We start from the raw sequence: 48073 nt of genomic DNA on the forward strand, positions 1-48073 counted from the left end.
CGCAGAGGCGCGAGGGACACGCCCCCACATGGCGCGCAGGGGGGGAGGCGGGTTGCGGAACGGCTCGGGGCCGGCGGATCGATCCGCCGGCCCCGAGCCGTACCACCTGGTGCTGCCGGTTCACCAGGTCACGGGCAGCGAGCGCACACCGTAGACCGCTTTGTCCGTGCGGTACTCCAGCTCCTCGTACGGTACCGCCAGGCGCAGGTCCGGCAGCCGGCGCAGCAGCGTGCCCAGTGCGATCTGCAACTCGGCGCGGGCCAGCGGCTGGCCGATGCACTGATGGACACCGAAGCCGAACGCGAGGTGACGGCGGGCGTCACGGGTGATGTCCAGCTCGTCGCCGTCCTGGAACACCAGCTCGTCCCGGTTGGCGGCGGACAGCATGCACAGCACCCCCTCACCGGCCCGGATCAGCGTGCCGTCGATCTCCACGTCCTCCAGCGCCGCCCGCGGCAGGCCGAAGTGCACGACGGACAGATAGCGCAGCAGCTCCTCGACCGCGCTCTTGATCAGCTCCGGCTCGGCCCTCAGCCGGGCCAGCTGGCCGGGGTCGCGCAGCAGCGCCAGGGTGCCGAAGGAGATCATGTTGGCCGTGGTCTCATGGCCCGCCACCAGCAGCACCATCCCCATGGCCGCGCACTCGGCCTGGTTCAGCTCACCGCGTGCGACCAGTCGGCTGAGCATGCTGTCGTCCGGCTCGTGCCGCTTGCGCTCGGCCAGTTCGGTCAGATAGCCGTTCAACGTGCCCATCGCCGCCTTGATCTGCTCCGGCGGGGTGCTCAGGTCCACCAGCGTGCTGGTCTGGCTCTCGAAGAACTCATGATCGGCGTAAGGGACGCCGAGCAGCAGGCAGATCACCCTGGAAGGCACCGGCAGGGCGAAATCCCGTACCAGGTCCGCGGGGGAGCCCTTGGCGATCACGCGGTCCAGGGCCTCGTCGACGATCTTCTGGAGTTGCGGGCGCTGGGCTTCCGCACGTTTGACGATGAAGTCGCCGGTGAGCATCCGCCGCAGCCGGGCGTGCTCCGGGTCGTCCAGCCGCAGAAAGCTGGGCTGGGCCTTGGTGAGCAACTGGCGGCGTCCGGGGGAGAGGAAGGGGAATCCCGGCACACGCGCGTCGGCGCTGAACCGCTTGTCCTGCAGGACGGTACGCGTCTGCTGATGTCCTGTGACCAGCCAGCACGGCCGACCGTCCCACAGGCTCACCTTCGTCAGCGGGGCGGCACGGTGGACCTCGGTGTAGGCGGGCGAGGGGGAGAAGGGACAGGCGCCCCGAGGGGCCGGAAGCGTCAGTTCCCGGTCGGTGTCGGCGGAGTGGGCGAGAGTCATATGGCGGGCTCCTTGCACGGACGAGAGCGGGACGTGGGGGGCGGGTGGTCAGGAACCGGCGGTGGCGGTGCCGTCGGCGCCCTCGGGCCGGTGGTCTTCGCGCACGGTGATGGCACCGGCCGGGCACAGGCCGGCGGCCAGTTCCAGGTCGGCGCGTGCGGCCTGCTCGGCGCCGCCCGGGCGCAGCAGGACCAGACCGTCGTCCTCGCTCTGGTCGAAGACGCCGGGGGCTGCCATGACGCACTGGCCGGAGCCGCAGCACCGGTCCTTCTCGACGCGGACCTGCATATCGGGGACCTCCGGTGGAGTGGGAGTTCGGTGGCGCACACGGCCGACCGCATCCAACCCGCTCCCCCTCGTGCACCGCTGGAGCAGTGGTGGTTGGCGCCTTGGGGCCGGTGCTCCCGCCCGGGGCCGCCGGCGGACGGTAAGAGGACTCCTGTCCGGCCGTGCCGCGGCCGCTGTACGGTTCGAAGGGCGTCCCACCGGTGGCAGCGGCGGCGGCACCGCCGCGGCGCGGTCCGCCGGGCACCGCCGCACACTGTCTCTCGCCGGCGCGGCGGACGGTCTGTCCACGCGGAGCCGGATGCTCCGGAGTGGCGGGCGAGTGTGAGCGCGTCGCGGACGCGGGGCTGAGAACCGGCGGGCGAGGTGCGGGCTGTTCCGTGGGGCGGAACACTCGGGGGGTCCGCTTGCCGGGGGAGGGCGGGGTGTCTAGCGTGATCGGCCGGCGGGGTGCGGGAGTCGCCGCCGGTGTGTTCGCTGGTCGTGTCGTGTCGCGTCGTGCTGCGCCGGGAGGTCGTGGGCCGTCATGGAGGACAGTGCGACGGAGGCGGGTCAGGGCGGGCCGGCGCTGGAGTTGCGCGGGGTGGCCAAGCGGTACGGGCCGGTCACCGCGCTGAGCGGGGTGGACCTGGAGGTCGCGCCCGGGGAGATCCTCGGGTTGCTCGGGCGCAACGGCGCCGGCAAGACGACCCTGATGTCCGTCGTGGCGGGGCTGCTCCGGCCGGACGCGGGGCGGGTGCGGGTGCTCGGCAGGGATCCGGTACGGGAGCCCCGCGAGGCCCGGCGCCGGCTCGGGCTCGCGCCGCAGGAGCTGGGCGTCTACCCGCCGCTGACGGTGCGGCAGAACCTGACGTTCTTCGCGGAGCTGGCCGGGCTGCGGGGCCGTGCCGCGAGCCGGCGTGTCGAGGAGGTGGCCGAGCCGCTGGGGCTGACCGGGCTGCTCGACCGCCGGGCCGGGCGGCTCTCCGGCGGGGAGCAGCGGCGGGTGCACACCGGAATGGCGCTGGTGCACCGGCCGGCCCTGCTGCTGCTGGACGAGCCGACGGCCGGGGTGGACGTGGGCACCCGGGAGCAACTCCTGGAACTGGTCCGCGCCATGGCCGCCGGCGGTACCGCCATCTGCTACTCGACGCACTATCTGCCCGAGGTGGAGACCCTGGGCGGCTCCGTCGCCATGCTGCACGACGGCCGGGTGGTCGCGCGCGGGGACGTGAAGGAACTGGTACGGCGCTCCGGCGACAGCGGCATCGAGCTCACCTTCTCCGGCAGCCCGCCCCAACTGGCCCTGCCCTGGCCGGTGGTGCGGGACGGCCGGGTGCTGCGGCTGACCGTGGAGCAGCCCCATCTGGTGGTGGAGCGGGTGATGGGCGCCCTGGGCGCGGCGGCCGGGGAGCTGACCAACCTCCGGATCGCGCAGCCCAGTCTGGAGAGTGTGTTCCTGCGGGTGACGGGGCGCCGGTACGACTCGGAGGGCACCGACGGCACCGACGGCACCGACGGCGGGGAGGGGGCCCGATGAGTGAGGGGTCGTGGGGACGGATCGTCGCCCTGGTGCGGCAGGACCTCAGACTTCAACTGCGCGACCCGGCGCCGCTGGTCGTCCGTACGGCGATGCCGCTGCTGCTGATGGGCTTCATGCAGCCGCTGTTCCGCACGGCGCTGCGGGCGGACCGGGTGGCGGGCGCCACGGGCGCGGAGCAGGCGGTGCCCGGCATGGCCGTCATGTTCACCTTCTTCCTGGTGAACCTGGTGGGCTTCGCGGTCTTCCGCGAGCACGGCTGGAGGACCTGGGACCGGCTCCGCGCGGGGCCCGCCCGGCCCGCCGAGCTCCTCGCCGCCCGGGTCGTCGTCCCGCTGGGCGTGGCGGTGCTGCAACTGGCGGTGGTGTTCCTGGCCGGCGGCCTCCTGTACGACCTGCGGATCAGCGGCTCCTGGCCGGCGCTGGTGGCGGTGGGCGCGGCGCTGGCGCTCTGTGTGGTGATGTTCGGCATGGCGCTGGTGTCGCTGTGCCGGACGGTCAACCAGCTCGCGGTGTTCGCCAACCTCGCCGCGTTGCTGTTCGCCGGCCTCGGGGGCGCGCTGACGCCGCTGTCCGCACTGCCGGACTGGGCACGTCCGCTGGCGCCGGGGATGCCCAGCTACTGGGCGATGCGCGGCTTCAACGCCGTGATCATCGAGGGCGGCGGGGCGGCCGCGGTCCTGCTGCCGGTACTGGTGCTGCTGGGCTTCTCCGCCGGGTTCGCGGCCGTGACGCTGGTGTTCTTCCGCTCCGAGGACCGGAAGGTCGCCTGGTCATGAGGCGGGACCGGCGGGAGACAACCGTCTCGTAGAGAGGAACGCTCGCTGAGCGGAGGCGGGTTGGGGGATAGCGTGGTCGGGTCGGCTCGTCGGGTCCCTCTTCCGTCCGCCGTGTCTCGTCGCACTGTGTCGCGTCGCGTCGTACGGCCCCGCTCGTGCCTTCGCCCACTCGCCCCTCGCCTCCTTGTTCTCCCCGTCTGCCGTCTGCCCGTTCGTCCGCCGGAACGAAGGAGTCGCCCGTGAGGATCCCGGTCGCCGGGCCCGCCCGTCCCGCCCGTCCCGCCCGCCGCCCCCTCGTCCCGTGACCGCCGCCGCGCGCGTCCTGGTCACCGGGGCCACCGGAGCCGTCGGTGGCGCCGTGCTGCGCCGGCTGGCCGCGGCGGGCCACGACGTCCACGGGGCCAGCAGCAACGGCGGCCCGGCACCCAACCAGTGGGCCTGGCGGGTCGGTTCCGAGGAACCGCCCGAGGCACTGCGCGGGCCGTGGCACGCGGTGGTCCACTGCGCCGCCGACACCCGCTGGAACCTCTCGGCCGTCGAGTCGGAACGGGCCAATGTGGCTCCGCTGCGGGCGCTGTTGAAGTGGCTGGACGGCATGGATGGGTCGGAGGGGACGGACGGCATGGACGGGGGCACCCGGCTGGTGCATCTGTCGTCCTCGTACGCGACCGGGCTCACCGGCAGCGTCCTGCCCACGTCCCCGGAGGCGTACCGCAATACGTACGAGTGGTCCAAGGCCGCCGGCGAGCGGCTGCTCACCGCCGAGCGGGCGTCGGTGGACATCGTCCGCTTCCCGATCGTGATGGGCACCCGCCGGGACGGCTTCCTGGACCGGTACAGCGGCTTCTTCTGGCTGCCGTCCTCGCTGTGCACCGGGGCCGTACCCGCGCTGGTCGGGGACGAGAACGCGTACCTGGACATCGTCAGTACCGACGACATCGCCGAGCACGTACGGGAGTTGGTCGAGGGCGACCGGCCCGCCGGGGCGCGGCTCACGGTGCTGGGCGGCGGCGACGGGGCGCCCAGGGTCGCGGAGGCGTTCGACACCATCCTGGACGCCCTGAACGGCTGGCGCGCGGAGAACGGCGCCCCGGCACTCCAGCCGCTGCCCTATGTGTCCGGGCGCCAGTGGAACCGGTTCTATCTGCCGTTCGCGCGCGAGCACCTGGACCGCGCCCAGCTGACCCGGGTCACGGCCTTCCAGGCGTACCAGGGCTATCTCTCGGTCACCGAGCCCTTCGAGGCGACCCACCGGGTGGACCCCATCCTCCCCACCCTGCACCGTTCCATCCGGCGCTGGGCCGAGAGCCACCCGGCGACCGCCCGCCGGGTGCCCCGGCCCTGGCGTCCCTGAAGTCCGCCCGCCGCGCGTGGGTCAGGCGGCGGCGTACGGGCGGCCCGCCGCCATCACCAGGCGTACGTCGCGGAGCGCCTGGAGGTCGTCCAGCGGGTCACCGCCCACCACGAGGAGGTCGGCGCGCAGACCGGGAGCGAGGGCGCCGGTCCGGCCGGCGATACCCAGGGCCCGCGCGGTGCCCGTCGTGGCCAGGTCGATCACCTCGGCGGGGGTGCAGCCGATGTGCTCAAAGAACTCCAGGCTGGACACGAAGCCGTCGAACACGGCCCGGCCCACCCCGGCGTCGGTGCCCGCGATCAGCCGCACCCCGCGCTCACGCATCCAGCGCAGCCGGCCGAACATCTCCTCGGCGCGCTCCCGGCCGATGCGCTCGGCGACTCCGCGCCAGGCGGGACTGGCCGCCGGGCAGACGGCGATGCCCCGCTCCACGATGTCCGCGACGACCTCCTCCCGTACGTCGAAACCGCCCCGCGCCATCCAGGTGCAGTGCTCGATGGTGTCCACCCCGGCGGCGACCGCGGCGACGATCCCCTCGGTGCCGTGGGCGTGCGCGGCGACCGGCAGCCCGGCGCTCCGGGCCTCCGCCACCAGGACGCGCAGCTCCGCATCGGTGAACTGGGCGACCCAGACGGGCGGACCGTCCTTGGTGAGCCCGCCGCCGGTGGCCATCACCTTGATCACGTCGGCGCCGCGTGCCACATTGCGCCGGACCGTCTCCCGGACGGCGTCCGGCCCGTAGGCCTCCCCGCCGAGGAACCAGCAGTGACCGCCGGGAGCCGTCACCGGGGTGCCCGCCGTGAGGATGTGCGGCCCGGGCAGCCGGCCGGCGGTGATGTCGTCGCGCAGGGCGGCGGCCAGCCCGTCGCGGTCGCCCAGGTCCCGGACGGTCGTCACCCCGGTGCTCAGCAGCCGGCGCGCCCGCTCGGCCATGTCCCGGCGCAGGGTCTCGGCGGAGGCGTCGCGCAGCGACCCCACCGGGTCCGGGCCCCCGTCGAACACCAGGTGCACATGGCCGTCGATGAGCCCCGGCAGCAGGGTGCCGTCCGGGAAGGCGTAAGCGGTGGCGGAGCCGGAGGCGCGGGCCCGGACGTCCGCGTGGCGGCCGGCGTCGACGATGACACCGTCCCGGACGAGCACCGCCCCGTCGTCCAGCCGCCGCCCACCGGGGCCAGTGATCATCCAGCGGGCGGAGACAAGTGCTTCCATGGGATTCTCCTGTGCTGTCGGGGCCGCGTTCCGGAGGTCGCGTTCGGGGGCGGGATCCCGAGTGGATCACAGCCCGGGGCGCGGGGCGACGGGCACCACCCGTTCCGCGCCACCTTCACCCGCTGACGGAGAGCGGCGGATCCCGGTACGGCATACGGCTGTTGGCGTGACGGGACGGGGTGGCGGTGATCGCCGGCGGAGGGCCGGTTCGGTACGCTGCGTGCGCGATCGGAGCAGGCTTCACCGAGGAACCGGGGCAGTGAGATGCGGCAGTTCGTGGATGTGGTGCTGACCAAGGCCGGCCGGGTCAAGATCCGGTACCGGGCCGCGCTGCTGGGCGACGACGGGAGCCGGGTGTCGGTGGTGGCGCCGTGGTCGGCGCCGGGCGTCCGGGACTTCGGGTTCGTGCGGTTCGAGCCGGGCGACCAGTTCACCGAGCACTACTGGCGGGACCGCTGGTACGCCGTGAAGGAGGTCCGGACCGGGGACGGGACGCTGAAGGGGTGGTACTGCGACATCACCCGGCCCGCCGAGGTGAGCCCGGCCGGGGGAGGGAGCGACGCCTCCGGGCCGGCGGGGCCCGTGGAGATCGTGGTGGAGGACCTGGATCTGGACCTGTGGGTCTCGGCGGACGGCTCCGAGGTACTGCGCCTGGACGAGGACGAGTTCGCGGCGAGCGGTCTGGCCGGGCGCGATCCGGAGGCCGCCCGGCAGGCGATGGCCGCGCTCGACGGCCTGGAGCGGCTGGCCAAGGACGGCGGGCTGCCCGGACTGCTGGAGGGGTAGGAACCCCGGCCGGATGCCGGATGCCGGATGCCGGATGCCGGATGCCGGATGCCGGATGCCGGATGCCGGGTTGTCGGAGATGTCGGGCGCCGGGTGCCGACGGGGGGCTGTCCGGGGCCCGCTGTCGTGGAGGTGCTGTTCGGAATGCCGGGGGCCGTCCGGCCGTCGCGGGTGGCGGCGGGAGCGGGTCGCGGCCAGGAGCGGGCTGAGGAGCTGACGTACACGGTGACGGCGGAATTCCGGGGGCCCGCGGGGGCCCGTGCGGCGGAGGTGACCCGGGCGCTCGGCGCGGCGGACTGCGGGGAGGTGGCGGGCGACCCCGGGCGCCGGGCGCAGTACGCGGCGGACGCCTCCAACTACCGGCAGGTCCCGCTGGCCGTGGTCTTCCCGCGCGAACGGGCACATGTGCTCAACGCACTCGCGGTGTGCCGGGAGTTGGCGGTGCCGGTCACCGCCAGGGGCGCGGGCACCAGCACCTCGGGCCAGGCCGTCGGCGCGGGCGTGGTGCTCGACTTCTCCCGGTACTTCAACCGGCTGCTGGCGCTCGACCCGGAGGCCAGGACCGCCACCGTGGAGCCGGGAATCGTCCTGGACGACCTCCAGCGGGCGGCGGCCGGGCACGGGCTGCTCTTCGGCGCCGATCCGTCCACCCACAGCCGCTGCACCCTGGGCGGCATGATCGGCAACAACGCCTGCGGCACCCACTCGCTGGCCTGGGGCAAGACCTCGGACAATGTGGTCGAGCTGGAGGTGGTCACCTACCGGGGCACCGTCGTCCGGCTCGGCGGGACGACCCGGGAGGAGATCGACCGGATCGTCGCGGCGGGCGGCGAGCGGGGGCGGCTGGTGGGGGAGCTGCACCGGCTGGCACGGGACGAGCTGGCCACGCTCCGCACCGAGTTGGGCAGATTTCCCCGGCAGGTGTCGGGCTACGCGCTGGAACACCTGCTGCCGGAGCGCCGGTTCGACCTCGCCCGCGCCTTCACCGGCAGCGAGGGCACGCTCGGACTGGTGCTCTCCGCCACCGTCCGGCTGATCGCCCCGCCACCCGCGCGCACACTGGTGGTGCTGGGCTTCGAGGACGCCTACGCGGCGGCGGACGCCGTGGTGCCGCTGCTGGCACACCGGCCACTGGCGCTGGAGGGCCTCGACCAGGCGCTCACCGACGTGGTGACCCGGCCGGAGACCCGGGCCGCCATCGACACCCTGCCCGCCGGCCGGGCCTGGCTCTTCGCGGAGCTGGGCGGCGAGGCGGCCGAACTGCCCGAGCGAGCCGCCGCGTTGGTGGAGACCGCCGCCGAGGCGCCCGGGAACACCGGGGGGCTGGTCATCGGGGACCAGGCCCGTGCCCGGCGGCTCTGGCGGATCCGGGAGGACGGCGCGGGCCTCGCCACCCGCCGCCCGGACGGCTCCGAAGCCTGGCCCGGCTGGGAGGACTCGGCGGTGCCGCCCGAGCGACTCGGCTCCTATCTGCGGGAGTTCCGGGCACTGATGGCGCGGTACGGCTACCAGGGCGCCGTCTACGGGCACTTCGGCGAGGGCTGTCTGCACGTTCGGATCGACTTCGACCTCACCACTCCGGAGGGCACCGCCGCCTTCCGCGCCTTCTCCGCCGAGGCGGCCGACCTGATCGCGGCCCACGGCGGCTCGCTCTCCGGCGAACACGGCGACGGCCAGGCCCGCTCCGCGCTGCTGCCCCGGATGTACTCGCCCCGGGCCATGGCGCTCTTCGGGCGGTTCAAGGACATCTGGGACCCGGACAACGGGCTGAACCCGGGCATCATCGTCCGTCCGCTCCCGGTCGACGGCAATCTGCGGATCCGCCCCGACCGGGAGCCGCTGCCGCTGGTCACGGTCTTCGCGTACGACTCCGACGGCGGCGACTTCGCCCGCGCCACCCGCCGGTGCGTGGGGGTCGGCAAGTGCCGCACCGCCGACCACGGCACCGGGGTGATGTGCCCCAGCTACCGGGTCACCCGGGACGAGAAGGACTCCACCCGGGCCCGCGCCCGGCTGCTGCACGAGATGACCCGGGGCGACCTCCTCACCGACGGCTGGCGCTCCACCGAGGTACGGGACGTGCTCGACCTCTGCCTCTCCTGCAAGGGGTGCGCCTCGGACTGCCCGGTCGGGGTCGATGTGGCCACCTACAAGGCGGAGTTCCTCCACCACCACTACCGGGGGCGGCTCCGGCCCGCCCCGCACTACAGCATGGGCTGGCTGCCCGCGCTCGCCCGCTGGGCCTCCCGGGCGCCGGGCCCGGCCAACGCGCTGCTGGCCTCCCGGCTCGCCCCGCTGGTGAAGCGGCTGGGCGGGATCGCCGCCGAGCGGGAGCTGCCGCGCTTCGCCGACCGGACCTTCCTCTCCTGGTTCCGGCGGCGCGCCCCCGAGGGGGACGGGCGCCGGGGGCCCGTGGTGCTCTGGGTGGACTCGTTCAACAACCACTTCACCCCGGAGGTGCTCCGCGCCGGGGTGACCGTGCTGGAGGACGCCGGCTTCACGGTGCGGGTGCCCGGCGGCACCCAGTGCTGCGGGCTCACCTGGATCACCACCGGGCAGCTCGGGGTGGCCCGCCGGGTCGCCCGGCGGGCCGTCGCCGCCCTCGCGCCCGAGGCGCGCGCCGGGGTGCCGGTGGTCGGCCTGGAGCCCAGCTGCACGGCCACCCTCCGGTCCGACCTCCCCGAACTGCTGGGCGGGGACGAGCGGGCGGCGGCGGTCGGCCGGGCCACCGTGACGCTCGCCGAACTGCTGGAGCGGCGGGCACCGGACTGGGACGCACCCCGGATCGGGGCCCGTTCGCTCAGCCAGACCCACTGCCACCAGCACGCCACCTCCGGCTATGGCGCGGACGCCGCCCTGCTGCGCCGGATGGGCGTCGACAACACCGCGCTGAACTCCGGATGCTGCGGGCTGGCCGGGAACTTCGGCTTCGAGCGCGACCACTACGAGGTCTCGGTGGCGGCCGGCGAGCAGGTGCTGCTGCCGGCGGTGCGGGCGGCCGGGGCGGAGACGTACATCCTGGCGGACGGGTTCAGCTGCCGGACCCAGATCGCCCAGCGGACCGACCGCCGGGGCACCCATCTCGCGGAGCTGATCGCCGGGGCGCTGCGCCCGGCGGCGGGGGAGGCCCCCGGGACCGGCAAGGGGACCGGGACCGTGGCCGGGAGCGGGAACGGCGCCGGGACCGGGAACGAGTCCGGGACCGGGTTCGGGCGGGAGTAGCACTCCTGTCCCGGGTTTCACCCCGCTGTCTCGTCTTCACCCTTGACGCGTGATCCGGCCGGGAAGAAGACTGGTCGACTGTTCCGTGATCTTGCGTCACACGATCTTGTGTTCCGTGGCCGTGGCCGTGGTGTATGCCGTGCCGGGGGATCGTCCCGTCCCGGCTCCCGGTGGATCTCCGCCCGGTGGTCCCGTCGGCGTGCGGGGCCCGGGCGCCCGTCGGGCCCGTCGTGAGGAGGACCCCGTATGCCCTACTTACCGGTACTGCGACGCCCGTCGGTGGTCCGGCTGCTCACCGGCAGCTGGGTGGGCCGGCTGCCCTCGGCGATGGCCGCCCTGGCGGTGCCGCTGGCGCTGCGGGAGGCGGGAGCGTCGTACGGCTTCGTCGGGCTGGCGGCGGGCACCTTCGCCATCGCGGCGGCGGTGGGCGCCCCGCTGGTGGGACGGCTGGTGGACCGGCGCGGCCAGACCATGATCCTGCTGGTCACGGCCGTGCTGGCGGCGGTCGGCTTCATCACCGTGGCGACCGTCCCGGACAGCCGTCCGCTGGTGCTGTTCGGCGCCGCCGTGGCGGGCGCCGCCACCCCGCCGCTGGAGCCGTGTCTGCGCGCGCTGTGGCCGGATCTGGTCCCCGCCGACGATCTGGAGTCCGCCTACGCCCTGGACTCGAGCGCCCAGGAGCTGGTCTTCGTCGCCGGTCCGCTGGCGGTGGCGGCGACGGTGGCCGTGGCCTCGCCCGCCGTGGTGCTCTGGGTCCAGGCCGCGCTGGGCATCGCCGGAGTGCTGGTGGTGGCCACCGCCGGGCCCTCCCGGCGCTGGCGGGCCGCCACCCGGTCCACGGACTGGCTCGGGCCGCTCCGGGAACGGGGCCTGGTGCTGCTGCTCGTCTGTCTGGCCGGGGTCGGCTTCGCCATCGGCACCCTGAACATCGTCGTCGTGCACTACGCGGAGGGGCGGGCCTTCCCGGGCGGCGCTCCCGGACTGCTGGCGCTGCACGCCGGCGGCTCACTGATCGGCGTGCTGATCTACGGGGCGCGGCGGTGGACGGCCGCGCTGCCGCTGCGCGCCCGGCTGCTGTCCCTGGGGCTGCTGCTCGGCTACTCGCTGCTGATCCTGGTGCCGCCGCCCCCGCTGATGGCGCCGCTGATGGTGCTGACCGGGCTGTTCCTGGCGCCGCTGCTGGCCACCACCTTCATGCTGGTGGGCGAGCTGGCGCCGGCCGGCACCACCACCGAGGCGTTCGCCTGGCTGATCACCCTCTTCGCCTCGGGCACCTCGCTGGGCTCGGCGGTCACCGGCGCGGTGCTCCAGCGGGGCGGAGAGCACTGGGGAGCCGCCCCCGGCGCCCTGGGGATCTCGGTCACGGTGCTGCTGCTCCTGGCCGGGCGCCGGGCGCTGCGGGTGCCCGGGGCGCCGGTGTCCCGAGCGGTGACCTCCGAGGTGGGATGAGGCGGGGTGAGGTGATGCGGGGGCGCGCCGCAGGCGCCTGGGACGGCGATATTCGGCCGTTCTGCATGGTGTTCGTCAGAGCCGTCCCGGCTGTTGACGGTCACTCAGTGGCATGACTAGGGTGCGATCTCTGTGCGGCGCGGGCCCCGGTACGGGGCGCGGCCACCTCTTCTCCGGCCGGATGTCCAGACATCTGCATATCGGTATATCGAGTACGGCGATTTACTCCGTCGGCCTGGCGTGCTGCGTCGTCTGTCACGCGGTCGGAACGGAACGTTTCTGAACAGTGCTTCCCCGCCCGGGGCTCCGGGACGGGACCGCTGCCATTCCTCTTCAGGGCCGACGGGTTCGCACCGTGAACCAGAATGGACTCGAGACGTGCGTGACGTACAAGGCGTGCCTACGAACGTGTACACGGACGTGTACACGGAAGTGCTGTCCCGGACGCCCGACATCTCCGGGCACAGCAAGAAGGTCTGGCTCCTCGACTCCGGGACCTGCCTGGTCGAACTGATCCCCTCGCTCAGCAGTTTCACCTACAGTCGTAATGAACTGATCGACGGCACCGGTGAGTTGCGGCTCGACTTCTTCGAACACGTCTCCGGGCGGCTGGCCGCTGAGGGCGTGCACACGGTCTTCCGGGAGCGGACCGGACCGCTCACCTATCTGGCCGACTACCGCCCCTCGCCGCCCTTCGAGGTCATCGTCAAGAACCGGGCGACCGGCTCCACCATGCGCAAGTACCCGGGACTGTTCACCGAGGGGCAGCGGTTCGAGCGGCCCGTGGTGAAGTTCGACTACCGCGTCGACCCCGAGGACCAGCCGATCGGGGAGGACTACCTGCGGCTGCTCGGCATCGACGTGGAGGCGTTCCGGGACGCGGCACAGCGGTGCAACACCGTGCTGCGGAGGCTGCTGGAGCCGCTGGACCTCTGGGACTTCTGCCTGATCATCGCGCCCGACGAGGAGCACGGACTGGTGATCAACTCCGAGATCTCGCCGGACTGCATGCGGCTGCGTTCCGGGGCGGGCGAGTGCTACGACAAGGACCTCTTCCGGCAGGGCGCGTCCGGTGAAGAGATCATCAAGCGCTGGACCGAGCTGATGCGGCTCGTCACCCATGCCTGAGGCACCCGGAGCGGACGGGAGCGGTCCCGGGGCCGACGGGGGTGCCCCCGGGGCGGACATGGGCGGTCCCGGGGCGGCCGGGCGCGACGGTGTTTCCGGCCGGCGGGGCTCCGCGCGGCAGCGGCTGGCGCTGGTGACCGGGTCCAACCGGGGGACCGGCCGGGCCGTCCGTCAGCGGCTGGTCGCGGACGGGTTCACCGTACGCTGCCTCAACCGGAGTTCCTGCGCGGACCATACGGACCCGGTGGTGGCCGATCTGGCCGACGGCGGGGCGGCGTCCGAGGCGGCCCGCGCGGTGCTGGCGGACGCCCCGGCCCTGGATCTGCTGGTCCTCAACGCGGTGGCCCGGGGGCTGGGCCGGGTGGACGAACTGTCGCCCGAGGACTGGGACGAGGCGCTGGCGGTCAACCTCACCGCCACGGTACGGATCATCCAGGCGGCGCTGCCCCTGCTGCGGGCGGCCGGCGGGCACATCGTGCTGATGGGCTCGCACGCCGGGGACCGGCCGTTCGAGGGCGGCCTCGCGTACTGCGCGACCAAGGCGGCGCTGCGGTCGGTGGCCGAGGTGCTGCTGCTGGAGGAGCGGCCCAACGGGGTGCGGACCACGCTGGTCAACCCGGGCGCCATCCGCAACTTCGACGACGACTTCTCGGAGTACAAGATGAGTGTCGAGTCGGTGGCGTCGGTGGTGTCCTGGGTGGTCGCGGCCCCGGCCGACACCGTGCTGGGCGAGGTCGAACTGCGGCCCGCCCGCCTCGCCGCCCCGCCTTCGGTGGGACTCGACCGGTTGCAGCATGTGTGACGGGGTGCGCACACCGGGGCCGGGGCGGGCCCGCGTCTCCGGGGTGTGTCCGGGGCGGCCGTACGTCTCCGGGGTGTGTCCGGGGCGGCCGTACGTCTCCGGGGTGTGTCCGGGGCGGTCGTACCTCTCCGGGGCGGACCCGGCCGGGACCTCTTACGGGACCCCTTATTCGACGGGAGTGTTGTGATGGTGCCGCACAGCTTCGTCACCGACTGGAACCCGGAGTCCGGGGTGCTGACGGCGGTCCCGTCCGGCGCCCCGGCCACCGGCGGCCCCCCGCCCGGAGCGGCTGGGGGCCTTGGAGCGGCCGGAGTGCCGGGGGCGGCCGGGGGCCCCGGAGCAGCCGGGGTGGCCGGACCCGACGGATCGACCGGAGCGGCCGGGGATAATCCGGTCGGGTTCCGGGCGGTGGCGTCGGTGGCCTTCGCCGCCGACGGGGAGGTCTGCGCGGTCGACGTGCCGGACCTGCCCGAACGCCTCACCCCGGCCATCCCCCGGGCCCACGGCGCGGAGTCGGTCGGATACGCCTGGCTGGACAACGGCTGGCTGTGGATTCCGCTCACCGGCGACCGGGCCGACCGCCGGCGCTCCGGGCTGGCCGAGGTCGAGGTACGGCTGCGCAGCGCGGAGGTTACGGGTCTGTTCCTGCGCTTCCTCGACGAGGAGCCCGGGGCGTCCGGTGACCGGGGCACGGCGGAGGAGACCGTCAGGTGAGTTACGCGGCACTGCTCGGCCGGCCGGCCGTTCCGGTCGCCCTCGGCGGCGCGCTGCTCGGGCGGCTGCCGACCGCCATGACGGCGCTCGCCATGACCCTCACGCTCCGCGCCCATGGCGCCGGCTTCCGGTTCATCGGGGTGGCCACCGCGGTGCTCGCCGTGGCGGGCGCGGCCGGCGGACCGGCGCTGAGCCGGCTGGCCGACCGGCGGGGCCAGACCCGGGTCCTGGTGGCCGGCGCCCTGGTGTCCGCCGGCGGCATTCTGCTCGTCGCCCTGGCGCCCGCCTCCCGGCCCGCTGTGCTGGCGGGCGCCGCGCTCGCCGGGGCCGCCGCCCCGCCGCTGGAGCCGTGTCTGCGGGCACTGTGGCCGGTGCTGGTCGGCCAGGAGAACCTCCAGCGGGCGTACGCGCTGGACGCGGCGGCCCAGGAACTCGTCTTCATCGGCGGCCCGTTGCTGGTCTCGGCCACCGTGGCGCTGGCCCCGCCCGAGGCGGCCGTGGCACTCTCCGCCGCCCTCTGCCTGGCGGGCACCCTGGTGATGGCGGGTTCCCGCCCCTCCCGGGAGTGGCGGGGCAGTCCCGGCGGCGGTGACTGGCTCGGGCCGCTGCGCAGCCGGGCGCTGATCCTGCTCTTCCTCGGACTGGCCGGGGCGGGCTCGGCCATCGGCGGCCTGAACATCGTGGCGGTGGCCTATGCCGAGCGGCACCCGCTGCCCGGCGGGGCGGGCACCCTGCTGGCGCTCTCCGCCTGCGGCGCGCTGATCGGCGCGGTGCTCTACGGGCGGAGCCGGTGGAGCCTCGCCCCGACGGCCCGGGCGGTGCTCTTCGGCGCCGGGCTGACCGTGACGTACCTGCTGGTGGCCCTGATGGCCCCGGTGCCGGTGATGGTGCCGGTCTGCCTCTCCACCGGCTTCTTCCTCTCCCCGCTGCTGGTGGTCTCCTTCTCGCTGGTGGACGCGCTGGCCCCGGCGGGCACCGTCACCGAGGCGTTCGCCTGGCTGATTACCCTGCTCACCACCGGTACCGCCCTCGGCTCCGCGCTCGCCGGGTACGTCTCGGACCTCACAGGCCCGGGCCCGGCCGCCGCCGCCACGGCGCTCTGCGCCCTGCTGGGCACCGGCTTCCTGCTGCTCTGCCACCGGCTGCCGGAGAGCGCCCGGCAGCGGTCCGAGGCCCCGGTGGCCGGATGAACCGGGGCCGCGCGGACGGGACTTCGGGACCCGGGGCTCCCGGAGCCGGCACTTCCGGGGCCGGGGCCTGCGGAGGCGGGGCTCCCGCTGCCGGGGTGCGCGGTGTGCGGGCCTCCACCGCCGGGGCCGCTGGTTTTGGGGCCTTCGCCCCCCGGGCCCGGCTGCTCGCCTGTGATCTGGACGGCACCCTGCTGGACTCGGCGGGCCGGCTGCCGGAGCCCGTCTCGGCCGCGCTCTTCGCCGCCCGGGACGCCGGACTGGCGCTGGCCGTGATCACCGCCCGGCCACGCCGGGACGTGGAGCCGGAGGTGACCGGCCGGGTGCCCGGCTCGGCGTACTGGGCGTACAGCAACGGGGCGGTGATCCACCCGCCCGGTGCGCCCGTGCCCCGCAGGGTGACCGGCTTCGCCCCGGACCGGGTGCGGTCGCTGCTGGCCGCCGTGCGTGGCGCCTCCGCCGCCTGGTCCTGCGCGCTCGACCTGGTGGACCGCACGGTGACGGTCGATCCGTTCCCGCGCGCCGCCTCGGAGCACTGGAGCTCGGTCGTGCGGTGTGCCTCGGCGGACCGGCTCGCCCTGCCGGACCGGGTGCCCAAGCTGCTGGTCCACACCGGTACCGGCTGCGGTACGGCCGAAGTGGCCGCGGTCCAGCGGGCGGTGGGCCCCCGGGCGGCGGCGACCGCCTCGGGCGGCGGCTTCGTGGAACTCGTACCGCCCGGCACCGGGAAGTCGGCGGCGCTGCGCTGGCTCTGCGCCGACCTCGGGATGGACCCGGCCGACGCGGTGGCCGCCGGGGACGGGCTCAACGACCTGTCCATGCTGCGGCTGGCCGGGCTGGGGGCCGCCCCCGCCAACGCCCACCCGGAGGTACGGGCGGCCGCCGATCTCGTCCTGCCGTCCAACGACGAGGCCGCGGTGGGCGCCCTGGTCGGACTGCTGCTGGACGGCCGCGACGGGGCGCGCGGCCCGGACGACCCGCCCCGGGGGCCGCTGCCATCCGCCCCGGAGTGAGACCGCCGGACGCGGTGTGATCCGGTGCCGGTCGGCGGGTGTCACATCCGGCGGCCCTCGATCGTCTTCCCCTGTGGAGCGGGACGGACGGCCGGGCCGGACGGCCGGGCCGGACGGCCGGGCCGGGCAGCTGTGTTGGGCAGTCGTGCCGGGCAGCCGTGACAGGCGGTCGTGACGGACCGCCGTGACGGACGAGGGAGAGCGGTCGTGACGGACGAGGGAGAGAGGCGTCGATGAAACGCTGGTCCACCAAGGATCTGTACACCCTCGCCCCGCCCGCCGACGGCCGGCCCGGTGACGCGATCCTGACCTTCACGGACCGCTACTCCGTCTACGACCACGGGATCATGCCGGACGAGATCCCGGGCAAGGGCCGGGCCTCCTGCGCCATGGCCGTCCGGTCGTTCGCCCTGATGCGGGACGCCGGGATCGCCACCCACTTCGTGGACCAGGTCTCCGAGAACGCCATCCGGATCAAGCTGCTCCACATCGACTTCGCGGGTGGCGGCGGCACCGGCCCCGGCGCCATGGTCCCGCTCCAGGTGGTCTACCGGAACGCGCTGCCCAAGGAGTCCTCGGTGCACCGCCGGATCGCGGCCGGCCGGCTCGACCCCGCCCTGGTCCCGGAGCGGACCGGGCCCGGCTCCCCGTGGCTGGCCGAGCCGATGGTCGAGTTCACCACCAAGTTCGAGGAGACCGACCGCTTCGTCACCCGGGAGGAGGCGGCGGCCGTCGGCGGGGTGGGGCCCGAGGACCTGGCCCGGATCGAGAAGCGGACCCGGCGGCTCGCCTCGGTGCTCACCGCCCACTGCGAGACCGTCGGCCTCACCCTGGTCGACGGCAAGGCGGAGTACGGTTTCGACGGGGACGGCGAGTTGATCGTCATCGACCACGCCGGCACGCCGGACGAGAACCGCTTCTATCTGGACGGGATCCCGGTCTGCAAGGAGCTGCTGCGCTGGCTCCACCCGGAGCTGCGCGAGCGCGTGCAGGGATACATCCGGGACGGGCTGCCGCGGGAGCGGTGGCCGCGCCCCCAGCCGCTGCCGGCCGCCACGGTGGCGGCCACCTCGGCGGTCTATGCCGCGCTGGCCGGGGTGTGGGGCGGACCCTCCGCCGCCGCGACCGAGCGATTGCGCACCGCCGTACGGGAGTTCACCGAGGCCACCGAGGCCACCGGGGCGGCCCTCGGGGATCGGACCGGGCTGTGAGCGCCCCGGCGCGCGGTGCGGCCGGTGGCCGGGAAGCCGGTGGAGCGGATGCCCGGGACGGCCGGGGACAGCAGGGAGGAGGGGCGACCGTGGAACCGGGCGCCACGGCCGGAGCCGTACGGGTGACCGCCCCGGCCCGGCTGAGCTTCACCCTGATCAGCCTGGACTCCACCTCGCAGCGCCGCAACGGCATCGCCGCCATGGCGGTGAACCGCCCCGGCCTGGTCGCCGAGGTACGGGCCGCCGGCGGGGGCTCCGGCGGGGTCACCGAGGTCGGCGGCACGGCCGAGGAGACCACCCGGGAGGTCGCCGCCGCCGTCGAGACCCTGCGCACACTCTGGGACGGGCCGCCGGCCCGGATCGTCATCGAGCAACCACTGCCCCAGCACAGCGGGTTCGGCTCCAAGACCAGCACCCTGCTCGCCATCGGCCACGCCTACGGCCGGCTCTGCGGCCGGGCGGCGCCGCCCCGGGAGCTGGCCAGGATCCTCGGCCGGGGCCGCACCTCGGGGGCGAGCACCGGACTCGCGGAGACCGGCGGCTTCCTGGTGGACGGCGGCCACCGCAACCCGCCGGACTTCGCCCGGGAGCCGCACATGTACCTGCGGCCCAGCCGGTTCGCCCAGGACGTGGCGCCGCCCCGGCCGGTGGTCCGGCTCGACTTCCCGGAGTGGCCCGTCCTGGTGCTGCTCACCCGGGGCCGTCACCTGGGCGGCCGGGAGGAGCTGGAGTGGTTCCAGCGGGTGACCCCGATCCCGCCGGAGGAGTCCTGGCGCACCTCGCACCTGGTCTTCATGGGGCTGGCCCCGGCCGTTCTGGAGCGGGACTACGAGGCGTTCTGCGCCGCCGTCGACGCGATCACCTTCACCGGCTGGTTCAAACAGGCGCAGATCGCCTTCCAGGGCGAGGCCGTCACCGCCGTACTGGAGGCCGGCCGCGCGGCCCCCTCGGTGGACGCCATCGCGCTCAGTGTGACCGGCCCCGCCTGCTTCGCCTTCACCCGGCACCCCGAGGCGGCCCGGGTGTGGGCGACCGACCTCCAACGCCGCGGGCTGGTCAGCGACTTCTGGTTCACCAAGGCCGACAACGACGGCATCACCACCACCCCGCTGCCCTGATCCCCCCGGATCCCCGCCCCCTGCCCCCTGATCGAGGAAAGGCCGAGTGACCCACGTGACCCGGAGAGCGGTGCGATGAAGGCGAACATCCCGGACGTGCTGGCGGCCCGCTACGCCTCACCGGAACTGGTCGGCCTCTGGTCGCACGAACACAAGATCCTGTTGGAACGGCGGCTGTGGCTGGCCGTGCTCACCGCTCAGCGGGAACTGGGCATCGAGGTGCCCGACGGGGTCGAGGCCGACTACCGGCGGGTGACCGACGAGATCGACCTCCCCTCCATCGCCCGGCGCGAGCAGGTCACCCGGCACGATGTGAAGGCGCGGATCGAGGAGTTCAACGCCCTCGCCGGCCATGAGCACATCCACAAGGGCATGACCTCCCGCGATCTGACCGAGAACGTCGAGCAGCTCCAGATCCGGGACAGCCTCCTCCTGGTCCGCGACCGCTGTGTGGCGCTGCTGGCCCGGCTCGGCCGGCTCGCCGCCCGTCACAGCGGCCTGGTGCTGGCGGCCCGTACCCACAACGTCGCCGCGCAGACCACCACCCTGGGCAAGCGGTTCGCCACCGTGGCCGAGGAGGTGCTGATCGCCTTCCGCCGGCTGGAGGAGCTGCTGGAGCGCTACCCCCTGCGCGGGATCAAGGGCCCGGTGGGCACCGCTCAGGACATGCTCGATCTGCTCGGCGGAGACCGGGAGCGGCTGGCCGGTCTGGAGGACCGGATCGCGGCCCATCTCGGCTTCGCCCACCGCTTCACCAGTGTGGGCCAGGTCTACCCCCGGTCGCTCGACCACGAGGTGCTGAGCCTCCTCGTCCAACTGGCCGCCGGCCCCTCGTCGCTGGCCCGCTCCATCCGGCTGATGGCCGGCGACGAGCTGGTCACCGAGGGGTTCGCCGAGGGACAGGTCGGCTCTTCGGCGATGCCGCACAAGATGAACTCCCGTTCCTGCGAGCGGATCAACGGTCTGATGATCGTCCTGCGCGGCTTCGGCTCGATGGCGGCCGAACTCTCCGGCGACCAGTGGAACGAGGGGGACGTCTCCTGCTCGGTGGTGCGCCGGGTGGCGCTGCCGGACGCGTTCTTCGCCTTCGACGGAATGCTGGAGACCCTGCTCACGGTGCTCGACGAGTTCGAGGTCTTCCCCGCCATGGTCGACGCCGAGCTGGAGCGCTATCTGCCCTTCCTGGCGACCACCAAAATGCTGATGGGGGCGGTGCGTTCGGGCGTCGGCCGGGAGACCGCCCACGAGATCATCAAGGAACACGCGGTGGCTGCCGCCCTGGACATGCGGGCCGGCGGCGGCGACAACCGGCTGCTGGACCGGCTCGCCGCCGATGAGCGCTTCCCGCTGGACCGGGCCGGGCTCGACCGGCTGCTGGCCGATCGCCTCGGGTTCACCGGAGCGGCGGGCGAACAGGTGGCCGCGGTGGTGGACCGGATCGAGGCGGTGACCGCCCGCCACCCCGAGGCGGCGCACTACAAGCCCGGCCGGCTGCTCTGACCCGTACGGCCGGAACCACCGCCCCGGACACCGTCCCGAGCCAGCGCCGAAGCCGCCGCCCGGACACCGACCCGGGCCACCACCGAAGCCGCCGCCCGGACACCGTGCAGACCCATGCGAACCATCCCGTCACCGCCCCGGAAGAGGACAGGCAGGCCCCGTGCGAGACGACAGCGACGACAGCGAGGCACGCGAGACACACCACTGCGGCGAACGCCAGACCCACCAAGCCGGCGAGGCGGGCGAGGGCGACGGCAGCGGCACTGACAGCGGCTTCGACACCCTGGTCATCGGCTCCGGCGGCGCCGGGCTGCTCGCGGCCTGCCGGGCCGCCGACGGCGGGCGGCGGGTGCTCGTCCTGGAACGCACCCCGCTGCTCGGCGGCACCACCGCCGTCTCGGGCGGCATGGTCTGGGTGCCGAACAGCTCCGTGATGCGCGAGCACGGCATGCCCGACTCGGCCGAGGACGCGCTGCGTTACCTGGAGCTGGTCACCGAGGGCGCCGTCGAGCGCCGGCGGCTGGAGCAGTATGTGGCGACCGCCCCCGAGGTGGTCGACTATCTGCACGCCAAGACACCGGTCCGGCTCTTTCCGATCGACCGGCCCGACTACCACTCCGACTGGCCGGGGGCCCGGGACGTCGGCCGCACCCTGGACAATGTGCCCTTCCCCACCGCCGGCCGCCCCGGGCTGACCGACCGGATCCGGCGCGGCGCGCACTTCGACGCCGTCACCTACGACGAGCGCCACCGCTGGAACACCCCGGAGCTGTACGACCACGAGCTGGTGGCCCGCCGGAAGGCCGAGGGCGTACTGACCGTCGGGGCCGCCCTGGTGGCGGGGCTGGTGGCGGCCTGCGACGAGCGCGGGGTGGAGTTCGCCACCGGGGTACGGGCGCGGGAGCTGCTGATCGAGGACGGCCGGGTGACCGGGGTGCGCGCCGAGACCGCCGGGGGACCGGCCGTGTACCGGGCGGCTGCCGGAGTGATCCTGGCCAGCGGCGGCTACGAGTGGGACGAGCGGCTCAAACGGGCGTTTCTGGGCGTGCCGGACACCCGCCCGGTCAGCCCGCCCTGGAACCACGGCGACGGGCTGATGATGGCCCTGGCCGCCGGGGCCGCGCCGGCCGGTCTCTCCCAGGCCTGGTGGGTACCGGCGGTGGCCGATCCGTCGGAGACGTACGACGGCCACCCGCTCTTCCGGCACCTGGTCGCCGAGCGTTGTCTGCCGGGCTCGGTCATCGTCAACCGGCAGGGCCGCCGGTTCGTCAACGAGGCCGTCAACTACAACGACATCACCAAGGCGTTCCTCGCCTTCGACCCCACCACCCACGACTACCCCAACGCCCCCGCCTGGCTGGTCTTCGACGAGGCGTTCCGGCGGCGGTATCCGATCGCCTCCGCCCGCCCCGCCGACCCGGCGCCCGACTGGTTCGAACGGGCCGGTTCACCCGCCGGGCTGGCCCGCCGCCTGGGCGCCGACGAGGCCGGACTCACCGCCACCCTGGCGGAGTTCAACCGCCATGCCGCGTTGGGCGAGGACCCCGCGTTCGGGCGCGGAACCACCAGCCACGACCGCTACTACGGGGACCCCCGGCACACCGGCGGCCCCAACCCCTGTCTGGGCCCGCTGAGCGAACCGCCCTACTACGCCGTCCCGGTCGGGCCCGGGATGATCGGCACCAAGGGCGGCCTGGTCACCGACGCCGGCGGCCGGGTGCTGCGCCACGACGACACCCCGGTCCCGGGGCTGTACGCCTGCGGCAATGTGGCGGCCACCACCATGGGGCCCGGCTATCCGGGCTCCGGCGGCACCCTCGGGCCCGCGCTGGTCGGCGGCTACCTCTGCGGGACCACGGTCGGCGGCTCCGGGGCGGTGGCCGGAGTACCCGGGGCACCGGGCGGCGGCCGGAGCGGGGCGGTGTGATGCGCGCGGTCGTGGTCGGCGCCGGCTCGATCGGCGGCTGTGTCGCCCTCAACCTGGCCGAGCGGGGCGCCTCGGTCGTCCTGGTGGACGGCCAGGATCCGGCCGGCGGGCTCTCCGCCCATGGCTTCGGCTGGGTGAACGCGGTGGACGACGGCTCCGACGCCTACTTCGCGCTCACCTCCGAGGGGCTGCGGGCCCATGAGCGGCTCGCCGCCCGCACCGACGGCGAGCCCTGGTTCTTCCGGACCGGCAATCTGCACTGGGCCGACAGCGCCGAGGGGGCGGAGGCGCTGGCCAGGACCGCCGAGGGGTACCGGGTCCGGGGATATCCGGTGGAGGAGTACGAACCCGGGCGCGCGCTGCGGGAGTTGCAGCCCGGTCTCGCCCTGGAGCGGGCGGTGGGTCCGCTCGTCCACTACCCGGCCGACGCCCATGTGGTCAGCTCCCGTTTCGTCGCCGCCGTCCAGGAACGCTGCCGGGCGCTGGGAGTCGATGTCCGCACCGGGACCCCGGTGACCGGACTGCTCGGTACGGAGCCGGTGCGCGGGGTGATCCTGGCGTCGGGGGAGCGGATCGAGGCGGACACCGTCGTCTGCTGCGCCGGGCGCGGCACCCGGGAACTCCTGGCCCACGCGGGCGCCGGCGTACCGCTGGTGGAGCCCGGGGACCCGGGCCCGGTCACCCCGGGGCTGCTGGTGCGCACCACCCCGGTCCCGGTCCGGGTGCGGCGGGTGCTGCACGCCCCGGGGCTGAGCCTGCGGCCGCACAGCGGCGGCCGGCTCGTGCTGCACAGCCATGACGTGGACCATGAACTGGACCCCGGCCGACCCGACGTGGCCGAGCAGGGCCGCCGGGCCGCCCGGCGGGTGCTGGAGCGGCTGGACACGGTGCTGCCGGGCGCCGGGGCCGGGGTGGCGGTGGAGTCCGCGTACACCGGGATCCGCCCGATGCCGCTGGACGGCCGCAGTGTGCTGGGCCCGGTGCCGGGAGCCGAGGCGCTCTATGTGGTGGTCACGCACAGCGGGCTGACCCTGGCACCGGTCCTGGGCGAACTCGTGGCGGGCGAGGTGCTGGGGCAGGTCTCGCCGCTGGCGGCCGAGTTCCGGCCGGAGCGCTTCACCGCCCGCCCCGCCTGACGGGCGGTCCGCCCGGGCCGACGCGCCTGGCGGGCGTTCCCGGGTGGCAGCCCGTGCACCGGACGGGCGGCGGCAGCCCGTACGCCGGACGCCCCGGGGCCGGTCCGCGCACCCGGCCTCCGGAGCGGCGCGTACGCCCGGTGGCCCCGGGCGGCAGCCCGTACGCCGGACGCCCCGAGCCATTCGCATGCCGTACGCGCCCGCCCGGCGCGGGCCGTCGCACACCCCGGGCTGCCCCGGCTGCCCGGTAGCCGTCGCCGGAGCGCCGCCCCGTTACCCGGTCAGGGTGGCCGGGCGGCGGGCGCGGGGGGTGTTGCGGCTGGCCAGGAAGCGGGGGACGCCCTCCGTGACCACCGCCGAGATGCCCGGCATGTCCCCGAGCGCCATGGCCTCCAGCGCCGTACCGGCCACCGACCCCAGGGGCGCGTCCAGCACCAGCAGATCGGCCTCGTCGCCCGCCCGCAGCCGGCCGGCCGGAAGTCCCCACACCCGGGTGACATTTCCGGTGGCCAGCGCCCAGGCCCGGGCCGGCTCCAGCGGGGCGAGCGCGGAGAGCTCCACCAGCGTCTTCAGCACGGCCAGCGGCATCACCCCGAACCCGGACGGGGTGTCGGAGCCGACCACCAGCCGCTCCGGGGCGCCCGCCGCCAGGGTCCGGTCCACGATCCGCAGCGCCGCCCGGAGGTTGCCCGCCTGGACCAGCTGGAGGGCCATCCCGCTCTCCGCGAGCAGCCGGTCCACATCCGCGTCGGGCAGGGCGGTGGGCCCGCCGTTGGCATGACCGCAGACGGTCGGATCGAGGGCCAGCAGGTCGCCGGCGCGCAGCGAGGCGGAGCCGGCCGCGCTGGCCCCGCCCGCGTGGCACATCACCACCAGTCCGTGCTCCCGGGCCCAGCGGATCTGTTCCACACCGTCCAGCGCCTTCTCGTACGCGCCGAAGCCGAACTTGGCCAGCCACACCCCGCACTCCGCGAGGTATCCGAAGTCCTCCCGGGTCAGGCTCGGTTCGAGCAGCACATTGCCCGCGTGCACCCGCATCCCGCCGGGCCGGAAGCGGTCGAAGCTGGCCCGGGCGGCGACGGCGAGCGCCTTCACGCCCTCCCGGTCGCGCGGCCGGCCCGGCACATGCACCTCGCCCGCCGAGATGGTCCGGGTGATCCCGCCGTGCACATACCCCTCCAGGTAGTCCACGGCCTTCTGGCGCGGCGAGTAGTCCCCGAAGGTGACATGTCCGTGCGAGTCGATGAGCCCGGGTGCCACGGTGGCGCCGGCGGCGTCCAGCACCCGGTCGGCCGCGGCCACTTCCGCCGCCAGCGCCTCGGCGCGTCCGACCGCGGTGATCAGTCCGCCGGCGCAGAGCACCGTGTCCGCGTCCTCGATCAGCGGGTGCGCGAAGTCGCCGGAGACCAACGTCCCCGCCCCCACGACGGCCAGTGTGCCCACGGGTTCACCCGTCCTTTCGCGAGGAGCGCGGCGGCACCGGCAGGCCCAGATGGTCGCGGAGGGTGCGGCCGGTGTACTCCTCGCGGTGGAGCCCGCGCCGCTGGAGCTCCGGCACCACCAGCTCGGTGAAGGCGGTGACCGCCCCGGGGACGTACGCCGGGTAGATGTTGAAGCCGTCGGCGGCCCCGCCCTCGAACCACTCCTGGATCATGTCCGCCACCTCCACCGGGTTGCCGACCACGGTGTGGGAGAGCTCCGAGGGGGTGGCGTGCACCAGGTCGCCGTAGGTGATCGGGCGTGGCCCGCCGGGTGTCCGCCGGGTCAGCCGGGTGATCTCGGCCAGCCGCCGGGCACCGTCCTCGGAGACCCCGGCCAGCACTCCGGCCGGTACCGGGGCGGCCAGGTCGGTGCCGGTGAGGTCCAGGCCGAAGACCTCGCCCGCCGACGAGCGGTTGCGCTTGTGTCCCTCCCCGATGCCGCCCTTGCGCACGAGTTCGCCCGGCTTCCGCTCGGGATCGAGCACCAGCAGCGAGTTGAGGAGGTCGTAACGGGCCACCGCCTCCTCGGTGGTGGGCGCCACGACCGGGGTGAGGCCGGGCAGGATGGTGATCCGGTCGGCCCGGCCGTAGCGGGCGGCACGGGCCTTGATGTCGGCGTAGTACTCCTGGCGCAGCGCGAAGGTCGGCTGCGGACCGGCGAAGACGATGTCGGCCTCCCGGGCACTGAGTTCGCGCGACTGGTCCGAGGTGCCCGCGTTGAACAGCACCACCTGGCCCTGGGGCGGCCGGTCCACGTCCAGCGGTCCGTCCACCGAGAAGTACCGGCCCCGGTGGCCGATCGGCCGGGCGGCGCCCTCGGGCCCGGCCCCGCTGTCCCAGAGGTCCCGGACGACCTGGAGGCACTCCTCCGCCCAGGCGTACCGCTTGGCGGTCTCCCAGTGCTCCTCCCGGCCGAAGTTGTAGGCCGCCGCCGCGTCGGCGCCGGTGACCAGGTTCCAGGCCGCCCGGCCCGCGCTGACCTGGTCGAGCGAGGCCAGCAGCCGGGCGATGGTGTACGGGTCGGAGTAGGTCGGGTTGGCGGTGACCACCACCCCGGTCCGGGTGGTGGCGGCGGCGATCGCGGTGGCCGTGGCGTACGGTTCGAGGCGGGAGATCTGGGCCGGGTTGCTGTGCTGGAGGGCGGGGTCGCTCGCCAGCCGGTCCCCGAGGAACACGAAGTCCATCTTCGCCCGCTCGGCCTCCCGGCTGATCTCCAGGATGAGTTCGATGTCGTACGCGGCGTCCGCCCGGGCGTCGGGGTGGCGCCAGCCGGCGGCGTGGGTGCCGGTGGCCCAGAACATCAGCCCGAGATGGAGTTCCCGCCGGTCGGTCATGCGCTCAGCCCCTTCTCCCGGCCCGAGGTGTGCGGCCGGCCCGTGGGGTGCGGGGCCGCGCCATGATCGCCGGCCGGATCCCCGGCGGCCTGTCCGCCGGTCTGTTCACCGGTCCGCCCACGGTCCCGTCCGCCGGTCTGTCCGCCGTCCCTTTCGCCGCCCTGTCGGCCGGCCGCTCCGGTGAGTCGTTCCGCCAGCCGGTTGGCGGGCCGGGCGAGCCCGAAGTGGTCGCGCAGCGTGGTGGCCGAAGGTGCGGGGCCGGACCGGCCGGCCGGGCGCAGCCGGGGGAGTACGGCGGCGGTGAACTCTCCGATCGCCGCCGGGGACGGGAAGCGGAAGACGAAGCCGTCCACCGCCCCCCGCTCGTACCAGGCCCTCAGGCGCTCCGCGATTCCCCCGGCGTCCCCCACCAGCACGGCGCGGTCCCGGTCGGAGCGCGGGGCGCCGGACCGGGCGTGCAGGTCGCGGGCGGCCGCCTCCGTGCCGGCCAGGAAGGGGGTCACCACCCCGAGCCGGGGCCGGCCGCCCGCCTCCGCCGACGTGACCGGGACATCGGGGTCCCCGGTGGTCAGCACGTCCGCCGCGTCCGCCACCAGGGGATCGGCGGCGTCCGCGAAACACACCGGGTGTCCCTGGGGCGGCCGGACGACATTGAGCGGGCCGCGCACCCGGAGCGCCGGGCCCCGGTGGTCCAGTACGTGGATGCCGTGGGCGTCGATGAACCGGCCGGTGGACTTGTCGTGGACGAAGGCGTCGTCCTCCCAGGTGTCCCAGAGGTCCCGGACCAGCGGCACGTACTCCCGGGCCCGTGCCTCCCGGCCGGTGGCCGGATCGACGCCCTCGCGGCGGTGGTTGGCGTCGGCGGCCGGGTCGGGCCCGGTCACCACCCGCCAGCCGGCCCGGCCGTGGCTGATGTGGTCCACCGAGGCGATCATCCGGGCCAGGTCGTACGGTTCCGTGTAGGCGGTGGTGGCGGTCACGACCAGTCCGACACGGGTGGTGCGAACGGCCAGCAGGGAGGCGGCGATCAGGGCGGCCGGCGCGGCGGAGCCGACCGGCGCGCCGAAGCCGCCGGGGGCCGGGTTCGCGGCCGGGCGGTCGGCCAGGACCAGATGGCCGACCCCCGCGGCCTCGGCCGCCGCGGCCGTCTCCAGCAGGAAGCGGGTGGGATCGGGGAGACCCGTCCCGGGTAGTTCGTACCCCACGAGGGGGCCGGGGCCTCCGGTCATGGATGCCGTCCGGGCCGGTGTGCGAGGACGTGACAACTCAACGAGTGCCTCCGGTGATTGACGGGCGGGTCGGGCGGAGCGGCCTCGGTGGAGTGGTGGGGGTGCGGTCACCGCGAGGGAGGCGGCGGGGGACCGCGTGACGGCTCGACGCCGAAGGGGCGCGGGGGCGCCCGGGTTCCGGGGCCCGTGGCGGTGGCGGAACCCGTGCCGTGAGGCCCGTGCCGGCAGAACTGGTGGGGAAGCTAACACGATCTTGGGGGGCCCACAAGCGGTCCGGACCACTTCGGTCCCGGGCGGCGGGGCGGCGCCACCGTCCCTTGTCCGGGCGGCCGTTCGAGCTCCTGGGTGTCCGCGAGCATGTCACGGACGGCGTGATGGACGAGGAACATCGCCCAGATCTCCTGCTCCACCAGGTCCGGCCCCCGGGAGCGCAGCATGTCGGCCCCCGGCAGCCCGCCCGGCACGATGTCCTCCAGCAGATCGGCCGGACCCCACCGGTCGTGATGGGCCAGGCGCAACTGCTCGGCGGCGGCCTCCTCCGGGCCGAGCAGCGTGGTGACCAGCCGGTCCGCGCCACCCGGCCGGTTCGGGGCCACCGGGACGACCCGCACCCGCAGGGGCGCGGCACCCGACGGGCCGTGCGGTTCGCTCAGCCGGGAGAGGTAACTCCCGTCGGGCAGTGCCGAGTCCACCGGCAGGGACCACTCCGGCCCGGCCCGCCAGAGCAGTTCGGCCGGGGTCGCGGAGGCCTGCCGCCAGAGATCCACCGAGAGGGTGTCCAGCCGGCCCAGGAGCAGGGTGCCGGAGCCCAGGGAGGTCAGCGAGGGCAGCAGATCGAGGGCGAGCGCCGGGGCGCCCAGGGGGAGGGTGCCCACGGCCGCGTCGATCACCTGGCGGGTGCCGCAGTGGGCCAGCGTGGCCACCAGAGCCCTGGGCGTCCGCCCCCGGCCCGGCACCGGCGCCGTACCGAAGTGCCGCCGGTTGGCGGGGGTGTCGGGCACGGAGAGGGCGAGGGTGTCGAGCGCCACCGTCCGGCGGCGGCCCGGCGTCGGCTCCGGGACGCTCCGCCGTGCGACCTCCTGGAAGAGCAGCCGCAGCGGGACCGGGCCCAGCCGCCGGCGGGCCTGGGCGAGCGCGGAGGGCGTGGGTGTCCGCCGGTCGCGGGCCCAGGCGTGCTTCCGGGCGAGCCCGCGCAGCAGCCGCCGCATCACCTCCTCGTGGCCGTACGCGGGGTACAGCCACATCGCCAGTGCGTGATAGACCATCGTGCGGGCCGGCAGGGCCCGGACGCGCTGCTCGGTGCGGCCCGCGGCGGCCACCATCTCGTCCACCAGGGCGGGCGGATAGGCCCAGGTCAGCGTGCCGGTGATCAGCCGGTCCGCCAGTCGGCCGGACTCCTCCTGGACGGTGGCCCCGGCGCGCGTCGTCACCGATTCGCTCCGTCGCGCCCGTTGCGGTGCCACTCTCCGGTGGTGTCCGATGCGGGGACGCGCCGGCCGCCCGGCGTGCCTGCCGGGGACCGCCGGAGCCTGCTGGGCAAGGACTCGGGACCGGGTCCGGGCGGCCCGGGTGCCGGCCGCCCCGCGCTCCGCCGGCCGCGCCCGGGGACGACTCCGGCTCCGGCCCCGTCGAAGAGACCGAAGAGACCGAAGAGACCGAAGAGATCCAAGTACTCCACGGGATCCAAGAGACCGCAGGGAAGGGTGAGTTCCATCAAGCACATCTCGCATTCCCCCGAAGCACTACCGTCCGCCGCGCTCCCGCCGGAAGCGCCCCCACCCGGGGCGCCCGCGCCCGGAACGCTTCCCCCGCCTTCCCCCGGTGTGTCTCCGCCCTCCGGGGTGTCTCTCTCCTCCGGGATGTCTTCGTCCTCCGGCCCGGGCGGCAGGCCGGTGCTGGTCGGCACCGTCACCCTCGACTTCCTGCACAAGGGCCCGCTCGGCCGGGGCGAGGAACCCGCCACCGTGCGCTGGGGCGGGGTGACCAACAACGCGGCCTGCGCGCTGGGTGCGCGCGGGGCCCGCCCCGCGCTGGTGACGGTGGAGTACGCGGGCGAACTGGGGCCGGCGGTGAGCGGCCATCTGTCGGGCAACGGTGTCGACTGGGTGCGGCTGTCCGCGCGGGCTCCGCTGCCAGTCTTCCACGCCGAACTGGTCGAGGGGTCCGTAGCCGGCAAGAGGTTTCTCGGAGAGCGGGCACTCGGCCTGATCACACCCGAACTGTTGTCCCAATCCAGGACGTTGTTCCAGGACGCGGCGGTGCTGGCCGCCGGATCGGACAATCACGCCCCCGCGCTGGCCTGGCTGGCCGGCACCGCCCGCTCCCTCGGGGTGCCGTTCTGGCTGCTGTCCGCCGACCCCAATGAGGTGGACAAGCTGCGGCCCGGGGGCGCCGGAGCCGATCTGGTCGCCCTCAACCAGCGGGAACTCTCCCTCTGGGCGGGGCGGCACCTGGACGGGCCGGACGAACTCGTCGCCACCGCCCGACGGTTGCCGGGGCCGGGCGGGCACTGCCTGGTGACCCTGGGCGAGGCGGGCTCGCTGCTGGTGCCGGCCGACGGGGGCGAGCCGGTGCACCAGCCGGCCGCGTCGGCGGGCGAGGAGGTGCTCACGGTGGGCGCCGGCGATGTGCTCTTCGGCTGTCTGCTCGCCGGCCGGCTGGCGGGCCTGGACTGGGCCCCCGCCCTGAAGGAGGCGACCGCGCTGACCAGCCGGTTTCTGGCGGTGACGGACGACGCGCCGCACCCCTACGCGGCCCTGCGCTCCTGACCGTACCGCCCGGTCCACGGCGGGCCGGGCCGGAACTGTCACACCGGGACGGCCTGAATCGTCTTCAAGAGTGGTCGTACGCCGCCGGAGGCCGGTGGAGCCGGTGGAGCCGGTGGAGCCGGTGGAGCCGGTGGAGCCGGTGGATACCGGGGCGCGGTACGGCCGCACGGCGGCGACAGATGCCCCACAGGTCGAGACGGAGGCCGGGAAGTGACCACGCGGAAGGTGAACGAGACCCTGACCCAGGTGGGCCCGGGCACCCCCATGGGGCAGTTGCTGCGCGAGTACTGGCTGCCCGTCATGCGGTCGGAACGGCTGGCGGAGCGGGGCGGCGCACCCGTCCCGGTCGAGCTGCTGGGCGAGAAGTATGTGCTCTTCCGGGGCGACGACGGCTCGGTCGGCTGCTTCGCCGAGGCGTGCCCGCACCGGGGCGCCTCGCTGGCGCTCGCCCGCAACGAGGACTGCTCGCTGCGCTGCGTCTACCACGGCTGGAAGTTCCATGTCTCGGGCACGGTGCTGGAGACCCCCTCGGAGCCCGAGGAGGACGGACCCCGGTTCGCCGACCGGGTGAAGCTGCCGCACCACCCGGTGGTGGAGGCCGGCGGGATCGTCTGGGTCTGGCTCGGCGGCACCGGCCGCAAACCCGGCCCCTTCCCGGAGTTCCCGTTCACCAAGGTCCCGGCCGAGAACGTCTTCGCCACCATCGCCCTGGTGGACTGCAACTGGCTGCAGGGTGTGGAGGCGGACATCGACTCCGCCCATGTCTCGCTGCTCCACGAGACCGAGGCCCGCAACGGCCCGCTGAAGGACCTGCTGGACGACACCGCCCCGCGCGACGAGATCGACCCCCGGCCGTACGGCCTGCGGTTCGCCGCCGTGCGCTCGCTCTCCTCGGGGGACACCCTGGCCCGGGTGAAGCCGTTCGCGATGCCCTGGTACACCGTGGTGCCCGAACTCCCCAACGGCGACCGGCTCTGGCACGCCTGGGTGCCGGTGGACGACCACCGGACGATCATGTGGTACCTGTGGTGGAACGACGAACAGCCCGTCGATCCCGGGTACTTCAGCACCCAGTTCGGGCTCGATCTGGACACCCTCAACCCGGACAACATCCGCGAGGGCTACACCCGGGAGAATGGCTGGGGCCAGGACCGGGCCGCGATGCGGGCCGGCACCAGCTTCTCCGGCATCCGGGGCCTGGTCCTCCAGGACGTGGCGGTGCAGGAGAGCATGGGCCCGATCGTCGACCGGACCAGGGAGAACCCGGGCAAGAGCGACCGGGGCATCGTCCGTGTCCGGCGCTTCCTGCTGGACGCCCTCAAGACCCATGCCGCCGGGGGAGTCGCGGCCGGGCTCGGGGACGACGCCGACTACGGCGCCGTGCGCTCGGCCGTCGTGGTGGCGCCCCGGGGCACGGACTGGCGCGCCGCCGCCCCCGCGTAGCCGCCGCGCCCCCTCCCGTACCGCTGTCGGAGCGCCCGCCGGCCGGTCGCCTGTTCGTCCGGTCTTCCGTCGGCTCCGTGATCTTCTGCTTTCCCGGCTCCTCTCTGACTTTGCCCTCGCCTCCGCCCCTGCCTTCCTGCGCTTCCCGTGGAAATTCCGAGGTCCGGCTCCTTTCCTCGTCCGCCTCCGGCAGTACGCCGCCCGATCGGCCGGCGGGACGCCTCGCCGTTCCCGTCCGCCCCCGGGCGGCTTTTCCATGCCCGGCGCAAGGGTGCCGCCGTCCTGCGGGATCGTGGAATCGGTGAAGTTAACCGGTCCGTTCCGGTGGCGAATCCGCGGTTCGTTGTCCCGTAGTTTTCCGATCAAGACCGAAACCCCGGCAGCCGAACCGGATCCGATGGGTTTCGGTCACGCCTAACTTGATTGGCGAATATCCGTCCCGCATTCCCTTCCCAACCCTCCGGGGCTGTGCTTGGATGGCACTCGTTTGGCGCCAGGGGGGACTCCATCTGCACGTACGACGTCCGCGGAGGAAGTTCGTGACGGAACGGCATGTGCTCTTCGTAAATCTGCGGCGCATCAAGCGGGAGGGGCTCGAATCACTCCTCGCCGCCCGGCGCCTCGGCCACCGGGTGATCCTGCTCGGCCGGTCCCTTCCCGAATTCGCCAGGCCGCTCGTCCATGAGTTCCGGCAGGTGGACACGTACGACCGGGATGCCTCGATCGCGGCCGCCCGAGAAATTCATGTCGAGTACAACCTGATCGGTGTCGCCAATTTCACCGAGGTCGATGTGCAGCTCGTCGCCGCCATCGCCGCCGATCTGGGGCTCCCGGGAATGCCGGCGGTCGCCGCCCTCCGGGCGCGCAACAAGTATGTGATGAAGGACGCCCTCCGGCACCTTGAGGGCGTGCTGCCCCGATTCGCCCGGGTCACCGACCTGGCGGAATTGCGAGCCGCCGTCGAAGAAGTCGGACTGCCGGCTGTCGTCAAGCCCACCGGCGCGTCCGGTTCGAAAGGGATCTTCGAGTTGCGCTCCCCGGCGGACCTGGACGTGGCGATGGCGGAGCTCACCCGGATCGCCCGCCCGGATTTCGACCCGGTGTTCCGCCAGTTCGGCGCCGAGTTCATCGTCGAAGAGTTTCTGGAGGGCGACGAACTCAGCGTGGAGGGCTTCGTCTCCGGTGGTGAGGTCCATATCGTGACCCTCACCGACAAGGTCACCAGCGTTCCGTTCCATCTGGAGCTGGAGCACAAGGTGCCCAGCGCCCTGCCCGCCGGGGCCTGGGCCGAGATCGGCGCCACCACCAAGGACATCGTCGGCGCCCTGGCCTTCGACAACTGTGCCTTCCACCTGGAGGCCAAGTGGGGCGAACGGGGCCTGCGCTTCATCGAGATCGCCGGACGCCCGGCCGGCGACTACATCGCCTCCCATCTGGTTCCGGCGGCCACCGGGGTCGACTACTTCGAGAATGTCGTACGGGTGGCCACCGGGGAACCCCTCCGGCTGGAGCACGACCGGCGGCTGGAGGCCGGGCTGCGGTTCGTCCTGGCCGACCGGCCCGGCCGGTTCGAGGGGCTTCACGGGCTCGCCGGGCTCGGAGAGGATCCGGGCTTCGACCATGTCTTCACCGAGGTTCCGGTCGGTACCGAAGTGGCCCTGCCACCGGAGAATTTCGGCCAGCAGCGGGTGGCCGCCGTCATCGCCCGGCACACCGGCCGGCCGGGGCTCGACGCGCTCCTCGGCCGGGTCACCGACGAGATCACGGCCGGCTTGGCCCCCGCCGCCGGCCCGGCCGAATGACGCCCGGGAGGCACGACGACGGACGGACCGCTCCGGCGGGACCCGGCGGACCGGAGCTGCCGGAGGGGGCGGCCCCGTGCGGGTGACCCTCGTCGGCTGCGGCCAGATGGGCCGGGCCGCCGCCCACGCACTGGCCGGTGACCCGGGGACGGCGGAACTCCGGCTGCTGGACCGGGACCCGGCCCGGGCCGGCGCACTGCGCGACTGGCTGCGGGACCACCCGGGCGGGCCCGGCCGGGCCGCCGGGATCCGGGTGGTGACCGACCTGGAAACGGCCCTGGCCGGCAGCGACGTGGTGGCGGCGGCCATGCCCTGGGCGCCGACCCGGACGACCCTGGCGGCGGCCGCCCGGGCCGGTGTCCCGGTCGCCTCCGTCACCCGGCCGCCCACCGCGGAACTCGCCGAACTCGCCGCCGCCATGGAAGAGTCGGGCGGTACGGCCCTGCTGCCGTTCGGTCTGGAGCCGGGGCTGACGGAGCTGCTCGCGGTCCACCTGGCCCGGCGGCTCGACCGGGTGCGCACACTGGACATCGCCTGCGGCGGCATACCCAGCGAGCCGCGCGAACCGCTCGGCTACACCGCCTTCTTCGGCGGTGAGAACGACCACCATCTGCCGATCGCTCCGCGCGAGGCGCTCGCCCTGGACCACGGCCGGCCCGTCTCGCACCCGCGGTTCTCCGGGGTGGTCACCCGCGACTACCCGGGCATCGGCCCGCTGGAGGCGTACCACGACGGCATGACCCCCTGGCTCGGTGAACACCCCGCCCTCCGGGACGCCGACTGCACCCAGAAGACCCTGCGCCGGCCGGGCTTCGCCGGCACCGTCAACGGACTGGACCGGCTCGGGCTGCTGGCCGACCGGCCGGTGGAGGTGGACGGCGCCCGGGTGGTGCCCCGGCGGGTGGTCGAGCGGGTGCTCGCGCCCCGGGTGCGGGCCAGGCCGGGCGACCGGGACCTGGTGGTGCTGGATCTGGTCGCCCGCGGCGAACTGGCCGGCCGCCCGGCCGCCTTCCGCACCACGGTGCTGGACCGCGCCGACGAGCCGACCGGCCTCTCCGCCATGGCCAGGACCACCGGCTTCACCCTGGCCGAGGGCGCCCGGCTGCTCGCCGGGGGCGCCGTCACCGGTCCCGGCTGGCTCAAGCCGCACCTCGCCCTCCCGGAGGAGCTGACGGCCCGGGTGATGCGCTCGCTCACCGGTCGCGGAATCGGCTGGGAGCCGGCCCACGAGGTCACCGACGGGCCCGGACACCCCGGTGGGCCCGAGGACGCCGGTGGGCCCGGGGATCCTGGCGGGTCCGGAGCCCTCGACGGCCCAGGGGGCGCCGGTGGGCCCGGGGATCCCGCGCACCGGGCCGGTCCCGCCCACCGGACCTCCGCCCACCGGACCCCCGCGCACCGGGCCGCTCCCGCACCCGAGGCCACCGACGCCGAACGCCCCCACCAGTAACGGGAGCCCATATGAGTACACCCACCCGCACCTACGACCTGGTGGGCATCGGAATAGGCCCGTCCAATCTCAGCCTCGCCGCGCTGGCCTCGCGGGAACCCGGCCTGGACGCGGTGTTCCTCGACCGCAAGGCGGCCTTCGACTGGCACCCCGGCCTGATGCTGCCGGAGGCCGAGATGCAGGTCCACTTCCTCAAGGACCTGGTCACCCCGGTCGATCCCACCAACCCGCTCTCCTTCGCGGCCTTCCTGGTGGAGACCAAGCGGCTCTACCGGCTGCTGGTGACCGGCCGTTCCAAGGTGCCGCGCCGGGAGTTCGAGCAGTACTGCCGGTGGGCCGCCGAACGCCTGGACAATCTGCGCTTCGGCACGACCACCGAGACCGTCGAGTGGGACGGCTCCGCCTTCCGGGTGCAGACCACCGAGGGGGTGTACCGGTCCCGCAATGTGGTGACCGGCACCGGACTCACCGCCCGGCTGCCCCAGTGCGCCGCCGGCCAGGACCCGGAGACGGTCTTCCACGCCGAGCGGCTGCTGGGCGGCGAGCGGGACTTCGCGGGCCGGCGGGTGGCCGTCGTCGGCGGCGGCCAGAGCGGCGCGGAGGTGGTGCAGTATCTGCTCTCCCTCGGGGACCGGCGCCCCGCCCGGATCGTCTGGGGCACCCGGCGCGCCAATCTGCTGCCTCTGGACGACAGTCCGTTCGTGGACGAGCTCTTCCTGCCGGACTACAGCCGGTACTTCCACAGCCTGCCCGAGACCGAACGGGAGGAGGTGGTGGAACGGCTGCGGATGGCCAGCGACGGCATCTCGCTCTCCACCCTGCGAGCCGTCTACCGGCGCCTGTACGACCTGGAGTTGCTGGAGGGCGAGGAGCGTCCCTGCCGGGTCCTGCTCGACCAGCGCCTCACCGCGCTGGCCCCCGGCCCGGAGGGCGTGGTGACCACCTGGCAGCCGGCCCGGGGCGGTGGCCCGGTGCGCGAGACGGTGGACATGGTGGTGTGCGCCACCGGCTACGAGCACGGCATGCCCGATCTGCTGCTCGGGCTGAAGGACCGGCTCACCCTCCAGGACGGACAGCCGGTGGTGCGCTCCGACTTCAGCCTCGACTGGGACGGCCCGGCCGGCAACCGCGTCTATGTCCAGAACGCGGCGCGGCGGGAGTTCGGAGTGGCCGACCCCAATCTGTCCCTGCTGGCCTGGCGCAGCGCCGTCATCCTCAACAGCCTGCTCGGACAGGAGCGTTACGACACCGGGCCGGTCAGCACCGCCCTGGACTGGGCGCCCCTGAACCCCGGCGCCCCGGAGCCGCGCCGCCCCGGAGCCGTCACCGCCGGCCGGACCTGACCCGGATCCGGCCCGGACCTGACCCGGGACTCGATCCGGACCTGGCCCGGACCCGGCCCGGACCGGCGAGAGGCCGACCGCCCGGGACCGGGCGCCCCGGACCAACCAGGACTGCCCAGGACCGAGCGCCCCGGGCCGCCCGGGACCGACCGTTCAGGACGAGCCGTTCAGGACCGACCGACCGACCCGGAGCCCGACTTCCCGACGAGAGGAGCAGTGGTGCGTCCCCCGGCCGTCCGGCCGTACGGCGCCCCGCGTCCCGCCATGCACCTCATCCCCATCCCGCGCACCACCGCCGAACTCGACCTCCCGGGTTTCGTCCGCAGCGCCGAGCCCGACTGGGCCGAGGGCGACGGCCCGCTGCCCTTCAACCTCCGCCGGGTCACCCTCCGGCCCGGCGAGATCACGGCCCCGCACAACCATCACGACACCGAGGTCTGGGTGATCCTGGACGGCGAGGGCGAGGTGGTGTCCGACCGGAAGTCCGCGCCGGTACGGGGCGGTGACACGATCCGGCTGCCGCCGCTCTCCACCCACACCCTGCGCAATACCGCAGCCGACCGTCCGCTGACCTTCCTCACCACCTGGTGGGAGGACATGACGGCGCTCGACCGGGCCCACCGGCAGCGGGCCGGACACCCCGCCGGCGGCGGACGGCCGGTCCTGCTGCTGCCGTCCTTCCCCACCCCCAACGGCGAACTGCACCTGGGTCATCTGGTCGGCCCGTACCTCGGCGCCGACCTGGTACGGCGCGGTCTGGCGGCGCGCGGGACCGAGGCGCATCTGCTGCTGGGCACCGTCGGCCACCAGAGCCAGGTGGCCGCCGCCGCCCGCAAGGAGGGTCTCTCCTTCTACGAGCTGGCCGAGCGGAACACCGACGCCATCCAGGAGGCGCTGGCGGCGGCGGATGTGAAGTGGTCGGTCTTCGTACGCCCCTCCGCGCCGGAGTACCCCCGGGTGGCACGGGAGGTCTTCGAGGAACTGCGGGACCGGGGCGCGGTCGTGGCCAGAACCGTACCGGCCAACTACTGCGCTCCCTGCGGCACTTTCCTCTTCGAGGCGTTCGTCACCGGGGCCTGCCCGCACTGCGGCTCCCGGGACACGGCCGGCATCGAGTGCGAGGCGTGCGCACTGCCGTTCGCTGACGAGGAGCTGCGGGATCCCGGCTGTGCCCGCTGCGGAAGCCCGGCCGAACAACGGCAGTTGACCCGCTGGTATCTGCCGCTGGAACCGCTCAGGGAGCGGCTCACCGGCTGGCTGCGGACGGTCCGGATGAGCGCCCGGCTGCGCGCGTACACCGACCGTGTGCTGGCCGGTCCGCTGCCGGACCTGCCGGTGAGCACCGTCGCCCCGGACGGCATCCCGGTCCCGGCCGACCCGGCTGGTGCCACCGGCGGCCAGCGGCTGTACTCGGCCTTCGAGCTGGCGGCCCGCTTCCTCACCGCTCTGGACACGCTCGCCCGGGACCGGGGCGCGGCCGGCTGGCGGGAGTACGCGGCGGCGGAGAACCCGCGCACGGTGCTCTTCTTCGGTTTCGACAACGCCTTTCTGCGGACGATCGTCTTCCCGGCCGTGCTCGGGGCGTTCACCGACCGGGTGGCGCTCCCCGACACCATGATCTGCAACGAGTTCTACACACTCGGCGGCCAGAAGTTCTCCACCGGCCGGCTGCACGCCGTCTGGGGCCGTGAGGTGTTCCGGGAGGAGACCCGCGACCAGCTCCGGCTGTATCTCGCCGCCACCCGACCGGACGTCCGCCGCCGGGACTTCGACATCGCGGAGTACGCCGGGTTCGTCCGTACCGAACTCATCGACGGCTGGGAGAGCTGGCTGGCCTCGGTCGACGCCCGGCTGGCCAAGCACTTCGGCGGCACCGTTCCCGAGGCGGGCAGCTGGAACGCCGAGGCCGAGCGGTTCTACGGCCAGATCCGGGAGCTGCGCGAGCAGGTGCCGCGCGCGCTGGAGCCGGAGCGGTTCGACGCCCGGGGCGCGGCCGAGCTGCTGCGGCTCTTCGTCCGCCGGGCCCGCCGGTTCGCCGAGGCGTGCGAGGACGTGCTGGCCGCCGCGCCCGGCTCCGGGGATGCCCGTACCTGTGTGGCGCTGGAGCTGATGGCCGTACGCACCCTCTCCGAGGTGGCGGGCCCGCTGGCACCGGTGCTCGCCGCCCGGCTGGCCGGGCGGCTCGCCACCGGGGCCGGGTCCCCGGTGGCCGCCGGCGACCCGCCCGGGTGGGTGCCCGCCGGGACGCCGGTCACCCTCGCCGGACCGCACTTCACGGCGGACGTGGCGATCAGGACCGCCGCTGACCGCTGACAACTGACAACTGATCACTGACCGCTGACCTCGCGACCGGGGCCGCAGGCGCGGTGTGCGCCGGCCCGCCGGCCGGCCGAACCACTCGTCGGGCGGCTCGGCCCGGTCCCGGGGCCGGCCCGGCCGGACCCGGCCCGCCGGCCCGCAGCCCCCGCGACTTCGTTCGTCACCCCCGTTCACCCCTGTTCACCCCCGTTCATCACTCCCGTGAGCGAAAGGCCCCACCATGAACACCGAGAAGTCCGCCGCCCTCTACGCCCGTGCCGTCGAGGTCATGCCCGGCGGCAACAGCCGCACCGCCGTCTACAGTTCCCCCTATCCGGTCTACATCCGGTCCGGCAGCGGGGCCCGGGTGACCGACGCCGACGGGGTCGAGCGGCTCGACTTCCTCAACAACAGCACCACCCTGATCCACGGCCACGCCCACCCCGAGCTGGTGAAGGCGATCGCCGAGGCGGTCGGCCGGGGCACCAGCTTCGGCATGCCCACCCCGGTGGAGGTGGAGTACGCCGAGGCGCTCACCGCCCGCAACGAGACCTTCGAGCACGTCCGGTTCACCAGCTCGGGCACCGAGGCGGTGATGATGGCGATCCAGGCCGCCCGCGCCCACACCCGGCGCCCGAAGATCGCCAAGATCGCGGGCGCGTACCACGGCGCCTATGACGCGGTCGCGGTCAACAACGACGGCTCCGGCTCGTTGATCAGCCACGCGGTGACCGGCAACCCCGAGGGCGTCGTCGCCAACACCGTCGTCATCCCCTTCAACGACCCGGAGGGCGCGCTGGCGGTGCTCCGGGAACACGCCGCCGACCTGGCCTGTGTGCTGATCGACCCGGTGCCGTGGCGCATAGGTCTGGTGCCGGCCGACAAGGAGTACCTGGACGCGCTGCGCGCCTTCTGCGACGAGAGCGGCGCCGTGCTCATCTCGGACGAGGTCGGTTCGTACCGCGTCGGCTACCACGGCGCCTTGCGACTGCTCGGCGGCGAGGCGGATCTCACCGTGCTCGGCAAGGTCGTCGGCGGCGGCATGCCGATCGGCGCGGTCGCCGGCCGCCGGGAGGTGATGCGGGTCTTCGACCCGAGCCAGGGCGCCCCGGCGCTGCCGCACTCCGGCTCCTACAACGCCAACCCGGTCAGCATGGCCTCCGGAGTGGCCTCGCTCCGGCTGCTGACCCCGGAGGCCGTGGAACGGATCGGGGAGCTCGGGGAACGGCTCCGTACCGCGATGCGCGGCACCATCGAGGAGACCGGGCTCGACTGGCGGGTCAATGGCCTCGGCTCGCTCTTCCGGGTGCTGGCCACCAGCGCGCCCGAGGGGTACGCGAGCCCGGCGGCGGCGATGAAGCGGCTCTACTGGGTACTGCTGGACCACGGCGTCCACATCGGCGACAGCGGTCTGGGCTGTGTCTCCACACCGATGGGCGACGCGGAGGTCGAGGAGTTCGGCGCGGCCTTCGGCGCGAGTCTGCGGCAGGTGCTGGCCGAGGGCCGGGGCTGACCGGGCCCATGAGCGCGGCCACCCCCGCCCACGGCACCCCCGCTCACGGCACCCGCGGCCACGACCGCCGGCCCGTCCGGGGACTCGATCAGCTCGATCAGGACGAGTTCCAGCGCCGCAGGCCGAGCCTCCAGGCGCTGGCGTACCAGCGCGTCGGCTCGGCCGAGGAGGCCGAGGACATCATCTCGGAGGCCTGGCTGCGCTGGACCACCGCGCGCGACGTGCAGAACGTGGAGAACCACGGGGCCTTCCTCGCCACCGTGGTGAGCCATCTCTGCGCCGACTACTGGAAGTCCGCGCACACCCGGCGGGTCTCCTATGTCGGCACCCTGGTGCCGGAGGAGAATCTCGCCCCCGCCACGACGGCCGAGGAGCCGCTCCAGACCGTGGAGCGGACCGACGAACTCCGGCGCGGTGTCGCCTGGTTGCTGGAGCTGCTCGGACCGGCCGAGCGTGCCGTCCTGGTGCTGCGGCTCGCCTTCGAGTACAGCTACCGCGAGATCGCGGCCGTGCTGGGCATCAGCGAGGTCTACTGCCGCAAGCTGTACGGCAGGGCGCACGACCGGCTCGCCGAGGGCCGGCCCCGGTTCACCGCCGCGCGGGTGGAGCAGACGGAACTGACCCAGCGGCTGCTCGCCGCCAGCCGGGCCGGTGAACTCCGCCCTCTGGAAACCCTGTTGGCCGCCGGACTGGCCTCCTGACCCGGCCCCGCCGGCACCTGTCAGCGCACCTCCCGCCTCCACCGCACCTCCCACCCCCTCCGTCCGCCCCCTCCGTTCCGTCCGGGCCCTCCGTATCCGTCGCACGCCGGGCCCGACCGTACGCACCGGCGTCCGTCCCCCGGCCCCCGTCCTCTCGCCGTTCCTCGTCCCGTCTCCGTACGCACTTCAGGAAGCGACACGACCATGCGACCGAACGTCCTCCTCATCGGCCCGATGTACGCCGCCGAAGCCGAAGAACTGCTGGAGCGGCACGCCCATGTCCGGCGCGTCGACGACTCCGACCGGGCGGCGGTCCTCGCCGCCGTGGCCGACGCCCATGGCCTGGTGGCCCGCTATCCGGCCCGGGTCGACCGCGAACTGCTCGCCGCCGCACCGCATTTGCTCGCCGTGCTTTCCAGCGGCCGGGGGGTCGACAACATCGACATCGCGGCGGCCACCGAGGCGGGTGTGGTGGTCGCCAACAACCCCGGCCTGGGCGGCAAGCCGGTCTCCGAACACTTCTTCGGGCTGCTTCTCTCGCTCACCCGGAACCTCACCGCCGTGCACCGCCACGGCAACCGGGCCGCCTGGGAGAGCCGCCTCACCTCCCACCGGGTCGAGCTGACCGGCAAGACCCTGGGCATCGTCGGCCTCGGCAACGTCGGCGGCTGGACCGCCCGGCGCGCCCACGGCGGGTTCCTGATGCGGGTCCTGGCGTACGATCCCTACGTCCCGGCCGAGAAGATGGCCGAGGTCGGCGCCACCAAGGTCGAACGGCTCGAAGAGCTGCTCGCCGCCTCCGACTTCGTCACCGCCCACCCGGAGCTGAACGACGAGACGGAGCACATGTTCAGCGACAAGACCTTCGAACAGATGAAGCGGGGAGCCTACTTCGTGAACACCTCCCGGGGGCGGGTCGTCGACACCGACGCCCTGGTACGGGCGCTCCGCGCCGGCCGGCTGGCCGGCGCCGCGCTCGACGTCTACGAGGACGAGCCACTCGCCGACGACAGCCCGCTGCTGCAGTTCGACAATGTCGTGCTCAGCGCGCATGTCGCGGACTTCACCGTGGAGACCAAGCGGGCCCTGGCGATGAACGCCGCCACCCAGCTGGTGACCGCGCTCGACGGCACCCAGCCGCCGAGCGCGCTCAACCCGGACGTCTGGGGCCGGGTCGCCGAACGGAGGCGCGAACTCCTGTCCTGACCACCCCGGCTCCCGGGCGTCGCGGGCTTCCGGGGCCCGGCTCCCGGGCGTCGCGGCGGCACTCCGGCGTCCCGGCACCTCCGGGAGGGACCCCCGGGCCGGCCGAACCAACCCTCCGAGAAGGCGACATGATCAAGCGGTGGCGCGGCGTACTCTCCCATCCGTACGCCACGCGTCTGGTGCTGACCAATCTGGCGGTACGGGTCTCGGCGGGCGCCGTCGTCCTGTCCCTGGTCCTCTTCCTGGAGGACGCCCGGGGCTCCTTCGCCGCCGCCGGTGCCGTCGCGGGCGCGTACGGCATCGGTACGGCGCTGGGCTCCCCGCCGATCGGCCGGCTCATCGACCGCCACGGCCAGACCTGGACGCTGATCGGCAGCGCCCTGCTGCACGGGCTGGCCCTGCTGCTGGTGGTGGCGGTGCCCACCGCGCCGCTGGCCGTTCTCTCGGCCCTGGGCGCGGTGGCGGGGGCGGCCCGGCCGGCGGTGCCCGCCTGCGTACGGAGCCTGTGGATCGAGCTGCTGACGGACGAGGCCGACCGGCGCGCCTCCTACCGGCTGGAGAGCGTGGTCCTGGAGCTGGGCTTCATCCTGGGGCCGGTCTTCGCGGGCGGGCTGGTCGCCGTGCTGCCGGCCGCCTGGCCGGTGGTGAGTTCCGCGCTGATCGCGGTGGTGGCGACCCTGGTCTTCGCCGCCACCCCGCCGTCGCGCGCCTGGCGCGGCACCGGGCACGCCGAGCGGGGGCTGACCGGCCCGCTGCGGTCGCCGGCCCTGCTCTCGCTGCTCACCTCCCGGGCGGCCCTCGGGGTGACCATCGGCGCCGTCCAGGTCGGCGCGGCCGCCGCGGCCACCGCCGGCGGCCGGTCGGGGGTCTCGGGCGTCCTGCTGGGCGGCTTCGCGCTCGGCAGCCTGATCGGCGGCACCCTGCTGGTGGTGCCCCGCGACGCCCTCGCGCTGACCCGCTCCTATCTGGTCTTCTCACTCGCCATGGCGGCCGGTCTGGTGCCGCTGCTGATCCCGGCGCAACTCTGGGTGCTGGTCGCGCTGTTCGCGGTCGCCGGGCTCTCCATGGCCCCGCTCAACGCGGCGGCGTACGAGATCACCGATCTGACCGCGCCGCCCGGTACCGGCACCGAGGCCCGGATCTGGACCAGCACCGCGACGGCCGGCGGTACCGCCCTGGGCAGCGCGGCGGCCGGTCCGCTGGTGGACGCGGCGGTGCCCAGGACCGCCTTTCTGCTGGCGCTGGCCGGGGCGCTGCTCGCGGCCGTCATCGCCGTGGCCACCCGCTCCCTGCTGCGCGACCGGGTCGCCGGGACGCTCGTCCGCTGACGGCGGCTCCGCCGCCCGTACCGCTCGCAACGCCCGTACCGTTCAGATCTGTTCAGGCCTGTTCGGACCGATCGCATCGCCCGCGCATCACTCACACGGAGGAGTTCGTATCGTGCTCATGGCTGTCGTGGGCCTCAACTGGGGGGACGAGGGCAAGGGAAGGATGGTGGACAACCTGGCGGCCGGCGCCGACTATGTGGTCCGCTACCACGGCGGCGGCAACGCCGGCCACACCATTCACACCGACCGGGGCATGTTCAAGCTGCACAGCCTCCCCAGCAGTGTGCTGCGGCCGGGGGTGACCGGTGTCCTCGGCCCGGGGATGACCGTGGACGTCGAAGGGCTGCTCCAGGAGATCGACGCCCTCGCCGGCCAGGGCGTCGACACCGGGCGGCTGCTCGTCTCCGACCAGGCGTCGGTCTGCTTCCCCTTCCACCGGGACCTGGACGCGCTGGAGGAGGAACGCCTCTCGCACGGCAAGTACGGCTCCACCCGCAAGGGCATCTCACCCGCCTACGGCGACCGGGTCATGAAAAAGACCCTGCTGGTACGGGAGTTGTTCGACAAGGAGAGCCTGACCGAGCGGCTGGCCCCGGTGGTCGACTGGGCCAATGAGCGGCTCATCCGGGTCTACGGCGCCGACCCGCTGGTCCCCGCCGAGGTCGAGCGCTGGGCGGCCGGGGTCCGGGACCGGCTGGAGCCGTATGTCACCGACACCAGCCGGCTGCTGGCCGGGGCCCTCGAAGCGGGCGCCACCGTGCTGGCGGAGGGGCAGCTCGGCGCGCTGCGCGATCTGTACTTCGGCATCTATCCCTTCACCACCTCCTCCAACTGCCTGGCCGGTCACGCCCCGGTGGGCATCGGCGTGCCCTGGGCCCGGGTCGACCGGGTCGTCGGGGTCACCAAGGCGTTCGCCTCCTGTGTGGGCGCCGGTCCGTTCGTGACGGAGTACGACGAGGAGCGCGCCGACCGGCTGCGCCGTCAGTGGGGCGAGTACGGCTCCACCACCAACCGGCCCCGGCGGCTCGGCGCCTTCGACGCGGTGGCCACCCGTTACGGGGCCCGGGTCCAGGGCGCCGGCGAGATCGCCCTCACCAATCTGGACCAGCTCACCGGCACCGGCGAGCTCCCGGTGTGCACCGGTTACGAGCAGGAAGACGGCCTGGTGACCACCGAGTTCACCACCAGCCCGGCCGCGCTGGCCCGGATGCGGCCGGTCCACCGGACCTTCGCCGGCTGGGACGAGGACATCTCCGGGATCCGCCGGTACGACCGGCTGCCCGCCGCCGCCCGGGCCTATGTGGAGGGCATCGCGGACCTGGTGGGCGTACCGGTGCGGTATGTCTCGGTCGGCTCGCACCGCGACGCCCTGATCGAGGTCCCCGCCGGCGCCGGTGATGCCGGTGCCGGTGCTGCTGCCGGGAGGCCGGCCAGCGCCGACCCCGCCGCCGGAAACACCGGGAGTACCGCCGGCACCGGGACCGCCGCCACCGAGGGGAAGTGACATGCTCGCCGTACTCGCCGTGAGCGACAAGCGGAACATCGGGACCCTCGCCGCCGGACTCCTCCGGCTCGGCTGGGACGTGGTGGCCACCGAGGGCACCCAGCGACTGCTGGCCGGGGCCGGCCACTCCGTGGGCCGGGTCGCCGACCTGGCCGGCGCGCCCACCCTGCTGGGGGGCAGGGTCAAGACGCTCACCCTGTCGGTGATGGGCGGCATCCTGGCCCGCGACACCCCGTCCGACCTGGCGGAGATCGCCGCGTACGACATCACCCGGATCGACCTGGTCTGCTGCAACTACTACCTGCTGCCGGAGGCCGAGCCGGACCTCGACTTCGCGGCCTTCCGCGAGAAGATCGACGTCGGCGGCCCGGCGATGCTGCGCGGGGCCGCGAAGAACTGCGAGCATGTCGTCCCGCTCAGCGACCCCGACGACTACGCCGAAATCCTGGAGCTCCTCGAACGCGGCGGGGGCGCCCCCGCCGCCGTACCGCCGGCCCGCCGGCTCGCGCTGGCGGAGAAGGCGTTCGCGATCAGCGCCGCCTACGACGAGTCGGTCCGCGCCCTCTTCCGCGCGTAACCGCCCGCCGTCCGGCCTGCCGGGCCGCTGACCGCCTGCCGTCCCGCCGGCCGGGCCGCCGACCGTCCGTGCCGCTGACCGCCTGCCGCCCCGTCGTCCGCCGCCCAGGCCGCTGACGCCCGTCGTCCGGCCGTCCGGTCCGGGCCGACGGCTGCCTGCCATCCGGCTGCCGCGCCGCTGAGGGCCCGGCGGCACGGCAGGCCCGGCCGTCCGGTCCCGGCCCGGGGCCGGTGCGCGTCCCGCCGCAACCATGTCCGGCGGGACGCACGTCTCCACGGACACCATGTACCTCATACCGCCCGCGCCTCCCGCCGGCCCCGCGCCCTCGCCGTTCCGCCAGCTGCTCGACTTCGCCGCGACCCAGACCCGGGCCTGCGCCTACGCCATCGCGCTGCTCGCGGGCGTCGCCGTCTCCCAGGCGCTGCCCCGGCTGCCGGTCGCCCGCTACGACCTGCTGGTGGTGTACGGGGTGCTGCTCACCCTGCTCTTCTGGCGGCGCGGCTGGGAGAGCGGGCGGGATCTCGCGGTCATCGCCGTCTGCCATGTGATCGGGCTCGCCTTCGAGCTGGTGAAGGTCGCCCTCGGTTCCTGGAGCTATCCCGAGCCGGCGCTGCTCAAGTTCGCCGGGGTGCCGCTCTACGGGGGCTTTCTCTACGCCGCCGTGGGCAGCTATGTCTGCCGCGCCTGGCGTCTCTTCGACCTGGGGCTGACGCGCTACCGGCCCCGGCTGACGGCGGCCGTCGCGGCGGCGGTCTACCTGAACTTCTTCACCCACCACTGGCTGCCCGACGCCCGGTGGCCGCTGGCCGCGCTGCTGCTGGCGGTCACCGCCGGGACCTGGGTGCACTACACCGTGCGGGGCGTGCGGCGCCGGATGCCGCTGGCGCTGTCCTTCGCGCTGATCGGGTTCTTCCTCTGGGTGGCGGAGAACCTCGCCACCTATCTGGGTGCCTGGCGCTACCCCCACCAGCTGGACGGCTGGGAGCCGGTCGGCTGGCAGAAGTTCGGTGCCTGGGCGCTGCTGATCAGCGTCACCTTCGTCCTCGTCCAGGCCGGCCGGCGCACGCCGGCGCCGGCCCCGCGGCCCCCGGCCGGAGAGCCGGAAGCCGCCGCCCGGGCCGAGCCCCCGCCCCGGCCCTGATTCCTGCGGCCGGGGCCGGGGCCGGATGCTCGCCCGCTCAGAACTCCTCGTGCTCCTCCGGGTCGCCGCCCACCCGGCGGTGCGGCCGGTCCGCGACGGCGGCCATCTCGTCGGCGGTGAGCTCGAAGCCGTAGACGTCCAGGTTCTGCCGCTGCCGCTCCGGGCTGCCCGACTTGGCGATGGGCAGGGCGCCGAGCTGGGTGTGCCAGCGGAGCACCACCTGTGCGGGGGTGACACCGTGGGCCCGGGCGATCTCGCCGAGGGCCGGATCGTCCAGCAGTGTGGTGCCGCGCCCCAGCGGGCTCCAGCTCTCCGTGACGATCCCCTTCTTCGTGTGGTACGCGCGCAGCTCCTCCTGCGGGAAGAAGGGGTGCAGCTCGATCTGGTTGATCGCGGGCAGCACCCCCGTCTCCTCCTCCAGGCGCTCGATGTGGGCGGGAGTGAAGTTCGAGACCCCGATCGAACGGACCAGCCCGTCCCCGCGGAGCTTGATCATCGCCCGCCAGGAGTCCAGGTACTTGTCCACCCTCGGCAGCGGCCAGTGGATGAGGTAGAGGTCCACATACTCCAGCCCCAGCCGGCGCCGGGACTCCTCGAAGGAGGCCAGGGTCTCCTCGTAGCCGTGGTGCCGGCCCGGCAGCTTGGTCGTGACCACCACCTGCTCCCGGGGCACCCCGCTGCTCTTCACGCCCCGCCCGACACCGGTCTCGTTGCCGTAGTTGACGGCCGAGTCCACCAGCCGGTAGCCGGACTCAAGCGCCCCGCGTACGGCCCGCTCGGCCTCGGTGTCGTCCATCGGATAGGTGCCCAGGCCCAGGGCGGGGATCGTGCTGCCGTCGTTGAGGGTATGGATCGGAGTGCTGGTCACGGCCGGTCTCTCTCCTTCGTCTCGAAGCTCGTCGGGCCCCGTGTCCCGGATTCCGGGGTCCGGGTCGTGTGCCCGGGTGTCCCGTATCGCCTTCCCCTGTTTCCCCTGTTTCTTTCGCTTCCCTCTGTACCGCTCTGCTCGGGTTTTCTCACATCCGTCCGGGAAACCTCAGCCCCGGGCGCACGAGGGAAGGGCCCGGGGAACGGGAAAGGGCCGGTGGCCGGCGCTGTGCGCGCTCCGGCCACCGGCCCTTCCGCCGTGCGGTGCCGTTCCTGCTCCTGCTCCTGTTACTTCACCGGCTCCGGAGCCGGTGCCGCGGCACTCCCACTGCTGCCGCTTCCGCCGTCACTGTCGTTCCCGTTCGTGCCCGAGTCCCTGGCCTCGTCGTCCTTGCCCTCGCCCGCGTCCTCGTTCTC

37 protein-coding genes are annotated in these 48073 nt (G+C 74.2%); 29 read left to right on the forward strand and 8 right to left on the reverse strand.

What is annotated here, in order from left to right; translation table 11 throughout:
* Nucleotides 1-120 precede the first annotated feature (120 nt).
* Nucleotides 121-1332 carry a cytochrome P450 gene (locus tag NX801_RS29115; RefSeq protein ID WP_258790953.1) on the reverse strand — a complete coding sequence of 404 codons (1212 nt, stop codon included), beginning with the start codon at nt 1330-1332 and terminating at the stop codon, nt 121-123.
* A gap of 48 nt (nt 1333-1380) precedes the next feature.
* Nucleotides 1381-1620, reverse strand: a complete 240-nt coding sequence (locus NX801_RS29120; RefSeq protein ID WP_258790954.1) for a ferredoxin — start codon at nt 1618-1620, stop codon at nt 1381-1383.
* A gap of 523 nt (nt 1621-2143) precedes the next feature.
* Between NX801_RS29120 and NX801_RS29125 the strand changes: the two genes are divergently transcribed.
* The 3 genes from NX801_RS29125 (at nt 2144) to NX801_RS29135 (ending at nt 5269) form a co-directional block, all read left to right on the forward strand.
* On the forward strand, nt 2144-3136 hold the full coding sequence (locus NX801_RS29125; RefSeq protein ID WP_258790955.1) for an ABC transporter ATP-binding protein: 993 nt from the start codon (nt 2144-2146) through the stop codon (nt 3134-3136).
* Nucleotides 3133-3915: an ABC transporter permease gene (locus tag NX801_RS29130; protein ID WP_258790956.1), complete on the forward strand. Its 783-nt coding sequence runs from the start codon at nt 3133-3135 to the stop codon at nt 3913-3915. The genes NX801_RS29125 and NX801_RS29130 overlap by 4 nt, the downstream gene beginning before the upstream one ends.
* A 301-nt stretch (nt 3916-4216) precedes the next feature.
* Entirely contained in the window at nt 4217-5269 is a 1053-nt protein-coding gene (locus NX801_RS29135; RefSeq protein WP_258790957.1) for an NAD-dependent epimerase/dehydratase family protein, read from the forward strand.
* A 21-nt stretch (nt 5270-5290) separates the two neighbouring features.
* Here NX801_RS29135 and NX801_RS29140 read toward each other — a convergent pair whose 3' ends face one another.
* The gene (locus NX801_RS29140; protein WP_258790958.1) at nt 5291-6478 is read right to left on the reverse strand and encodes an amidohydrolase family protein; all 1188 of its coding nucleotides are present in this window, start codon (nt 6476-6478) and stop codon (nt 5291-5293) included.
* Between the two features lie 264 nt (nt 6479-6742).
* Between NX801_RS29140 and NX801_RS29145 the strand changes: the two genes are divergently transcribed.
* The 13 genes from NX801_RS29145 (at nt 6743) to NX801_RS29205 (ending at nt 23671) form a co-directional block, all read left to right on the forward strand.
* On the forward strand, nt 6743-7264 hold the full coding sequence (locus NX801_RS29145; RefSeq protein WP_258790959.1) for a ribonuclease FAU-1 family protein: 522 nt from the start codon (nt 6743-6745) through the stop codon (nt 7262-7264).
* Nucleotides 7265-7408: 144 nt separating this feature from the next.
* Nucleotides 7409-10486 carry an FAD-binding and (Fe-S)-binding domain-containing protein gene (locus NX801_RS29150; protein WP_428986265.1) on the forward strand — a complete coding sequence of 1026 codons (3078 nt, stop codon included), beginning with the start codon at nt 7409-7411 and terminating at the stop codon, nt 10484-10486.
* A 246-nt stretch (nt 10487-10732) separates the two neighbouring features.
* Nucleotides 10733-11935, forward strand: a complete 1203-nt coding sequence (locus NX801_RS29155; protein ID WP_258790961.1) for an MFS transporter — start codon at nt 10733-10735, stop codon at nt 11933-11935.
* Between the two features lie 396 nt (nt 11936-12331).
* Nucleotides 12332-13063, forward strand: a complete 732-nt coding sequence (locus tag NX801_RS29160; protein ID WP_258790962.1) for a phosphoribosylaminoimidazolesuccinocarboxamide synthase — start codon at nt 12332-12334, stop codon at nt 13061-13063.
* Nucleotides 13056-13865, forward strand: coding sequence for an SDR family oxidoreductase (locus NX801_RS29165; RefSeq protein ID WP_258790963.1), 810 nt, complete (start codon nt 13056-13058; stop codon nt 13863-13865). Before NX801_RS29160 ends, NX801_RS29165 begins: the two co-directional genes overlap by 8 nt.
* Nucleotides 13866-14051: 186 nt before the next feature.
* Nucleotides 14052-14579, forward strand: a complete 528-nt coding sequence (locus tag NX801_RS29170) for a hypothetical protein (RefSeq protein ID WP_258790964.1) — start codon at nt 14052-14054, stop codon at nt 14577-14579.
* Complete coding sequence (locus NX801_RS29175; RefSeq protein ID WP_258790965.1) at nt 14576-15769, forward strand: MFS transporter; 1194 nt, start codon at nt 14576-14578, stop codon at nt 15767-15769. The genes NX801_RS29170 and NX801_RS29175 overlap by 4 nt, the downstream gene beginning before the upstream one ends.
* 104 nt (nt 15770-15873) lie before the next feature.
* The gene (locus tag NX801_RS29180) at nt 15874-16779 is read left to right on the forward strand and encodes an HAD family hydrolase (protein ID WP_309505927.1); all 906 of its coding nucleotides are present in this window, start codon (nt 15874-15876) and stop codon (nt 16777-16779) included.
* Nucleotides 16780-17012: 233 nt separating this feature from the next.
* Nucleotides 17013-17990: a phosphoribosylaminoimidazolesuccinocarboxamide synthase gene (locus NX801_RS29185; RefSeq protein ID WP_258790967.1), complete on the forward strand. Its 978-nt coding sequence runs from the start codon at nt 17013-17015 to the stop codon at nt 17988-17990.
* A gap of 89 nt (nt 17991-18079) precedes the next feature.
* Complete coding sequence (locus NX801_RS29190) at nt 18080-19108, forward strand: beta-ribofuranosylaminobenzene 5'-phosphate synthase family protein (protein WP_258790968.1); 1029 nt, start codon at nt 18080-18082, stop codon at nt 19106-19108.
* A 75-nt stretch (nt 19109-19183) separates the two neighbouring features.
* The gene (gene purB, locus NX801_RS29195; RefSeq protein WP_258790969.1) at nt 19184-20608 is read left to right on the forward strand and encodes an adenylosuccinate lyase; all 1425 of its coding nucleotides are present in this window, start codon (nt 19184-19186) and stop codon (nt 20606-20608) included.
* Between the two features lie 160 nt (nt 20609-20768).
* Entirely contained in the window at nt 20769-22535 is a 1767-nt protein-coding gene (locus NX801_RS29200) for an FAD-dependent oxidoreductase (protein ID WP_258790970.1), read from the forward strand.
* Nucleotides 22535-23671 carry an NAD(P)/FAD-dependent oxidoreductase gene (locus NX801_RS29205; RefSeq protein WP_258790971.1) on the forward strand — a complete coding sequence of 379 codons (1137 nt, stop codon included), beginning with the start codon at nt 22535-22537 and terminating at the stop codon, nt 23669-23671. The genes NX801_RS29200 and NX801_RS29205 overlap by 1 nt, the downstream gene beginning before the upstream one ends.
* 273 nt (nt 23672-23944) lie before the next feature.
* On the opposite strand, the gene NX801_RS29210 is transcribed toward NX801_RS29205, so the two are convergent.
* The 4 genes from NX801_RS29210 to NX801_RS30885 all read right to left on the reverse strand — a co-directional run bounded on the left by NX801_RS29210 (nt 23945) and on the right by NX801_RS30885 (nt 29145).
* Complete coding sequence (locus NX801_RS29210) at nt 23945-25114, reverse strand: amidohydrolase family protein (protein ID WP_258790972.1); 1170 nt, start codon at nt 25112-25114, stop codon at nt 23945-23947.
* Between the two features lie 4 nt (nt 25115-25118).
* Nucleotides 25119-26486: an LLM class flavin-dependent oxidoreductase gene (locus NX801_RS29215; protein ID WP_258790973.1), complete on the reverse strand. Its 1368-nt coding sequence runs from the start codon at nt 26484-26486 to the stop codon at nt 25119-25121.
* Entirely contained in the window at nt 26483-27715 is a 1233-nt protein-coding gene (locus tag NX801_RS29220; protein ID WP_258790974.1) for an LLM class flavin-dependent oxidoreductase, read from the reverse strand. The genes NX801_RS29215 and NX801_RS29220 overlap by 4 nt, the downstream gene beginning before the upstream one ends.
* A 242-nt stretch (nt 27716-27957) precedes the next feature.
* Complete coding sequence (locus tag NX801_RS30885) at nt 27958-29145, reverse strand: transposase domain-containing protein (protein WP_309505928.1); 1188 nt, start codon at nt 29143-29145, stop codon at nt 27958-27960.
* 429 nt (nt 29146-29574) lie between these two features.
* Between NX801_RS30885 and NX801_RS29230 the strand changes: the two genes are divergently transcribed.
* From NX801_RS29230 to NX801_RS29290, 13 genes are all read left to right on the forward strand, one after another.
* Nucleotides 29575-30483 (forward strand): carbohydrate kinase family protein, encoded by a 909-nt coding sequence (locus NX801_RS29230; protein ID WP_258790975.1) that lies wholly within the window; start codon nt 29575-29577, stop codon nt 30481-30483.
* A gap of 210 nt (nt 30484-30693) precedes the next feature.
* Nucleotides 30694-31926: a Rieske 2Fe-2S domain-containing protein gene (locus NX801_RS29235; RefSeq protein WP_258790976.1), complete on the forward strand. Its 1233-nt coding sequence runs from the start codon at nt 30694-30696 to the stop codon at nt 31924-31926.
* A gap of 539 nt (nt 31927-32465) precedes the next feature.
* On the forward strand, nt 32466-33728 hold the full coding sequence (locus tag NX801_RS29240; protein WP_258790977.1) for an ATP-grasp domain-containing protein: 1263 nt from the start codon (nt 32466-32468) through the stop codon (nt 33726-33728).
* A gap of 76 nt (nt 33729-33804) precedes the next feature.
* Nucleotides 33805-35178, forward strand: a complete 1374-nt coding sequence (locus NX801_RS29245; protein WP_258790978.1) for a saccharopine dehydrogenase family protein — start codon at nt 33805-33807, stop codon at nt 35176-35178.
* Nucleotides 35179-35189: 11 nt separating this feature from the next.
* Nucleotides 35190-36521: a lysine N(6)-hydroxylase/L-ornithine N(5)-oxygenase family protein gene (locus NX801_RS29250; RefSeq protein ID WP_258790979.1), complete on the forward strand. Its 1332-nt coding sequence runs from the start codon at nt 35190-35192 to the stop codon at nt 36519-36521.
* A 219-nt stretch (nt 36522-36740) separates the two neighbouring features.
* A complete protein-coding gene (locus NX801_RS29255) occupies nt 36741-38834 on the forward strand; it encodes a class I tRNA ligase family protein (RefSeq protein WP_258790980.1) in 2094 nt (697 codons plus the stop codon).
* Between the two features lie 226 nt (nt 38835-39060).
* Entirely contained in the window at nt 39061-40332 is a 1272-nt protein-coding gene (locus tag NX801_RS29260) for an aspartate aminotransferase family protein (RefSeq protein ID WP_258790981.1), read from the forward strand.
* A gap of 8 nt (nt 40333-40340) precedes the next feature.
* Complete coding sequence (locus NX801_RS29265; RefSeq protein WP_258790982.1) at nt 40341-41033, forward strand: sigma-70 family RNA polymerase sigma factor; 693 nt, start codon at nt 40341-40343, stop codon at nt 41031-41033.
* A 204-nt stretch (nt 41034-41237) separates the two neighbouring features.
* Complete coding sequence (locus NX801_RS29270; protein WP_258790983.1) at nt 41238-42239, forward strand: NAD(P)-dependent oxidoreductase; 1002 nt, start codon at nt 41238-41240, stop codon at nt 42237-42239.
* Nucleotides 42240-42367: 128 nt separating this feature from the next.
* Entirely contained in the window at nt 42368-43567 is a 1200-nt protein-coding gene (locus NX801_RS29275) for an MFS transporter (protein WP_258790984.1), read from the forward strand.
* A gap of 118 nt (nt 43568-43685) precedes the next feature.
* Nucleotides 43686-45071: an adenylosuccinate synthase gene (locus NX801_RS29280; RefSeq protein ID WP_258790987.1), complete on the forward strand. Its 1386-nt coding sequence runs from the start codon at nt 43686-43688 to the stop codon at nt 45069-45071.
* A 1-nt stretch (nt 45072) separates the two neighbouring features.
* Complete coding sequence (locus tag NX801_RS29285) at nt 45073-45648, forward strand: hypothetical protein (protein WP_258790985.1); 576 nt, start codon at nt 45073-45075, stop codon at nt 45646-45648.
* 283 nt (nt 45649-45931) lie between these two features.
* Complete coding sequence (locus tag NX801_RS29290; RefSeq protein ID WP_258790988.1) at nt 45932-46789, forward strand: DUF817 domain-containing protein; 858 nt, start codon at nt 45932-45934, stop codon at nt 46787-46789.
* A gap of 37 nt (nt 46790-46826) precedes the next feature.
* Here the strand turns inward: NX801_RS29290 and NX801_RS29295 are convergent, their stop codons facing one another.
* Complete coding sequence (locus NX801_RS29295; protein WP_258790986.1) at nt 46827-47657, reverse strand: aldo/keto reductase; 831 nt, start codon at nt 47655-47657, stop codon at nt 46827-46829.
* Nucleotides 47658-48073: the final 416 nt, after the last annotated feature.

The organism is Streptomyces pyxinae, assembly GCF_024756275.1.
GTDB lineage: Bacteria > Actinomycetota > Actinomycetes > Streptomycetales > Streptomycetaceae > Streptomyces > Streptomyces pyxinae.

Excerpts from the sequence above, each read along its gene's own strand:
- NX801_RS29145 (WP_258790959.1), top strand. The coding sequence starts at position 6,743 with ATGCGGCAGTTCGTGGATGTGGTGCTGACCAAGGCCGGCCGGGTCAAG.
- NX801_RS29150 (WP_428986265.1), top strand. The coding sequence starts at position 7,409 with ATGCCGGGGGCCGTCCGGCCGTCGCGGGTGGCGGCGGGAGCGGGTCGC.
- NX801_RS29260 (WP_258790981.1), top strand. The coding sequence starts at position 39,061 with ATGAACACCGAGAAGTCCGCCGCCCTCTACGCCCGTGCCGTCGAGGTC.
- NX801_RS29280 (WP_258790987.1), top strand. The coding sequence starts at position 43,686 with ATGGCTGTCGTGGGCCTCAACTGGGGGGACGAGGGCAAGGGAAGGATG.
- NX801_RS29140 (WP_258790958.1), bottom strand. The coding sequence starts at position 6,478 with ATGGAAGCACTTGTCTCCGCCCGCTGGATGATCACTGGCCCCGGTGGG.
- NX801_RS29265 (WP_258790982.1), top strand. The coding sequence starts at position 40,341 with ATGAGCGCGGCCACCCCCGCCCACGGCACCCCCGCTCACGGCACCCGC.
- NX801_RS29275 (WP_258790984.1), top strand. The coding sequence starts at position 42,368 with ATGATCAAGCGGTGGCGCGGCGTACTCTCCCATCCGTACGCCACGCGT.
- purB (WP_258790969.1), top strand. The coding sequence starts at position 19,184 with ATGAAGGCGAACATCCCGGACGTGCTGGCGGCCCGCTACGCCTCACCG.
- NX801_RS29115 (WP_258790953.1), bottom strand. The coding sequence starts at position 1,332 with ATGACTCTCGCCCACTCCGCCGACACCGACCGGGAACTGACGCTTCCG.
- NX801_RS29285 (WP_258790985.1), top strand. The coding sequence starts at position 45,073 with ATGCTCGCCGTACTCGCCGTGAGCGACAAGCGGAACATCGGGACCCTC.
- NX801_RS29120 (WP_258790954.1), bottom strand. The coding sequence starts at position 1,620 with ATGCAGGTCCGCGTCGAGAAGGACCGGTGCTGCGGCTCCGGCCAGTGC.
- NX801_RS29170 (WP_258790964.1), top strand. The coding sequence starts at position 14,052 with ATGGTGCCGCACAGCTTCGTCACCGACTGGAACCCGGAGTCCGGGGTG.
- NX801_RS29250 (WP_258790979.1), top strand. The coding sequence starts at position 35,190 with ATGAGTACACCCACCCGCACCTACGACCTGGTGGGCATCGGAATAGGC.
- NX801_RS29205 (WP_258790971.1), top strand. The coding sequence starts at position 22,535 with ATGCGCGCGGTCGTGGTCGGCGCCGGCTCGATCGGCGGCTGTGTCGCC.
- NX801_RS29125 (WP_258790955.1), top strand. The coding sequence starts at position 2,144 with ATGGAGGACAGTGCGACGGAGGCGGGTCAGGGCGGGCCGGCGCTGGAG.
- NX801_RS29185 (WP_258790967.1), top strand. The coding sequence starts at position 17,013 with ATGAAACGCTGGTCCACCAAGGATCTGTACACCCTCGCCCCGCCCGCC.
- NX801_RS29165 (WP_258790963.1), top strand. The coding sequence starts at position 13,056 with ATGCCTGAGGCACCCGGAGCGGACGGGAGCGGTCCCGGGGCCGACGGG.
- NX801_RS29220 (WP_258790974.1), bottom strand. The coding sequence starts at position 27,715 with ATGACCGGAGGCCCCGGCCCCCTCGTGGGGTACGAACTACCCGGGACG.
- NX801_RS29230 (WP_258790975.1), top strand. The coding sequence starts at position 29,575 with ATGTCTTCGTCCTCCGGCCCGGGCGGCAGGCCGGTGCTGGTCGGCACC.
- NX801_RS29215 (WP_258790973.1), bottom strand. The coding sequence starts at position 26,486 with ATGACCGACCGGCGGGAACTCCATCTCGGGCTGATGTTCTGGGCCACC.
- NX801_RS29130 (WP_258790956.1), top strand. The coding sequence starts at position 3,133 with ATGAGTGAGGGGTCGTGGGGACGGATCGTCGCCCTGGTGCGGCAGGAC.
- NX801_RS29270 (WP_258790983.1), top strand. The coding sequence starts at position 41,238 with ATGCGACCGAACGTCCTCCTCATCGGCCCGATGTACGCCGCCGAAGCC.
- NX801_RS29290 (WP_258790988.1), top strand. The coding sequence starts at position 45,932 with ATGTACCTCATACCGCCCGCGCCTCCCGCCGGCCCCGCGCCCTCGCCG.
- NX801_RS29155 (WP_258790961.1), top strand. The coding sequence starts at position 10,733 with ATGCCCTACTTACCGGTACTGCGACGCCCGTCGGTGGTCCGGCTGCTC.